The sequence below is a fragment of the Mycobacterium sp. NPDC050853 genome (genome assembly GCF_040653875.1).
In the GTDB taxonomy this organism is placed as follows: domain Bacteria; phylum Actinomycetota; class Actinomycetes; order Mycobacteriales; family Mycobacteriaceae; genus Mycobacterium.
The window spans coordinates 57,672-115,342 of sequence record NZ_JBFAGW010000002.1 but is presented as its reverse complement, the minus strand read 5'-3'; the positions used below and the strand labels follow the sequence as shown (position 1 = coordinate 115,342).

Below are 57,671 nucleotides of genomic sequence, written 5' to 3'. Positions count from 1 at the left end.
CGTAATCCGGATCGCCCTCGGACACCATGTGCCCGAGCGAACGCAGCTGGTGACCCACATAGCGGGTGGCGGTTTCGATCGTCGGATGGATGTGCGCCGGGAACCCCGAGAACGGAACCTTGAACGACAGCGCAATACGAAGCTGGCCCGGGTCCTCGTGGACCGCGTCGAGGACCCGAACGTGCGGCGGCTTGTGTAGATCTCCGGACACGTTGCCCGATGCCGCATCCAACAGCAGTGCGGCATCGGCAACGGTGCGCGCCAAGGGCCCGTGCACCGTTATCCCGTTGAACGCCTCGGCAAGTGGCCACGTGGAGATCCGGCCACGCTGCGGCTTGATGCCGATCAGATGCGTCCAAGCAGCCGGAATTCGGACGCTCCCGGCCCCATCTGAACCGATTGCCCCGGCGACGAGCCCGGCCGAAACGGCCGCCGCGCTACCGCCCGAGGACCCGCCGGGTGTGTGACCGCGGCTCCACGGATTGCGGGTATGCCCGAAGCCGGGCCCGCTGGTGAAGGCCCATTGGCCGAGCTCGCAGGTATTGGTCTTGCCGACGATCACCGCGCCCGCCGCGCGCAGCCGTCGCACCAGCTCGGCATCCTGTGACTCCGAGCCGACGGCCCCGGCGGTACCGAATGCGGTTGGGGTGCCTGCCAAGTCGGTGTCGTCTTTGATGGCAATGGGCACTCCGAGCAACGGCAGCCGTTCGCCCTTGGCCAACCGCTTATCGGCCTCGGTGGCGTCGGCAAGGGCGCTCTTGGTGCACACCACCCGGAACGCGTTGAGGGTGGACTGGCTGGATTTGATCGCGTTGAGCGCGGTGAGGGTCAGCGAGATCGAACTCACCGACCCGGATGCTAGCGCCGCTGCTTGGGACGTCAGCGTGGGAAAGCCCGACATGACCAGAAGGGTAAGCCGTTGGAATAGTGCGTCAATGCGGGGATTCGTCGGTACCAGATGGGAAACTGCTCGAATGCGGCTTTATCGGGATCGTGCTGTCGTGCTGCGGCAGCACAAGCTCGGCGAGGCCGACCGCATTGTGACCCTGCTGACCCGCCAACATGGCCTGGTGCGCGCGGTCGCCAAGGGAGTGCGCCGCACCCGCAGTAAGTTTGGGTCACGGCTGGAACCATTCGCGCATATCGATGTGCAGCTGTATCCGGGACGCAATCTCGACATCGTCACCCAGGTACAGGCCATCGATGCCTTCGCCGCGGACATCGTCAGTGACTACGGCCGGTACACCACCGCCTGCGCCGTCCTGGAGACCGCCGAGCGGATCGCCGGTGAAGAGCGGGCCCCGGCTCTCGCCCTGCACCGGCTGACGGTCGGCGCCTTGAGAGCGATCGCCGATCAGCAGCGTTCCCGCGAGCTGGTCCTCGATGCATATCTGCTGCGTGCCATGAGTATCGCCGGGTGGGCGCCCGCCATCAGCGAGTGCGCGCGCTGCGCCGCTCCCGGTCCGCACCGTGCTTTCCACGTGGGGGCGGGTGGCAGCGTCTGCGTGCACTGCCGTCCCGCGGGGGCGGCGACCCCGCCACAGGGTGTGCTGGAGCTGATGGCGGCACTGCACGACGGTGACTGGGCGGCCACCGACGAGGTGCCGCAGACGCAGCGCACCCAAGCCAGCGGATTGATCGCGGCGCATCTGCAGTGGCATCTGGAACGCAAGCTACGGACACTGCCGCTCGTCGAACGCGGGACCAGGTTAAATATCACTCATGGTGAAGAACAGCCAGCCCGATCCGCAGCAGGATAAGTACTACACCGACTGGGCCGACGTCCCGCCCGGCTACGCCCCGACGTTCCCGGATAAGACGGTGTTCCCTGCGGTGTTCCCCAAGCTGCTGCCCGGTGCGGGCACTGGCGGTACCCGGCCGCATCCTGCGCCGAAGCATCCGTCGGGCGCCATCCCGCCGGTCATTCCCAAGGAGCTGGTTCCCCGGCACGTCGCGGTGGTGATGGACGGTAACGGGCGCTGGGCGCGGGCCCGCGGGTTGCCGCGTACCGAGGGCCACAAGATGGGCGAGGCCACGATGATGGACATGGTCTGTGGTGCCATCGAGATGGGCATCCCGTGGCTCACCACGTACGCCTTCTCGACGGAGAACTGGCGCCGCCCCGCGGACGAGGTGCGTTTTCTGATGGGCTTCAACCGCGATGTGGTCAAGCGGCGCCGACACGATCTGAACAACATGGGTGTGCGGTTCCGTTGGGCAGGCCAGAAAACGCGGTTGTGGAGCAGCGTTTACAAAGAGCTGGAGATCACCGAGGAACTCACCAAGAACAACAGCACACTGACGTTGACCACCTGCATCAACTATGGCGGCCGGGCTGAGATCGCCGAGGCGACAAGGAGGATCGCGCGCCTGGTGGAATCCGGTCAGCTCAAGCCGGACCGCATCACCGAGGAGACCGTCGCAAAGTACCTCGACGAGCCGGATATGCCCGATGTTGACCTGTTCCTGCGGCCGTCCGGCGAGCTGCGCTCAAGCAATTTCATGATGTGGCAGGCGGCGTATGCCGAGTTTGTGTTCCAGGAGAAGCTCTACCCCGATTTCGACCGCCGCGACCTATGGGCGGCCTGCCTGGAATTTGCGCAGCGGGACCGCCGATTCGGATCTGCGTAATGAGCGACCTCGAAAACGGAGACGCTCAGGCCGTTCTTGACCGCGTGTACCGAGTGCTGCACCCGGTGCTGCCGGTAACCAAGGAACCCGACGGCGCGCTGACCGCCGACTACGAGGGCACGCTGGCCTCCATCCGCGCGGTCACCATCGCGCCGGGCCTGGAGGTGGTGTCGTTATCGCAGGTGCTGGCCTGGGATGTGGCCGTCAACGCGAAATCGCGGCATCTGGTCGACGGGCTCGTGCAGAAGTCTCTGTTCGGGAACATCCTGCTGATCGCCAAGGGGCGCAAGGCAGATGTATTGCTGCGCTACAACTTTCCGGCCACGGGCATCTCCGACGAGGCGCTGGTGACGTTGTTGTTGATGGTGTTCGCCACCGGTGCCGACGCGCGAAAGGCGTTGGGTAACTAAAGAAACGGGTAACTAGGAGGCCGGGCGAGCGGCGCTGCAGCGCCGGCAGAAGCCGAAGACCTCCACCGTGTGGTGGACGTCGGTGAAGCCGTGCTCCTCGGCGATATCGGTGGCCCACGCTTCGACCGCACCAGCCTGCACCTCGACCGCGAAACCGCAACTGTGGCAGACCAAGTGGTGATGGTGCCCGTCCGAACAGCGACGGTAGACCGATTCGCCGGTGTCGTTGCGCAGGACGTCGACCTCACCTGATGTAGACATCGACTGCAGGGTCCGGTAGACGGTGGTCAGGCCGATGCCTTCGCCCATGCGCTTGAGATCGTCATGCAGCTCCTGAGCCGACTTGAATTCGTCGGTCCGCTTCAGCAAGGCGGTAATGGCCGCGCGTTGACGGGTCGAACGCACGGTGCCCGGCAGAGCGGGCCGTTCCTCGCGCACGGGGCTCATCGCTGTTCCTCGGTGTGCGCTACCGCGTCGACGACGATATGGGAGAGGTGATCGTCGACGAGGCGGTACATCACCTCTCGTCCCTGGCGTTCCCCGGAGACCACGCCGGCCGCCTTGAGCACCCGCAGGTGCTGGCTGATGAGCGGCTGCGCGACACCGACGGCGTCGACCAACTCGTGGACGCAGCGTTGCGATTCGCGCAGCTGCAGCACGATCGCGATACGTACCGGTGCGGCGAGTGCACGGAGCAGCTCACCGGACTGTTCGAGGATCTCGCGCGGGGGCAGCGGCCCGGGCGGCGTGAGCGGAGCATGCGGTGGTTCGTCATGTGCGGAACTAAGCACGGTGTTCACCACGGCGCTTCACCTCAACCTGAATCACGCCCCGGCCTGTCCGGAGACCCAACATTCGGTCCGGCGGCAAACCGGACCCATCTATTGAGGGTAGTGGCCTATTGCCGTTCTGGTGGTAAGGGTGTGACCGTGGCGGTTGGTGCCCGGTGCAGACCCCTGCTGTTGCCGGGTCGAGTGCCGAGCTCCTTGGATGTTTGCTGAATCGCCTCGATCTGCCACCGTGCCCGGCGGTGTTCGGCACGGCGGGCCTGCAAGCGCCGCGGTAATCGATGATTTGTGCCGCGCCGGCGCCGCGTTCACTCCCGGGTCTGTGCCGTCGTGCCCCTCGGCTCCCTCCGATCAAATTATGTTCTCAAGCTGGCCAATTGTGAGTGAGTAGAGTCACAGCGCGCTCACAGGCTGCTGCGTTGACATGAGACGGCGCAGTCTCTACGTTATGAAAACGATAACCATTTCCAATTGAGACCATGACGCCTACCCGAGGATGATCGCGATGGCTACCTTTGCTACCGACGCCAATGAGCTGAAGAACACCGACAGTGGAAATCGGCCGGGGTGGTTCGTCAGCAGACGCGTCGACATCCTCTTTGTCTTCGGGCTGGGCGCGTTGTTGTCGGCGGTGCTCTTCGCGGCCGACGGACACAAGGGGGTATTCCTCGTCGGTGCGGTGGCCTTTTCACTGCTGTCCGACCTGCCTCATGTGCTGACGACGACGGCCCGGGTCTGGATGGATCCGCGGGAACGGTCGCGGTTCTGGGCGCACTACGTGATCAGCTTCATCGTGGTCGGCGCGATCGTCGGCACGCTGTGGTTCGGCGGCTGGCTCGTACCGCTGCTGGCCATCTGGGCCTATTGGCAGGTGTTCCACGTCGTCAAACAGCACTTCGGCATCATCAACATCTACGCCGCGAAGAACGGCTACAAAGGCCCGCGCGACCGGATCAAGTACGCGTTGTACGCGGTCTGCCTGGCCCCGGTGCTGTACCGGGCGAGCCATGGCCTGAACTTCTCCGAGTACGTGGTCTTAGGTCACCGGCTGCCCTTCTCGAGTCTGAGCGTGCCGGTGCCGCCCATCCCCGGATTCGTGGTAATCGGTGGATTCGTCTGCGCCGCAGTCCTGTTGGGTATGGCCGTCTGGGAGCAATTCCAGCTCAAGCGGGCCGGGCAGCGCGCGCTTCCGGCCATGTCGGTGGCGACCTTCGTTATTGCGGCGCTGTCCTACAACCTGTCCTACCTGCTGGTCTCAGACCTTTTCGCGCTCATTCTGATCGCGACGACCACACACAGCCTGCAGTACCACCTGATCAACTGGACGCGGAACAACACCCGCTTCGCGCGCACCGAGGATCCGGGCGAGAAGAAGCTGCTGCTGGCGCGGTTGTCGACCCGCAAGGCACTGCCGCTGTACATCGCATTCTTCGCGGGACTTGGCGTCCTCGCCGGACAGCTCGACACGGTCATCTTCGCGGTTCCGCTGACCTTTGTGCTGCACCACTTCTACATGGACGGCGCACTGTGGAAGAGCAAGGGCAACCCCGAACTGGCCCATGATCTGGGAATCGTTCGTGCTGGATAGAGGTCTGATCGAGAATTCGGCCGGGCAGCGGCTCGCCGGATCGCCGGTGACGGTACGCCGAGTGGAATCCCAGTGTGAGGCCAAGCAATTCATCGCGGTGCCGTGGCAGATCTACGGTGACGATCCCTGCTGGCGGCCCACGCTGCGCCGCGTCATGCGCGCGAAGATGGACTCGAAGCACAACCCGCTGCACCGGGAGGTGCAGATCGAGAACTTCGTCGCCTACCGCGGTGGCAGCGCGGTTGGCCGCATCTCCGCCAGTATCGACTCGGCATACGTGCAGCGCTACGGCGACTGCGCATTCTTCGGGTTCTTCGAGAGTGATGACGACGAGGAGGTCGCGGGCGCTCTGCTCGGGGCGGCCGAGCAATGGGCCGCGCGCCGGGACATCACCAAGATCGTCGGCCCCTTCAGTTACACCTCCCGCGAGGAGGTCGGCTTGCTGATTTCCGGGTACGACAGGCCGCCGGCCGTTATGCAGCCTTACAACCCGCGGTATTACCCACGGCTGCTGGAGGCGGCCGGATACCGCAAGAAGTTCGATACCGCCTCCTACCGTTGGCAACTTGACGGCAGCCAGGAGGTGCGGCAGCGCCTGCTCAAGCGGGCCGACGCGGTGATGCGCGACCAGGGAGTGACGGTGCGTTCGGTGCGGATGCGCGATTACGCTGCCGAGCTGGAGGTGCTGCGCGGGCTTTACAACGACTCCTTCGCCCACCATCCCGAGAATGTCCCGCTCAGTCGCGAGGTGTTCTCGGGGATGGCGGCGGAGATGCGGCCGCTGATCGACCCGAATATCGTCCGGATTGTCGAATCCGGGGGCAACCCGGTGGGATTCCTGCTCATGCTGCCCGACGTCAACGAGATCGCCGGACGCTCCGGCCGTCTCACCCCGGCGCTGCTGGCCCGGCTAGCGGCCCGGCGCGACGGGCGCATCCGCGGGATCGGCACCGCTGTCGTGGTGCTCATCGGCGCGGTGCAGACCCAGTTCGGCGCGGGCATCGGCAGGATCCTGGCGGGGGAGATCGTCCGGACGATTACCGGCAGCGGGTACTCCTCGGTTGCTACCACATGGGTACACGAGGACAACGTGTGGTCGAATTCGCTTACTGCCCAGATGAAAACAGATCCGGAGAAAATTCACCGGGTCTACCAGAAGGCGCTGTGATGGCCGGCCGCACATTGGTCACCGGCGCCACCGGGTACCTGGGTTCCACGCTCGTCGCATCCCTGGTGGAGGCCGGCGAGCGCGTCACCGTCCTGACGAACCCGCACGACCCTGCCGTACTTCGCGACGAGCTTGGCCGGAATGTCGATACGGCTTGCGCCGATATCACCGATGCGCAGAGCATCGACAACGCGATGCGGGGTGTGTCCCACGTCTACCACCTGGCCGGTATCGCATCGCCGAATTCTCGCCTTGGCCACAGGATTTGGCAGACCAATGTGCTGGGCACCTACCACGTGGCGCACTCCGCGCTTAGGCACGGTGTACAGCGGGTAGTGCACGTGTCCTCCACCGCTGCCATCGGGTACCCGGCCAATGGCGTGGTGGCCGACGAGGACTTCGACCCACAGGACTCGGTGCTCGACAACGTGTACGCGGCGACTAAGCGTGCGGGCGAGCGGCTGGTGCTGGACTTCGCCGATCGTGGCCTGGATGTGGTCGTGGTGAACCCCGCCGCCGTGTTCGCGCCGGGATCTGGCCCGGCCCGGTCCTGGCAGGGGCTGCTGGTCGCCGCACGCAAGGGGTTGTTGCGCGTCGTACCGCCCGGCGGTACCGCGGTGTGCTCGGCGCGAGATTTCGTTGTCGGCATTACGGCGGCGATGGCCAAGGGGGACAAGGGGCGCCGCTACATCCTGAGCTCGGCGAACCTGTCCTACCGGCAGCTCGGCGAGCTGCTCGTGGCCGCAGTGGGGCGCGAGCACCCGGTGCGGTCCGCGCCTATGGGGCTGTTCCGGACGTTGGGCAAGGGGAACCGGCTGCTGCGTGATATCTCCGCACGCTTCGACCCCGACGATGCGCTGGTTCCCGAGAACGTCGAACTGATGGCGCGCGAGCTGTACTACGCGCCCGATAGGGCGGTGCGAGAGCTGGGAATTCCCCTGGTGTCTACCGACGAGTTGATAGCGGAGTTTGTGCGATGACGGTCGAAGCGCGGCAGGCGCAGGGCGGCTCCAAGGAGGCGCTCGGCATATCGATGGCCGATGCGCGTGCGCTGGTAGCAGACCTCGCCGCGCGCCGTCAGTGGATCTATTGGCTGGACTTGGCCGCCTGCATGGTGGTCGGGTACACGGCATTCCTGCTGTGTCCGGTCGACGACCTGCTGTCACTCCGGGCGGCGGCGTGCATTGTGCTGGCGGCCTTCGCGTTCTACCGCGGCGTGTTGTTTGTCCACGAGATCGTGCACGCCGAGCGCGAGCTGCGCTGGTTCTCGGTGGTCTGGCATCTGGTGTGCGGAATCCCGCTGCTGACACCGAAATTCACATTCGAGTTCCATCATGAGCACCATGCATCACGCACCTACGGCACTGCCGAGGACGGGGAGTACGTGGCCTACGCCAGCGAGCCGCGCTGGCGCGTCATCCTGTTGCCGTTCAGCGCGCTGGCCGGGCCGTTGGCGTTCGTCTTCCGGTTTCTGGTGCTGGCGCCGCTGAGCTGGCTGGTTCCCGCGATCAGGCCCATTGTCCTGACACGGGCATCGTCGCTGATGATCGATGCAGATTTCGAGCGCCCGTTGCCGCCGGCAGGCACACCCCGACCCTGGCTGGTGCAGGAAATCTCCTGTTTCGCATACACATCGGCCCTGTTGGTGCTGCTGCTTCTGGGCGCGTACTCGCCGAGGCGGCTGCTGGAGGCGTATTTGGTGATCGCCCTGGCGTTGTTCGTGAACTGGCTGCGGGTGCTGGCGGCGCACCGATATGAGGGCAGCACCGAGCGCATGACCTTTCCCGAGCAGGTTCTCGATTCCATCGATCACCCGTCGGTACCCGTACTGGGCCCACTCTGGGCGCCGGTGGGGTTGCGTTTTCATGCGGTGCACCACCTCTTCCCCCAGTTGCCTTACCACCAGCTGGGTGAGGCGCGCCGCCGTCTCGCGGCGGCGACCCCGCCCGATGCCGGGTACTGGTCGACCGAAGACCGTTCACTCGCCTCATCGCTGCGGCGGCTGCTCGCCCACCCGCGTAAGGAGGGACTATGACTGCCAGCCAATTATCTTCCACAGCAAGAGAATCCGGGGCGTCCACGTACTCGCGGCGGCTGCCGATACGGCCGGTCGAAGCACGGGGATCCCGGGTGCGTGCCGACGACGGCCGCTGGTATGTCGACTGCCTGGCTGCTGCCGGGGCCATGTCGCTGGGCTGGAACCACCCCGTCATCAGTGAGGCCGTCATGAAGACGGTCTCCTCCGGGGAGCCGTTGCTGTCACTCGACTTTCATACCCCGGCCCGGGAACGATTCGTCGAGGATCTGCTGTCCATACTGCCGGTCGGGCTGGCCGCCGACGCGAGCATCCATTTGTGCTCGCCCAGTGGAGCGAGCGCGGTCGAGGCTGCCCTGATGCTCGCCGAGGTCGCCACCGGTGGCCGCGAACACGTTGGTGTACAAGGCGGTTTCCACGGTTGCACGCGGGCCGCACGTGCCGCGAGCTCCGGGGGCGGGTTGCGTCAGCAGCCGGTGGTGCTGTCACCGCACACGAGCTTCCTGCCGTACCCGCAGGACTACCGCAGCCCATTCGGGGTGGCGGGGGAACAGGGTGTCGAGCTGGCGGTCGCGGCGGCCGACGCTCTTGCGCGCCCGCACAGCGGCGTGACGGCACCGGCATCGCTCATCGCCGAGTTTATGCTGGGTGAGGGCGGCGTGATTCCTGCCCCGCCGCGGTGGGGACAGGCATTGCGTAGGGCCGCATCGACGCTCGGGGTACCGCTGATCGCTGACGAGGTACAGGCGGGCGTGTACCGCACCGGGCCGGCGTGGGCGTTCCAGCACTGCGGTATCGAACCCGATATGGTCGTGATCTCCAAGGGCCTTGGTTCCGGTATCCCGATTGCGGTTTTGGTGGTACGCAAGGAGTTCGACGTGTGGGAACCCGGGGCCTTCACCGGGACATTCCGCGGGAACGCCATGGCGTTCGCCGCCGCGAGCGCGGTGATCCGCTTCGCGCGGGAGAACGACCTCCCCGGGCAGGTTGCCGTCCGTGGCCGTCTTTTCCTGGATGGCTTGAATGCCATTGCGGCCCAGTCGAAACTGGTGGGCGAGGTGCGCGGGGCAGGGCTGATGCTGGGTGTGGAGATTGTGGACCCGGACCAGCCGTGGCCTGGCGATGCCGCGGCGCCGGCGCCCGAACTTGCCGGACAGATCCAGAGTGCCTGCCTGCAGCACGGCCTCATCGTCGAGACCGGTGGCCAATACGGCAACGTGGTGCGATTTCTGCCGCCGCTGACCATCGAGGAAGCCGATATCGCCGCGGCACTGAACGCATTCGATTCCGCTCTCGGTGCGGTAGCGCGCACTCGATCGGCCGGCGAGCCCGCATTGGTGGTGTCACGGTGACGCCCAACCCGAGCCCCTTCGTGAGTGATTTCCTCACGGGCGATAGCGAAACCACGTACCGCGAAGCCATCGCGCTGGCGGCCGATCGGGCGAGCGGCGCGCTGGGCGGCGCCACGAAGCCAGGGCTGGTGGACGGTTACGCGGCGCTGAAAAGTGATGTCGGGCGACTTGACCTCGACGATCCCCACGGGGTCGGGCTGAGTCGGGCATTGGATGAGGCGGCGGGGTTGCTCGCCGAGAAGTCCGTGGTGGTGACCCACCCCGCGTATTTGGCGCACCTGCACTGCCCGCCCGCGCTGCCCTCGTTGGCCGCTGAGGTGCTGGTCAGTGCGTTCAATCAGTCGATGGATTCTTTTGACCAGGCTCCCGCCGCCACCGCGATCGAGCAGCAGGTCATCGAATATCTGTGCACCAGAATGGGGTACGCGCCCGGGTCGGACGGGACATTCACCAGCGGGGGTACTCAGTCGAATCTGCAGGCATTGCTGCTGGCCCGGGACCTGTTCGCCCGCAACACCTACGGCTGGGATATCGCGGCACGGGGACTGCCGCCAGAGGCCGGTTCGTGGCGAGTGCTGTGCACCCGGCAGACACATTTCTCGGTACAGCAGGCACTCCGGCTGCTGGGGCTAGGGACCGCCGCCATTATCGAGGTGCCTACCGATGATGCCGGGCGGATGCGGGCCGAGGCCCTCACCGGGATCCTGGAGGGGGCGGACCGTGCGGGGACCCCCGTGTTTGCGCTCGTGCTCACCGCCGGGACAACCGATTTCGGTGCGATCGACCCGCTGGAAGCACCCGCCGCCATCGCCCGTGCGCGCGGGATCTGGACCCATGTGGACGCCTGCGCGGGCGGGTGCCTGATCTTCAGCGAGAAGTACCGGCACCTACTGCGCGGAATCGAACAGGCCGACTCGGTCGCCATCGACTTCCACAAGCTGCTGTTCCAGGCGATAAGTTGCAGTGCCCTGCTGGTACGCAGCCGCGCGAGCTTCGATGCGCTTGTCGCACATGCCGATTACCTGAACCCTGCCAGCGACTCCGAGCACGATGTGCTCAATCTGGTAAGCAAGTCACTGCAGACCACCCGCCGCTTCGACGCGCTCAAGGTGCTGGTCACACTGCGGGCGGTGGGCCAGCGGCATATCGCCGCGATGATCGACGCCACCTGCGCGGCGGCGTCATCCGCTGCACACGCGGCGGCCGAACACCCGGACCTGGAACTGGCCGCGCCCGTGTGTACCAACACCGTGGTGTTGCGCTGGCGGCAGCCGGATGTGGTGCCCGAGACACGTGATGGCATCAACGACGCGATCCGTGGGGAGCTGGCCCGCACCGGCAGAGCGATCGTGGGCCGGTCCAGCGCTGCCGGAGGTCAGGCGATCAAGCTGACATTCGTCAACCCGTTGATCACCGCGTCGATGGCGGCCGCAATGGTCTCCGAGATTGCCGCGCACGGCAACTGGATCTGGCGTGCCCGCGCCCTGGAGGTGAGCACCGTATGAGCAATTCGTTGGTGCGTGTCGAGCGGATCCGGGCATCAGATGCCCGCTTCCCGTGGGCGAAGAACGTCGAGTACTCGATATTCGGCCTGGAGAACGATTTCGCCGACGACGCCGATCTTGCCGCGCGCGAGATGGTGCACTACCGCACCTGGGAGCGGTCGTCGGAGATTTACGTGGGCTTCTCCGCGCAGTCGCCCGAGTACCCCGTAGGCGTATTGCGTTCACTGCGCCATGATCCCGAGCTCGGGCTCGACAGCTTCAGCACCCTGCGTGACGCCCGGAATTACCGGGACGGCGGCAAGGTGGCGCGCAACTATCTGTATCCGCAATGGGATTCGTTCTTCGACGGCATCGCGGCGGAGTGCATCGCCGAGCTCGCCACACAAGGAGTACGCAAGAAGCAGCGCCGCGCCGGGATGATCGAACAGATCTGGCAGGAGTTCTTCGGCAGCCTCGCCACCGAGGGCGTTCGGTTCGTAACGGTGGCACTGGTGGTGCCGCTGTTCGACTGGTACCACCACCTGCTGCCGGACCGGCTGCACCAGATCGGTGACATCCTGCCCAACTACATCGGCGCCGACAGCGTGCCGGCCGTCGTCGACATCAGCGGGTCTTTCGTACCCGACGCCGCCGAGGCGGTCCGCGACGGCTCGTTGTTGACCGCCACCGCCCGTGCTGCATACCCGTCACCCGATAAGGAAAGAACGAGATGAGATCGATTCACACCGAAGAGCATGTATTCCGCAAGGTCAGCGAGATCGACTGTCCCGTAGACAAAGTGTGGGAACGGGTTACCACCCAAGAGGGCATCAATGACGAGATGGGCCCGTACATGAAGATGACCATGCCCAAGGAGTTCCGGGGGAAGTCGATTGGCGATGTCAGCCCGGGTACCCGGATCGGCAAGAGTTTTCTGCTGCTGTTCGGGGTCCTCCCGTTCGGGTTCGACGACATCACCGTGGCGCGGCTCGAGCCCGGACGGATGTTCCGCGAGGAGTCCCTCATGACCGGCATGCGGGTCTGGGTGCACCACCGGACCCTGGAACCGGTGGCGTCTGAGACGGGCGAAAAGACCAGGGTGACCGATGAGATCACCCTGGCCCCGCAGGCGCCAATGGGCCTGATTCCCGGGTGGGGCAAGCTGATGAGCAAGGTGCTGGCGGCCTTTTTCGCGCACCGGCACCGCCGGCTGAACCGGACCCTGTCAGTCACCGGGGTTCCGCGGTGAGACGGCTCGCCGCAGGTGCTGCCGTGGTGCTGTCGGTAGCGGTGGCCACCGCATGCGCACCGGTGAACGAGGAGGCCGGTAAACCCGTCGGCCACGCCTTCCAATTGTTGAAGTACCCAGCGGTACAAGGGGACCCGGCGGCTGAACCGCAGGGCAGGTCGCCCTTCGGCGACTATGCGCTGGAGGTGTCCGGCTCGGTGACCTATCTCGGCGAGACCACCGCGCTGCCCGGCGCCGGTGTGATGACCGTCGGGCCGGGGCCGCGGCGCGGCGAGCTGAAGATCGAGCAGTACTACCAGGGCGACCGTTTCCCGTACGAGACCGGGATCGTCACCGGCGGTGAGGGCAAGCCCAGCACTTTGGACGCCATCACCATCGTCAACCCGCTGGATTCGCGGGTGACCCTGCAATGCGTCATTGACGGCGGAATCGCCTTGGTGCACACCGACGGTGAACGTGAGCTGACCGGCACATGCGGCGGGGGAGCGAAGGTGCACGGCCACGTCAGGGCCGATGGCAGCCGCAAGGCGATATGGCGCGACAAACCCGTCGAGCTCGTCCGCACCGTTGTGGATCTCACCATCTCCGGCGCGAGTAGCGGCCAGATCCACCAGGTGAACGAGGTGCCCAAGGACAGCACAGTCAGCAGCTTCCCGCTTTTCACGTCGATCGACGTGAGCATGACAGCGCAGGGCATCGGTCTCACCGAAAAGCTGGAACGCCATGTCCTCCCGAAAGTGAGGGACTGATTCATGACAACGGAAACACAGACTCCCGCGCTGCGCGCGACCGATCTTGTCAAGGCCTACCCCGGGTCGGAAGCCCGTGCCGTCGATGGCCTGAACCTGGCCATCCCGCGCGGGATCGTCTACTGCTTGCTCGGCAGGAACGGCGCCGGTAAGACCACCACCATCCGCATGGCGACCACACTGTTGGCACCCACCAGCGGGGAGCTCGAGGTGCTCGGCATTCCCGTCGACAAGACCAAGGAGCTGCGCCCCCTGATCGGCGTGGCATTGCAAGAGGTGGCGCTGGACCTGTGGATGTCGCCGGTCGAGCAGATCCGGATGAGCCTGGCGATCGCGGGCTGGCCCAAGGCGCAGCGGAAGGCCCGCGAGGAAGAACTCATCGAGCAGTTCGGCCTGGGCAGCTACCTCAACCGGAAGGTAGGGGCGCTCTCGGGCGGTATGCGTCGCCGCGTCGATGTCGCGCTGGCGGTAGCCCATAACCCGCAGATGCTGTTCCTCGACGAACCGTCCAGCGGGCTGGATATCGAAGGCAAACAGGAGGTTTGGAATGCTATCCGGCTGCTGCGCTCCGAAGGGCGCACCGTCGTGCTGACGACGCACGATATGGATGAGGCGGTGTCCCTGGCCGACGAGGTGGGCATCGTCAAGAGCGGTCGGCTGGTGGCCTCGGGATCCACTCAGGAGTTCACCCGCAGTCACGGCTATGCGGTCGAGATCTCCGCGGATGGTGGCATATCCGAAGATACGGCCATTGAGTTGGCGGCCGCGGGTTACGCCGTGCAGCGGAATGATTCCGGCGCGCTGTCGGGAACCTTGGATTCCGCCTCGGCCTCGGAGTTGGGGGCTTTGAGCGCCCAACTTGACCGCATCGGCCTGGGTGCGGCCAATATCGAAGTGCGGTCCACCTCGCTGCGCGACGCATTCCTGGAGGTGACCCAGTGAGCGCCTTGTCCAATACCGCAAGGCTTTTCCGCCGTTATGTCGTAGTGGGACTGCGGCAGCCGGTGTTCGGATTCATCTTCCCGATCGTCTTCCCGGTTGTGCTGGTGATCTTCGTGCGATCGATGTTCCAGCGTGTTGCCGACCTCCCGGGTTTCCCGCTGTCCTCGTACACCGCGTATATCGCGCCCGGGCTCATCATGCTCATCCCGATGCTCGGTGCCGGGTACGGGGCCGGAACGCTCATCGACGAGATCAGATCGGGGTTCACCGACCGGCTGCGGCTCTACGGTGTGTCGACCGGCCAGATCATGGCGGCCAAGATCGGCTTCGAGATGTTCCGTATCCTGCCGGCAGCGGTCATTGTCATTGCCCTGCTGGCCTTCCTGGACGCACCACTGCGGGCGGGCCTGCTGACCGGGATTTTCCTTGTCCTGGTGATGTTCCTGTGGTCGGCGGCATACAGCTCGCTGTTCTACCTGGTGGCACTGCGCACCCTCAACCCGCAGGCTCCGGCGGCGATGCTGCCGTTGGCACTGCCGGTGCTATTCGTCAGTCAGGCGCTCATGCCCTCGGTGTTCCTGTCCGACTGGCTCAGAATCAGCATCAACGCGAACCCCTTCTCGCACATCGTGTCCGCCGCGTCGACCATCATGTACGGCGATTTCGACGCGATGGCCGTTGTGAAGGGTTCCCTGGTGGCCCTCGGCATGTTCGCCCTGCTGCAAATCCCCATCCATCTGGTGATCCGCCGAAAAATAGGTAAGTAGAAGGCTTAGAAAGAAAATGGAAACTACTTCAGAAGTCCGCGAGTTCCTCATCGAGTTCATCGCCGAGGAACTCGAGATGCCCACGGGTGATGTCAACGACTTCTCCGAACTGGTCGGCGACCTCGGGTTCGACTCGTTGTCGTTCGCGGTGGGGGTCTCGGAGATCAAGGGCCGCTTCGGTATCCAGCTGACCAAGGACGATGTCTTCGAATGCAAGACGCTCGGGGCATTGATCGAACTGGTGGAGAGCCGCCTGTGATGAGCCGCTCGCGGGAAGAACGTCCGACTTCGAACCCGGTTATCGACAGGCTGCGCGCCAGCGCGGCTGTAACCCAGCGCGGTCTCACCTCGGCGCCCAGCGCGGCCGACGGGACATCGCTTTTGGGCGAGCTGCGCACCGTGCCCTGGGCCGACGTGCATCAGAGGGGACTGCGCATCGCGGGCTCACTGCAGGCGGCGGGGGTGCGCCCCGGCGACGCCGTGGCCGTATTAGCCGGTGCCCCTGGTGAAATCGCACCGTTGGTGCAGGGCATCTGGATGTCCGGCGCCTCCGTGACGATGCTGCACCAGCCGACCCACCGGTCCGATATGCAGCTGTGGATCGAGGACACCGGCCTGGCGCTGGCCGCGGTGGGCTCCGCGACTGTGGTGGTGGGTGACCCGTTCCTGGCGGCTGCCGGTCAATTCGGGGCCGTCGGTGCCCGTGCGCTGGAGCTGCCGGGCCTGCTGGCAGGTACGCCGGGGGAGATCACCAATGTCGACCAGGACGCTGTTGCCTTCTTACAGTTGACCTCCGGGTCCACGGGCACGCCAAAGGCTGTCAGCATCACCTACCGCAATATCGAGGCCAACCTGCGGGCGATGGTCAGTGCCTCGGGCGCCGACCCCGAATCTGATGTGGTGGTGAGCTGGCTGCCGCTCTTTCACGACATGGGCATGATGGGTTACCTGATCGTCCCAATGTGTCAGGGGCTGAGCACCGTCAGCGTGACCCCCATGGACTTCCTCGGTGACCCGCTGCTGTGGGCCGAGCTGATCAGTACGTACCGCGGCAGCATGACGGCCGGGCCCAACTTCGCGTACTCACTGCTGGCCCGTCGGCTGCGCAAGGCACCCGACGGCGCATACGACCTGTCCTCGCTGCGGTTTGCGCTCAGCGGTGCCGAGGCCATCGATGTCGCGACCCTGGAACGCTTCACCACCGAGGGCGCCCGGTTCGGCATGCGGGCGGACGCCATCGTCCCCGCCTATGGCATGGCGGAGGCCACCTTGGCGGTGTCCTTTGTGCGCCGCGGCGAGCGCTACCGGGTGTGTCCGCCGCATCCCGATCTCGTCGCAGCCCAGGGCGACGAGGCCAGTTCCCGTGTTGCGCTGGGTCTTCCGCTGCCCGGCTGCGAAGTACGGGTGGTAGACGGGGACCGCTCGGTGCTGCCCGCGGAGGCCATCGGCGAGCTCGAGATCCGCGGTGAGAACGTGACCGCGGGGTACCGCACGGCGGCCGGGTTCGAGTCAATGCTCGACGCGCAGGGCTGGCTACCCACCGGCGATATCGGATATCTCACCGAGGACGGGCAACCCGTGATCTGCGGGCGCAAGAAGGACATCCTGATCATCTCGGGCCGCAATGTGCACCCGGAGGACATCGAGAGATCCGTCGCCGGGGTGTCGGGAGTCCGTTCCGGCGGTATCGCCGCGGTCCGCCTGTCCACGGCGGCGGCCGGGGAGGGGTTCGCGTTGGTGGCCGAATCGGCACTGCATGCCGATACCGCCGAGAGCGCGCGCATCCGCGCCGAGGTGGCCGACCGTGTGTACCGCACCCTGGGGGTGAGCCCGCGTGATGTCCACGTGGTCCCGGCGGGATGGATTCCCAAGACGTCCTCGGGGAAGCTGCGGCGACGGGAGACCTCCGAACGGCTGAAGAGGTGTGAACCGGCCCGATGACGACACGGGATCAATTCCTCCGTGTCCGCACCTGGATGCCCGAAGGGCTTCGCACACTTGGTGATCGCGGCGCGCGATATCTGCGGCACCATCCGATCGCCGCGCTCACCACCGTCGGCGAACAATTCGTCCTCGGTGTGCACACCCTGCGGTACTTCGTCGCCGACCTGGTGACCGGCCGCTTCCCGTGGGCAGAGTTCGTGCGGCAGGCCGCATTCATGGCGGGCACGGCCGTGGTGCCGACGGTGCTGGTGGCACTGCCCATTGGGGTCACGCTGTCCATTCAATTCGCGTTGCTGGCAGGGCAAGTCGGGGCGACCTCGCTGGCCGGTGCGGCCAGTGGTCTGGCGGTGGTGCGGCAGGCCGCTTCATTGGTGGCGGCGATGCTGCTGGCCTCGGCGGTGGGCTCGGCAATGACTGCCGACCTCGGGTGCCGCACCATGCGAGAGGAGACCGCGGCCATGGAGGTCATGGGCGTGTCGGTGGTGCGGCGGCTGGTGGTGCCGCGCTTCGCGGCGGCCATCGTCGTCGGTGTGGCGCTCACCGGTGTGGTCTGCTTCGTCGGCTTCCTGGCCAGTTATCTATTCAACGTGTACGTACAGGGTGGTGCCCCAGGAAGTTTCGTCACCACGTTCGCATCGTTCGCGACCACGGGTGATCTGGTATTGGCGCTGCTGAAGGCTGCGGTGTACGGGGCCATCGTGGCGGTGATCGCCTGCCAGAAGGGATTGGCTTCGCACGGTGGCCCGACCGGGGTGGCGAATTCGGTGAATGCGGCCGTCGTGGAATCGGTCCTGTTGCTCATGATCGTCAACGTCGTGGTGAGCCAGGTCTACACCATGCTGTTCCCCAGGGCCATGCTGTGACGGCCACGCTACCGGTCCGCCGAGCCTCTCTGCAGCCCATGGCATTCAGCGCAGATGCCGCAATGAGGCCGCTGGCGCGGTTCGGCCATATGGTCACCTTTTTCGTGCATGCCTTCCTGGCGATCCCCATCGCGCTGCGCCGGTACCGCCGTGAATTCCTGCGCCTCCTCTCCGATATCACCTGGGGCAACGGGTCGATCGTCGTCGGCGGGGGAACGGCCGGTGTGGTGCTGGTGCTCGGTATCACGACGGGCGCCCTGGTGGCCATCGAGGGCTACAACTTCCTGGAGTTGATGGGCCTGGGCCCGGCCACCGGTGTCATCTCCTCGTTGGTGACCACGCGCGAACTCGCCCCGATCATGGCCGCACTGGCCTTCGCGGTGCAGGCGGGATGCCGTTTCACCACCCAGCTCGGCTCGATGCGTATCTCCGAGGAGGTGGATGCGATGGATTCCCTTGCCATCCGGCCGATCCCGTACCTCGTCACCACCCGCCTGCTGGCGTCGGTGGTCGCCATCATCCCGCTCTACGTGGCCTGCCTGACCATCAGTTATCTGTCCTGCCAGGTCATGGTGGGCATCGTCAGCGGCGGCTCGACGGGGCCATACCTGCACTACTTCACGCTGTTGTCCAGCGGCACGGATATCGCCTACTCGGTGTTCAAGGCCATTGTCTTCGTCTGGATAGCCTCGGCGGTGCAGTGCTACTACGGCTTCTGCGCCGACGGCGGACCGGAGGGTGTCGGTATCGCGGCAGGGCACGCGATGCGCGCCAGCATCACCGCGGTGATCGTCGTCAACATGCTGCTCACCATGGCGCTGTGGAGTGTCGACTCCGGCGCCCGGTTCGGGGGATGACGTGACGAATCACCTTGATAGTCACTATGACCTGGATGGCGCGCTCTTCTCGCGCCGCCAGCTGCTGATGCGCGGGGGCGCCGCGCTGGCCGTCGTCGCCGTGATGACCTCGGCTCTCCTGGTCAAGTCCACCGGTGCTCTCGACCGGTACGTGAACATCGTCGCCGAACTCCATAACGTGGGTGACGGCTTGCCGCCACGATCCGACGTGAAGTACCGGGGTGTGCTCGTCGGTGCCGTCGAGGCCGTCACCCCGGCAGCCGGTGCCCAGCCCAACCGGGTGCATGTGCGGCTGAAACCCATGTACGCCAACTCGATCCCCGCGACCGTTACCGCACGCGTGGTGCCCAGTAACGTCTTCGCCGTCTCCGCGCTGCAGCTCGTCGACCGGGGACCCGGTGCGCCCATTCGTGAGGGTGGGCATATTGGTGAGGACACCAGGCTCCCGACGGTGCTGTTCCAGACCACGGTCAACAAGCTGCGCGAGATCCTCACCGCCGCTGGCCGCGGCCGGGGTGACAACACAGTCGGCATTCTGGCGGCGGTCGGGGCGGCCACTAACCACCGGCGCACCGAACTACTCACCAGTGCAGCACAACTCGACCGCATCCTGGATCAGCTCAATGCCATCGTGGCGACCGACCAGGGGCCCTCCACGGTATCGGCGTTGGTGGACGCGGCACGCGGGCTCTCCCAGACCGCACCGGATCTGGTGGACGCGCTGCACCAGGCCGTCGGGCCCATGCGCACCCTCGCCGAGAAACGGGACCAGTTCCGCACCTTCATCGGTGCCGGGGTACACACCACCGGTACCACCGCGGAGTCGCTGCGCAATCACACCGACCAGCTCATCCAGATCACCACCGACCTGACCCCGGTGTTGGGCGTGCTGGCCGATAACGCCCAGCATTTCGTGCCGATCACGCAGCGCATCACCAAGTTCTCGGACACCTTCTTCCAGGAAGTGTGGGATCCCGCGCTGACCACTGCCCGGGGACGGGTCAACCTGTCGTTCACCCCGTCCTACACCTACACGCGGGCCGACTGCCCGCGCTACGGGGAATTGAAGGGGCCCAGCTGTTTCACCGCGCCACAGATCGCGGTGCGGCCCGATCTCCCCGAAGTATTGCTGCCGCAGAACTACCATCCGCCGGCCAACCTGGCGCCGCCGCCCGGCACCGTGGTCGGCCCCGACGGCAATCTCGTCGCCGTCGCTCCGCCACTGGTCAATCCCAACCCGGACCTGCGTGACCCCAACCCGCCGGTGCCGTCGTGGCTGACGCCCGCCCCGCCGGTACCCGGCAGCGCCGATCCGGGCCAACCGACCGCTGCGCCGGCATCCTTCGGCGGGAATGTGGGCCCCGTCGGCAGCGCTCAGGAACGCGGCCAGCTGGGTCGTCTGTTAGGGCAGCCGGCAACGGCGGCAGACCAGCTCGTGCTCGGGCCCATCGCCCGCGGCACCGCCGTGACCCGAACCCAGGTCCCGCATAACGAGGGAGGTGCCCGATGAGGCGCACGACAACGCGCGGCCCCGTGATTGGGCTCGCCGTCTTCCTGGTGATCGCCACGGTGCTCACGTGGTTGGTGTACGTGACCCTTCGTCGGGACGTCAAGGGCTCCACGGTGTCCTACGCGGCAATGTTCACCGATGTCTTCGGTTTGCGCGAGGGCGATGACGTGCGTATCGCGGGAGTCCGCGTCGGCCGGGTCCAGCGTATCGAGCTCAACGGCACGCTCGCGAAGGTGAGTTTCGCCGTCCAGGACAGCCAGCGACTCCCCGGAGGCGCCACCGCGTCGGTGACGTACCAGAACATCGTCGGGCAGCGGTATCTCGCACTGGCACAGGGAAACACCGGCCCGGCAGGCCTGCTCGCACCGGGTGGTGTCATCCCCGTCGAGCGCACTGAGCCCTCCTTCGATATCGGCACCCTGCTCAACGGGTACGAGCCGTTGTTCGCGGTGCTGGACTCCGCGCAGGTGAACAACCTCACCCAGGCAGTCATCGGGTCGCTACAGGGAGATACCGCCGCCTTTGCGACCCTGGTGGACCAGACATCGACGCTGACAAAGACATTCACGGGTCGTGACGATGCCCTGGACCATGCGATCGCGAGCCTGGACCGTGTGGTGGGCAGCCTCGCGGCGCAGAACCGAGATTTCGAGGGCGCCATCGCCGCGACCCGTCAGGTGGTCGGCCAGTTCGACAGCCGCAGGCCGGAACTGGTGTCCTCGGTCGGCAAGATGACCGAAGTGGTCAGGAATCTGTCCCGGATCGCCAGGGACGTCGACCCACCCCTGCACGAATTGCTCACGCGCGAGCCCGGTTACACCCAGCACATGCTGGACATCGAGCCGCAGCTTGCCTACACGGGGCTCAACACGCCACTGTTCTTGAAGGGTCTGGCGCGCATGTTCGGAGAGGGCTCGTATATGAATGCCTATGCGTGCGATGTGAATATCTACGGATTCTTCCCTGGGCTCAACGACGTCGTCCCGATCATCGTCAACGCGGCCACCCCGGGCGGCAAGGCGAAGCACACGGCACGCTGTAGGAACGCCGGCGATGGCGGCTGAGATGATTAGGCCACGCTGGCTCTCCTCTATTCGTAGGCCGCTGGACTCCTACAACAAGACCTGGCTCGGCGTCGGCGCAGTGACCGTCATTGTGGTGCTCATCGGTGCGCTGCTGCTGGTGAAGGAACTGGGAATCGGGTACAAGCAGTTCACCGCCGAATTCCTCCAGGCCGCCGCGCTGCGGCCGGGGAACATCGTCACCATCGCGGGTGTGCAGGTCGGTTCGGTGACCGGCGTGCGGCTGGCCGGTGACCGTGTGGAGGCCACTCTGCGGGTCCGCGACCACATCCCGGTGGGCGACGAGGCACGGGCGGCCATCAAGATCACCACGTTATTCGGTTCCCGGTATGTCGATCTGCGGCCCGCGGGTACGGGTATGCCGGTGGGTCGACGGATCAACCTGCAGCACACCGAGGTTCCCTACGATCTCCAGGCGGCACTCGCCGATTCCACCCGCACCTTCGAACAGGTGGATGCCGACCGCATCGCCTCCTCGCTGAACGTATTGGGCACCCAGCTCGATGGCCTGCCGCACGTGGTCCCGCAGGCCATGGAGAACGTGCGCGCCCTGTCCTCGGTCATCGCACAGCGGCGCGAACAGCTGGGCACGCTGCTGACCAGCACCGAGCACGTCACCAGCATGCTGCGTCGCCAGCAGTCCGATATCGGCACCTTCATCCGCCAGGGACAGGAGTTGGTGGGGGAGTTCGTGGCACGCGCGGCCGCCTTCCACGCGATGATGCGCTCGCTGCAGAGCATCGTGGGCTCACTGCGCAGCATCGTGGTGGGCGACCACCGTGCACTCGACGGTGTCATCCGCACCATGGAAGAGCTCAGCGGCAAGCTCGCCGAGCAGGATGCCTTGTTGCGCAACATGCTCCAGATCGCTCCCGTGCCCATCAGGGAGATTGCCAACGCCACCGGATTCGGCAACTCGATCGAGGCCAACCCGCCGGGGGGCGCTCTCATCGACTCGTGGATGTGTGCGATCAGCGGCCGAGCCAAGCAATTCGGGATGATCGAGTACTTCAAGGACTGCCAGTGACCAAGATTCGCACAATGCTGCTGCTCGGGCTGGGGCTGCTCGCCGTCACCGCGACGACCGTGGGTGCGGCGTGGTCCGTCGCGCGAGTCGATGGAACCATCACTGTCACAGCCCAATTCGACAGCGCCGCCGGACTGTACCCGGGCAATGTGGTGGCGGTTCTCGGCATGCCCGTGGGGCAGGTCGCCAAGATCACCGCCCGGGGCGGGTACGCGGAAGTGGAGTTCACCGTCGACAGGCAGGTCAAGATCCCCGCCGATGTCCAGGCAGTCACGCTCTCGACATCCATCCTGACCGATCGTCAGATCGAGCTGTCGCCGCCATACCGCGGCGGGCCGGTGCTGCGCGACAACGACACCATCGGCCTGAACCGGACCAAGACCCCGGTCGAATTCGACAGGGTGCTCGGCATGCTCGACAAACTCTCCGGTTCACTGCACGGTGATGGTGCGGGCGACGGGCCCATCGCCGCGGTGCTCAACGCCGGTGACGGTGTCGCGGCCGGGAACGGTGACCGGATCAAGACGGCGCTGGACGAGCTGTCCCGGGCATTGCGGCTCGGCGCCGACGGCGGGGCTCATACCCGCGAGCAGATGACCGCGATCGTCAAGAATGTCAGCGGCCTGCTGGATGCGGCGGCCCGCAACGATGCCGGTCTGCGGCAGTTCGGAACCACGGTGCGCCAGCTCAGCGACATCCTGGCGCGCGAGAACTTCGGCTCGGGTAGCACCGGTCGACAGTTTAACGATGTGATCGAGCAGACGGGGAAGCTCTTGGAGTCCAATCGGGATGCCATCCACAACGGTATCGTCAACGGCAACAAGAGCATCCAGACGGTATATGACCGGCAGCGGGAGGTCGCCGAGTTCTTCGACGTGCTGCCGCTGATGGCCGATAACCTCTACAACGCCATCGACCAACGCAACGGCGCGATACGTGCCCACTTCCTGGCCGACCGCATGGTCTTCGACGGGCAGATGGCCAAGGAGATCTGCAATATGCTGGGATTGCGTCAACTTGGTTGCAGCACAGGGACATTGCAGGACTACGGCCCCGACTTCGGGTTGACCTACATGCTCGACGGTCTCGCGGCGATGGGGCAGAAATGATGGCCGCCTCCTGCCGCGTGCTGTGTGCCCTGGCGGTGGTGTTGGTCGGCGCAGGGTGTTCCACCAGTGGCCTGGCCGACCTGCCGCTGCCGGCCCCAGGGTTGGGGTCCGGGGGATACCGGTTGACGGCCGTCTTCGCGAATGCGCTCAATCTCCCCGAGCGCGCCAAGGTGAAACTGGCCGGTGCCGATATCGGCGAGGTGGAGTCCATGGCGGCCCGCGATTTCCGTGCGGTGACAACCCTGCGGATCCGGGATGACGTCACGCTCCCGGCGGGCAGCACCGCGCAATTGCGCACCGCCACACCCCTCGGCGATGTGTTCATTGCCGTCACCCCGCCGGAACAAACCGGCGGCGGCATTCTCTCGGACGGCGACACCATCACGATTGACCGGACTGGGGCGGCCGCGACGGTGGAGTCGGTCCTCAGCTCGGCGGCGATCCTCGTGAATGGCGGCGCGGTGCACAACCTCACCAACGTCGTTAACGGTATGGGCCGGGCCGCGGGCCCGAACGGGGAGGCCTTCGGGCAGATCATCGGCAAATCGAATGAGCTGCTGGGCAAGCTGAATGTCCGCACTGGGCAGCTGGACGCCGCGATGACCGAGACGGTCCGGCTGGCCGAGGCGCTCGACGGAAAGAACGAGGAGCTTGCGCAGGTACTGCAGGCGGCGGCCCCGGCGACGTCGACTTTGCGGGATAACGCCGACCAAATCTCCAATCTGGTTCTGCTGCTGGGTGACATGGCGCAGGAGTTGAGCAGGTTCCCGTCCATCGCGGGTGCCGATACCAGCGGTCGCAGCGTTGTCGCCGACGCGAATGCCATCTCCCGGGCCTGGAATGACGTGGTGCTGGATCCGGAGACCAGCCTGCTCTCGCTCAACCATCTGTACGCGCCGTTCATCAAGATCACCGCGGGTTCGGCCATCTCCGGCAGTGCCGGTATCGATCGCCTCGTGCTGGGCGCGATACCGGATGCGGGCTTCGGGGGCGACCCGGGCTTCCACGGCCCCAAGCGGTACGACTGGGGCAAGCTCGTCGGGACCCTCAAGTACTCACTGTGGCGGTTGCAGGAACGCGTGGTGGGTCAAGGGCCTGCGGCGCAGGAGGCCCCGCGATGAGCCGGGCCTGGGTGAGTGGCTTGTCGTTGGTGTTCACGCTGGCGGTCTCCGTCACCTACTTGCTTGTCGGGGTGCTGCACATCAGGCCGCTGGCATCGACCTACCCGGTGACCATCCAGCTCGCCGAATCCGGTGGCCTGTTGCCCAATCAGGACGTGACGCTGCGCGGGGTGCGCATCGGCTCGGTCGACTCCCTGACCTTCACCGGCCGGGGGGTGAACGCGACGGTGAGCGTTGACGGCGGCGTCCGCGTCCCCGCCTCTAGCTCGGTGCGGGTGTCCGGGCTGTCCCCGGCGGGTGAGCAATACCTCGATTTCTCCGCCGGATCCGATGCCGGCCCATTTCTCTCTGCCGGGGATGTGATCACTTCGGACCGCACCGCCATCCCGGTCACGCCGGCACAGCTGCTGGCCCACGCCGACGGTGTTCTCGCCCAAGTGGACCCGGCCACGATCGAACGCATCAAGAAGGAACTGAGCCTGAGCGCCGAGGGGCCGCGCAAGCTCACGGCGATCGTCGACGGCGGGGTGTTCTTGCTCGCCACCCTCGATTCGGTGCTACCCGAGACGGTGAGCGCAATTCGGGACAGCCGGACGGTGCTATCGGCGGCGGTCGATGTCAACGGCGGTATCGCGGCCACCTCTCGTAACCTGCGCGGCACTCTCGCGGGCATCAATGCGATGGACGGCGGCTACCGGAAACTCATTGACCAATCCCCGCGGGTGCTGGGGGCGGCGGACAATCTCTTCACCGATAACTCCGGCACCATGGTGCAGCTGCTGGCGAACCTTGCCGCCAACGCGCGGCTGTCCTATGTACGGGTACCGGCGCTGAACGCACTGTTCCCCGACTATCGCGGCTCGGCACTGGAGGCGTTCATCAGCACCATGCACGACCACGGGCTGTGGGTGACCGCCGATTTGTATCCGCGGTACGCCTGCGATTACGGCACCCCGCGGCACCCACCCTCCTCGGCCGACTACCCGGAGCCGTTCTTGCACACCCACTGCCGCGATGACGATCCCGCCGTATTAGTCCGGGGTGCCAAGAACGCCCCGCGCCCGGCGGGGGACGACACGGCTGGCCCACCGGCCGGTGCGGACCTGGGTGCCACCGCCGACCCGACGCCCCGCGGCCGGTACACGATCCCGACGCCCTACGGCGGCCCGGCGCTGCCTATCGAGCCACCGAGGTAGTAGATGCCGGCGAACAATCCACACTCGCCTCCTCCTTCTGCTGCAGGACGGGCGGTGAACATCCGCCGGATCGCGTTCACCTTCGACGGAGCGTCTCCTTCGCGACGGCATTTCGTCGCGGGCGATATCGCGATGAGCCACCTGGTTGCCTTGCTGTCCGGCTTCTTTCCCTCGGGGGAGGAGTTCTTCATCCAGTCGGTACGGCGCTATGACAGCCAGATCGTCGACCCCGTGCTCAGGAAGCAGGTCGCCGGATTCATCGGGCAGGAGATGACGCACGGGATCCAGCACCGCGAGCTCAACACGCAGCTGGTTCAGCGCGGCTACTGGGCCACCGGGTTGATGGACAGGGTGGGCACGCGGCTGGTCAAGCGGATGATGCAGAACAGAGACCGGCTACCGGATCGGGTGGCCCGGTCCGCACTCGCGGTGACGGCGGCGGTCGAACACCTCACGGCGGTACTCGGGGAGCAGGTGCTCAGCATCCCGTGGATACAGCAGCAGCTGACCGATCCCGAGGTGCGCGCGATGCTCAACTGGCATGCCATCGAGGAGATGGAACACAAGTCCGTCGCCTTCGATGTGTATCGCCACGTAGGGGGCACCGAGCGCATGAGGATCGGGGCGATGGCCGTTACGCTGGCCCTTTTCCTGAGCCGAACGCTGATCCTGCTGGCCTCGATCCTCACCGATCCGTGGGCGTGGCGCCATCCCGCGGCGACCCTGCGCAGCATCGTCACGCTGCCGCGCACACCGCTGTTCGCCGGGCTCGGGGCCAAGATCCGGTGCTACCTGCGCTCCGGCTTCCATCCCGACGACATCGACCACGGCCCCCTCCTGGAGAAGTGGCGCGACGAGTACTTCGGCCCCGAGGGCATTCTGCTGGACCATCTGAAGTAGCTGCTAGAAGCCACCGAGGTAAAAGGCGCTTTGCGCGGCCCTTAGGCTGTTCAGGTCAATTACTTGCAGTCTTGTGGACCTCAAGAGGAGCCTGAGCAGATCGTGGCCGCCAAGCCGAACGCCGCCGGTAAGAAGATCGAGGCCGTCGTCAACCTCGCCAAGCGCCGGGGACTGGTGTACCCCTGCGGCGAGATCTACGGCGGTACCAAGTCGGCATGGGATTACGGCCCGCTCGGTGTGGAGCTCAAGGAGAACATCAAGAAGCAGTGGTGGCGTTCCATCGTCACCAGCCGCGACGATGTCGTGGGCCTCGATTCCTCGGTGATCCTGCCCCGCCAGGTCTGGGTCGCCTCCGGTCACGTCGAGGTGTTCAACGACCCGCTGGTCGAATGCCTGAACTGTCATAAGCGTCACCGGCAGGATCACCTGCAGGAGGCGTACGCCGAGAAAAAGGGGATCGACGATCCCGAGTCGGTGCAGATGACCGACATCGTGTGCCCCGACTGCGGCAACAAGGGTCAGTGGACCGAGCCGCGCGACTTCAACATGATGCTCAAGACGTACCTCGGCCCCATCGAGACCGAAGAGGGTCTGCACTACCTGCGTCCCGAGACGGCGCAGGGCATCTTCGTGAACTTCAAGAACGTCGTCACCACCTCGCGCCAGAAGCCGCCGTTCGGTATCGGCCAGATCGGCAAGAGCTTCCGCAACGAGATCACGCCCGGCAACTTCATCTTCCGCACGCGCGAGTTCGAGCAGATGGAGATGGAGTTCTTCGTCGAGCCGTCTACTGCGCCCGAGTGGCACAAGTACTGGATAGACACCCGGCTGCAGTGGTACGTCGACCTGGGCATCGACCCGGAGAACCTGCGACTGTACGACCATCCCAAGGAGAAGCTGTCGCACTACTCGGACGGCACCGTCGATATCGAGTACAAGTTCGGTTTCAGCGGTAACCCGTGGGGTGAGCTGGAAGGTGTGGCGAACCGTACCGACTTCGACTTGTCCACGCATTCAAAGCATTCCGGTGAAGACCTGTCGTACTACGACCAAGCCGAGGATCGCCGCTACACCCCTTACGTGATCGAGCCCGCGGCCGGCCTCACCCGCTCTTTCATGGCCTTCCTGGTCGACGCGTATCACGAGGATGAGGCCCCGAACGCCAAGGGCGGCGTGGATAAGCGCACGGTGCTGCGTCTGGATCCGCGCCTGGCGCCGGTCAAGGCCGCGGTGCTGCCGCTGTCGCGTAATGCCGATCTGAGCCCGCGCGCCAAGGCGCTGGCCGCCGAGCTGCGCCAGTACTGGAACGTCGACTTCGACGATGCCGGTGCCATCGGCCGGAGGTATCGTCGACAGGACGAGATCGGCACCCCGTTCTGCGTCACAGTCGATTTCGACTCGCTTGAAGACGACTCGGTTACCGTCCGCGACCGCGACGAGATGACCCAACAACGCATTCCGATCGGCGGCGTGGCCGATCATCTCGCCAAGACACTCAAGGGCTGTTAGCCGAGGAGACTCACATGACCGATATCGCCACCGATCCCGCCCTGGCCCCGATCGCCGACCCCGCCGCCGAGGCCGAGGTCCGCGCTAACGATCGTGGACACGTGTTCCACTCCTGGTCGGCGCAGGCAGCGATCGACCCGCTGCCGATCGCCGGCGGGTCGGGTGCGACGTTCTGGGATTACACCGGCAAGGAATACCTCGACTTCGCCTCGCAGTTGGTCAATCTCAATCTGGGACACCAGCATCCGCGCCTGGTCGAGGCTATCCAGCGTCAGGCCGGCCGGCTGGCCACCATCGCGCCCGCCTTCGCCAACGACGTGCGCGGTGAGCTCGCCCGGCTGGTCGCCGAGCGTGCCCCCGGCACCCTCAACAAGGTTTTCTTCACCAACGGCGGCACCGAGGCCGTGGAGCACGCGGTGCGCATGGCACGCCACCACACCGGCCGTCGCAAAGTGCTTGCCGCATACCGCAGCTACCACGGCGGCACCACCACCTCGATGTCGCTGACCGGTGAGCCGCGCCGTTGGGCCAATGATCCCGGCGATAACTCGGTGGTGCGCTTCTTCGGCCCCTACGCCTACCGTTCGGTGTTCCACGCCACCACGCCCGAGGAGGAAACTCAAAGGGCGCTGGAGCATCTGGAGCAGGTGATCGCGCTGGAGGGCCCGCCCACCATCGCCGCGATCATCCTGGAATCGGTGGTCGGCACCAATGGTGTGCTGGTGCCGCCGCCGGGTTACCTGGCCGGCGTGCGGGAGATCTGCGACCGGTACGGCCTGGTGTTCATCGCCGACGAGGTGATGGTCGGGTTCGGCCGGTTCGGGGAATGGTTCGCCATCAACGCCTTTGACGTCGCCCCTGACCTCATCACCTTCGCCAAGGGCATCAATTCGGGTTATGTGCCGCTGGGCGGCGTGGTGATCTCCGATGCCATCGCCACCAGCTTCGATCACACCCCGTACCCGGGTGGCCTCACGTACTCCGGTCACCCGCTGGCGTGCGCGGTCGGCGTCGAGACCATCAAGGTGTTCGAGGACGAGAAGATCCTCGAACGTGTCCGCGATCTGGGTGAGCGCGTGGTGCGCCCGGAGCTGGAGCGCTGGGTGGACACCCACCCGAGCGTCGGCGAGATCCGCGGCCGTGGCCTGTTCTGGGCCGTGGAGCTGGTGCGTAACAAGGAAACCCGCGAGCCGCTGGTGCCGTTCAATGCCAGCGGCGAGGCGGCGGGACCGATGAATGCCTTCGCCGCGGCGTGCAAGAAGAGCGGCCTGTGGCCGTTCACGCACTTCAACCGCACGCATGTGGCGCCTCCGCTGATCATCAGCGAAGAGGATCTGCGGCGTGGGTTGTCGATCCTCGACGAGGCGCTGAACGTCGCCGACGGATACGCCGACTAGAAGCGGCCGCTACCGCCGCGGTAGCTCATACCGGAGGACCGGGACGAGCCGCCGTAGGACGAGGACCCCGATCCCGACCACGAGCTGTGATGGCCTGATCCGCCGCTGAGCATGCCGCGAAGGATCCCGCCGATCACCGCGCCGGCGACATTGCCGGCCACGTCGCCTGCGACGCTGTATCCGCCGGAATTGCCGTACCCGTTTCCGTAATACGAGCGTGCATTCTGCGCTTCCTGTATCGCGCGGCGCTCTGCCTGGGCGGCTAGTTCGGCGGCGCGGTTGGCGAGCAGGATGGCCTGCGAGGGATTCGAGCCGCGCGCGGACTCGGCAGCTGCAATCTGGCGCTCCGCCTCCGCGACCTCTCCGCGAGCGACCGAACCGACGGCTCCGCGATGCAAGCCGATGTACCCACCGGCCGAGCTCAGCCGTTGTCGCGCAGTGGCGATCGCCTGATCGAGGGCACGAGCCCGGCGTGCGGCGGCCTCGGTCTCCTCCTGCACGGCTGCCAACAGTTTGTCCAGCTCGGCATCGGCCTGTGCCAGATGGGTATAGGCGGTGAGCGGATCCGACGACCCGATCCGTTCGGCGTCCGCGGTGGCGGCCACTGCGGCGTCATGCGCTTGGGTCAGTTCGGCGAGGGTCTCGCCGCTGGGGACGGAGCCCTGCTTCTGAAGTTCCTCAGCCTTGGCGATACCGGATTTGGTGTCGGCGATCGCGGCGGGCAGCGTGTCGGTGGCGCGGCGGATGTCGGTGGCGGCGTTATCGACGGCATCCAGCAGCGCGCCGGCCTGTGTCAGTGCGGATTCCGCGCCACGGATGGCGTCGACCAGGGCCATCTGCTGGCCTTCAATGGCGCGGGAGGCGAGTTCGCGCCCGTGGGTAATACGTGAATCTGCGAAGCTGACCCGCTCGCGGGCCTCCGTGATGTTGTCGGTGATGGACGCCAGCGCCGTGCCGTCGAACTCGGTATGCAGTTGTGCGAGAACCCGCTCCGACTCCGGTGTACGGGCAGTCACCGACACCACCTGCTGGGTGAGGCCGTCGAGCTTTGTGGGTGCGTTGATGACCAGGTTCCGCAACGCATCGAAGGCGGTGGACTGTTCATCGAGCGTGCGGTCCGCGCGTGCGGCGGATGTGATGACGTCGATGAGCAGGCGGCGTTGTTCGGTGGGTGTTTCCGGGATTGCGTCGTCGAGCTGTTTACGCACGGAGAGTGACAGCGCCAATGTTGCTTTCGCGGTTTCGACGGCCTTGTTGAAGGGCGTGGTCTGCTCGGTGCCGAACTCCTCGACCGCCAACGCGAGCTCGGCCTCGCTGGTGCGCACGGCGTTGTCGACGTTCACCACAATCGATTTGGACAGGCCGTCGAGTGCATCGACCGATTGTCTTGCGAGGGCTTCGGGATCGGAGGGATCGATGCCCTTGGCCGCCTCAAGTTCCGCCTTGCGGCGTGCTCGGGTTCTGAACCAGGAGTACAGCATGAACGCCCCGACGATGAGGGCGCCGAAGGCGAGTGCGCCCAGGATCGGCTTCCACGGAACCGAGAACGACGAGGAGACGGCGGAGTCGAGGCCGTTGGCAGCACCAATGGCGGCGCCGTCCCAATCCGACTTGCGCAGCGCGGGTTCGATCGTGTTGGAGCGCAGGTTCGCAACTTCGGAGTCAGTGACGTTGTCGATGCTCGAGGGGACCATAAAGGTGTAGGCCTGGTCTTCGGTCGCGACCGCGAGCAAGGCGTCCCGGTCCCCGAAACTGCTCTTCTTCATCGTCTGGTTGGCCCAGTCCGCGGCATCGATGCCGCCGAAGTCCTTGACGTAGACCACCCAGAGCCGCACCTTCTGCTTCTCATAGAGCTGGTCGACGGCGGCTCGCACCTTGGCGGGGCTTTTGAGCGCCCCGGCTCGGTCGGTGACGTAGCCGGGTATCCGGAAGGGTGGATCGGCGGTCGCCGCCGGTGCCATCAGCAGGGCCGGGGCAAACACCATGAACACCGCGATCAGAGATCCCAGCAGGCTCCCTTTGAGACCGAGCAGACGCATGGTCGCCAATCTAGTGCCTCGCGAGGCACGCCGACCCGTCCTGGCAGACTAGGCGGATAGTGGGCACCTATAACGATTCCGACCGTGAACGCGTCGTCACCGAAGCACCCAAGACGGCGGCCGTCGCTGGATACCCAGCCATCCCGACCGCGCAGTCTCAGGACTACCGGACCGATTTCGCGCGGGACCGCGCGCGGGTGCTGCACAGCGCCGCGTTCCGCCGTCTCGCCGACAAGACGCAGGTGGTGGGCCCGCGTGAGGGTGACACGCCACGAACCCGGCTGACGCATTCCGTGGAGGTGGCGCAGATCGGGCGCGGTATCGCCACCGGGCTGGGTGCCGACCCGGACCTGGTGGACCTGGCCGGGCTGGCGCACGACATCGGCCATCCGCCGTACGGGCATAACGGCGAGCGCGCGCTCGACGAGGTGGCCGTGGACTGCGGTGGGTTCGAGGGCAATGCCCAGAACCTGCGCATCCTCACCCGGCTGGAGCCCAAAATTGTTGACGGTGAAGGCAACAGCGCAGGCCTCAATCTCACCCGGGCGTCCCTGGATGCCGCGACGAAGTACCCGTGGCTGCGCCCGCCGGGCGGCGGAAAGTTCGGGGCCTATGACCAGGACGCGACGGCCCTGGATTGGGTGCGTGCGGGAGCGCCGCCACGGCGTCGCTGCCTGGAGGCACAGATCATGGACTGGTCCGATGATGTCGCCTACTCGGTGCATGACGTCGAGGACGGGGTGATTTCCGGGCGCATCGATCTGCGGGTACTGGCATCACCCGGCGAGGCGCAGATACTGGCTGAGCTCGGTGTGAAGTCCTTCGGAGGCCTCGAGCAGGGACCGCTGGAAGAGGCGGCGGCACGGTTGGCCACCATGCCGGTGGTCGCGGCCATCGGCCCATATGACGGCACTCTGACTGCGTCGACGAACCTCAAGCGGCTGACCAGTGAATTGGTGGGCCGGTTCGCCTCGGCCGCGATCGGGGCCACCCGGGGGGTGGCCGGCGGCGGATCGCTGATCCGGTTCGAGGCCGAGCTGACCGTGCCCGATGTGGTGGCCGCCGAGGTGGCGGTGCTGAAAATGCTTGCGTTGCAATTCATCATGTCCGATCCCCGGCATATCGCGGTGCAGGCACGTCAGCGTGAGCGCATCCACCGGGTGGCGCAGTGGCTGGCCGCGGGGGCTCCGGCCACGCTGGATCCGGTGTTCCTGCCCGCGTTCGAGGCCGCCGCGGACGACACGGCCCGCACCCGAGTGGTGGTGGATCAGATCGCCTCGTACACCGAAAGCCGGCTTGAGCGGGTGGACCGCGATAGCCAGGGTGTGCAAGCCAGCTGGGCCTGACGGCGCGGTTGGTTAAGCTGGCCCGATGGCCGGCCGGATTCCTGATCGCGATATCGCGGCGATCCGTGAGCGCACCCGGATCGAGGACATCGTCGGCGACTACGTCCAGCTCAAACGCGCGGGTGCCGACTCACTCAAAGGGCTGTGCCCGTTCCACGACGAGAAGTCGCCGTCCTTCCATGTGCGGCCCAATCACGGCCACTTTCACTGCTTTGGATGTGGTGAGGGCGGCGACGCGTACACCTTTATCCAGAAGATCGAGCACGTCAGCTTCGTGGAGGCCGTCGAGCGGCTGGCCGACCGCATCAGCTACACCATCAATTACGAGGGTGGCGGCACCGCGGTGCAACGCGACCGTGGCACTCGGGCCCGGCTCGTCGCCGCCAATGCGGCCGCACAGGAGTTCTACGCCGCGGCACTGGATTCGCCCGAGGCGGCACCGGCGCGCCAGTATCTGACCGAACGCAATTTCGACGCCGCCGCGGCCAAGCAGTACGGCTGCGGATTCGCGCCCGCCGGGTGGGACACCCTGACAAAGCATTTGATGCGCAAGGGGTTCGAGTTCAAGGAGCTCGAAGCGGCAGGCCTGTCCCGGGAGGGGCGCCGCGGTCCGATGGATCGGTTCCACCGGCGGCTGCTGTGGCCGATTCACGCCAGCAGCGGAGAGGTGATCGGCTTCGGGGCTCGCAAGATCTTCGATGACGACACCATGCCGGGCAAGTACGTCAACACCCCGGAAACCATGCTGTACAAGAAGTCTTCGGTGTTGTTCGGTTTGGATCTGGCCAAGCGCGATATCGCCAAGGGGCACCAGGCCGTGGTCGTCGAGGGCTACACCGACGTGATGGCCATGCACCTGGCCGGAGTGACTACTGCCGTGGCGTCCTGCGGTACCGCGTTCGGTGATGAGCACCTGTCGATGCTGCGGCGGCTGATGATGGACGACTCGTACTTCCGCGGTGAGCTCATCTACGTGTTCGACGGGGATGCCGCCGGTCAGGCAGCTGCCTTGAAAGCCTTTGAGGGAGAACAAAACCTGGCGGGTCAGTCGTTTGTGGCGGTCGCCCCGGACGGAATGGATCCCTGCGATCTGCGGCTGAAGTCGGGGGATGGGGCGCTGAGCGATCTGGTCGCGCGGCGAATCCCGCTTTTCGCCTTCGCGATCCGGTCGGCGCTGGCGGAGTCGGACCTGGAGATCGCCGAGGGGCGTGTCGACGCGCTGCGACGGTGTGTGCCGATGGTGGCCAAGATCAAGGACCCGACGCTGCGCGACGAGTACGCCCGGCAGCTGGCCGGGTGGGTCGGTTGGGACGATGTGGCCCAGCTGCTGGCGCGAGTGCGTGAGGAGGCCGGTAAGGCGGCGAAGGGCGGTTCCGTATCGCCCGATCGTCGGGCCCGCAGCTCCGAAACCACGGCGCCGAAGGTCACCATGCCGGACCCCAAGGACCCCACACTGTCTCCTCAGCGGGAAGCCCTCAAGGCTGCACTGCAGTTCCCTGCCTTGGCCGGACCGGTGTTCGATTCACTGCCCGCCGAGAGCTTCACCCATCCCGGGTATGTGGCGGTGCACGCCGCGATCGAGGCTGCTGGGGGCACCGCCGCGGGAGTCGTCGGTGCGGAGTGGACCGACAAGGTGCGTCAGAGCGCGTCGTCCCAGAACCAGGTGACGTTGATCAATGCGCTGACCGTCGATGCGATCCAGGTGGACAGCGACGAGCGGCTGCCGCGGTACATCGGATCGGTGCTGGCCAGGCTGCAGGAGGTGTGGGTCGGGCGGCAGGTCGCCGAGGTCAAATCCAAGCTGCAGCGGATGTCACCGGTGGAGCACGCCGACGAGTACCACGCCTTGTTCGGCGATCTGGTGGCGCTGGAGGCGTATCGACGCAGCCTGCTGGAGCAGGTCAGCGGGGACGATCTGTCGGTGTAGTGCGCTACTTGTTGTCGAGCTGAGGCTCGGGCTCCAAGATCATGGTCGTCTCATCGATCGATGTGAGCTCCACCATGTGCGGGTCGGGGGAGAGCTTGTCGGCGAGCCTACGACGACTGAGCTCGATCATTTTCTTGGTGGCGGGGCTGCCGGTGACAGCCTCGTACCCCTTGACGATCTGCTCGTATCGGCGGCGTCCGGCCTTCGCGCCCAGCACGTAGCCAGCCGCCAGCACTAACAAAACCCGAATCACGGAAACCCTCCACCAACGAACGAAGTTCTCCCTATCCTGCCTGACGCACCTGTGAGCGGCTGAGCCAGGACTCACACGGCGACGTGACCAGGCGCACCGAGGGGAACCGACTTGGCTTTCACCCCCACCCGTACGCTAAAGTCATGCCTCGGTTCGCCTCACAACCAATGCGAACCAGATAGTCCCCTGTAGCTCAATTGGCAGAGCTTCCGACTGTTAATCGGACGGTTCTTGGTTCGAGTCCAAGCGGGGGAGCCACCAGCACATATTCTGAGAAACCCGGTGTAGCGCGAGGTCTAGCTACCCGGGTTTTTTCGTGTCGCCGATGCGAGACCCTCGGGGTCCATGCGAGCACATGCGTGCGAGCACTTGCGAAGCCCGCCGGGCGGTTGCCAGGCTGATCCTTTGGTCATCGGACGGCGTCTTCGCACTCGGTTGATTTTGTTGAAGATTGATGGAACCGGATCGAGTCCCGTGCCGTCGTATCTAGATAAATGCCAGTTGTGACGATGAAACGTGAGGTGGGCGACGTGGGTGATTACAAGTTCGACATCAACGGCATGGATCCGAAGGCTCGCGCTGATGCGGCTGACGCCGCAGGCAAGATCTTGCACATGTCAGAGAACGCGGGGCATATCCAGGCGGCCGACATGCTTCGGGCCCGCGACCACTTCGACAAAGCGCTAGGGGACTGGGGTGAGGCTCCCAGCATGGAGGGGTGGGGTGATTTGCCTACCGGCCAGGATGTGGGCAAGCAATACCGCGATTCGCATGAGGTGACGCGGGGGCTGTTGACCTCGATGCGGGCGACGTGCCAGCAGATGGCCGATCATTTCCTCGCGATGGAGATGCTGTACCTGAACACCGAGGAACGCAACGGTCGGCGCTTCAATCCCTACAAGGACGGCACGACCACGGTCGGGTACTGATGCCTACCACTCCTTATCCCGTACGCCTGACCACTGTGGCCGCGATTGTGACCGTCGTCGTTTCTGCGTGCGGTACGACGACCGGCGGTATCGCCACGACTGCGCCCTCGATCGCGGGTTCGTCGTTGACGAGTACGACGGTCAGCAATTCGTTGACGGTTCCGCATCCGCCTCCGAATCAGTACAACGACGGGACCACGTTCGATCCGTGCCTGGCCTTCACCGCAGAGGAACTGCGGAGCTGGGGCGTCAAACCCGAATCCGTGGAGGAACGCGGCGCTCCCGACCGAATACTGCGAGGCTGCAGGTGGAATGGTGATGGCTGGTTCGTCTATATGGGTGTGATGAATCGTCCGGTGTCGGATTATCTGAATCACGACAATTTTCCGGGCAGCCAGCCGATTCAAGTCGGTGGGCTGGATGGTGTGATGTACCAAAAAACCGGTACCGCCCTGCCTGACTGTTGGGTCGAGTTGCCTTCGCAGCGTGCGTCTGTGGGGACTCTGGTGAGCATTCTGGATCCGAAGCTCGGCCCGCAGGCCGTGCCGGATACCTGTGCGAAGGCGGTGGCGGTGGCCACCGTTGTGGCTGGGAAGCTACCGAAGTGATGAGGGAGGCATAGTTATGGCTGATGACAGTTGGCCGTCACGGAATTTCGATGAGATCACGCAAAAGCTCAACGGCGTTCAAGCGGCGGTAGCGCACGATCTGAGTGGTCGCTATAAGGCGATGGGTTCGGAGGCGAGTCAGGCGAATGCGGCAGTGCAGGAGGCACGCAATCGGCTCAACGACGACCGGTTTTGGTCCGGCGAAGGGCCGTCGGCCGCACACACCAACCTAGATTCGTTCTACAAGACCGTCGCCGATCCAGATTCCGGGCTGCCCGCGCTGGCCGACAAGATCAGTACGACGCTCGATCAGGATGCCGATGTACTGACGCAGGCGCACAATGTGCCGCAGAGTCATTCGCGTCCCAACTCCAAAGCCACATTGGAAGAGTGGAACAAGGCGACCGAGGAAATGCGTGCCGATGCTCAGCGTCTGTACACCTCACCGTTGGATGTGCAGCGGCCCAAGGTCTCTGATGTCGGCAAGAGCAAGGATACGGGGTCGTTCCCGGTGGATCCGGGTTCCCGTGGTGACGGCGGCGGCAAGACAGACACAGGCGGCGGCGAGGGTCAGAAACCTCAATCACCGTCCCCCTCAGATGGTTTGGCGAGCAAGGACACCAAACCGCAACTCGCGTCTGGGGATGGTCAGCAAGCTGGCGCTGGCCAAGGCCAGGGCGGTGGGCAAGGCAGCGGTTCCGGCGGTGGTCAAGGATCTGGATCGGGTGGCGGCTCGGGCTCCGGTGGTGCGGGTTCCGGGTTTGGTTCTGGCTCTAAGGATTCCGGGTCGGGATTGCCGGTGGGTGGTACGACGGCTGCCGGGTTCTCGCCGTCGGCGACCGGTACCGGGACGGGTGTCGGTGCGGGCACGGGCGGGCCTGGCGGTCTCAGTGCGTTGCGTGGTGGTGCAGGGCTTCCCGGTGGTGCCGCAGGTGGTGGCGGCGGGGTGAATCCTGCGGCGATGGGTGCTACGGGTGTGCGCGGTATGGGGCCGATGGGCATGATGGGCGGCGCCGGCGGGCATGGTCGCGGCGGTAAGGGTGAAGACGACGAAGATCACGAGACTCCGAGCTTTTTGATCAACGTCGACAACGGCAACGAACTGTTTGGCGAGTCGATCAAGGCGTCCCCCGGCGTGATTGGTGACTGGACCGAGAGCGAGGCCGCCGAGAAGAAGGCCCGTGAGGCTGAGATTCGGCGCTATAAGTCCATGGGCTGGGACGTGAAATTCGAGTGAAAACGTTAGCAGCGCAGCCGGTTATCTAGGGGAAAGGGTAGCGCGTGGGCGACCGGTTGCATGTCGACCCGGTGGATATGTTGTTGTCCTCGGATCGTCTGGCCACGTTAGAGCGTGAGCACAAAGAGGTACACACCGCGGCCAATGACACCCTGAAGTTTGCGGCGTCCAAATGGATTGGGACCTCTGCGGCGGCACTGCAAGGCAAGCTCGGTTTCCTGCAGCAGATCTCGGCGAATGTTGAACACGAGCTGGAGCACAACAGCAAGGCGCTGCGCCAGATCGGGCACGAATTCGAGCGGACCGACGAAATGAGTGCAGAGCGCATTCTCGTTACCCGGCAAGGGCGCTGATGGCGATCACACTTGCCGATATCGAGAGGCTGGAAGTCGAAACGATCCGCGATGCGGCCAAGGCGTTGGATAAGCAGGCCGCCTCGATGGATGAGACCAAATCGGGGATCGGCAAGCTGCCGATTCAAGGCCGGTGGACTGGCATCTCTGCAACTGCAGCATTCGGCAATCTCGATAGTCTCGGCAAGTTCATGACGATACATTCTGATGATTACCGGGCCGCGACTAAGGGAATATCCGGCGCCGCAGATGGATTCGATGGCGCTCAGCAGCTCCTGAGAAGTGTCGATGCGTATGCGGCCGACCACGGGTTCCGGCTCGACAAGTCCAGCGGTACCGTCACCGCGCTAAAGGACAATCACGACCCCTCTGATATGGAGTACATCGTCTCCACTGCCAAACAAGTCCTGGCGGCCGGGGAATCTTCTGATGCGCAGTTGACCCGCGCGGTCGGCTTGCTTGATGGACCGGCCGGTGACTCCGACGCAGGTAGCGGGCCGTGGATTCTGGACAAGGCCAAGGAACTTGCCAAGCCAGAAGAGTTTACTCGCTGGTGGAATTCACTGACCGAGGAACAAAAACAAGATGCCTACAACCGCGATCATTTCATCGGGAACCACCCGGGTATGCCGACCGAGGACAAGACACGCTTCAACGAACGTCACCTCCCTGAGTTGACCCACGCTGCCCAAGCCAACGTCGATACTCTGCGCTCCCAACACCCCGACTGGGCTGACGGGCACCCTCCTACCAACAAAGCCGCGGCTGAGTACCGTAATTGGAAAGAGCAGTGGGACAACGCCAATCACACACTTGCAGGGTATAAGCAGGTCGGCAAGTCGTTGGAGTCCCCAGATGGCATGCGCCGTTACCTGAGCTACCTTGACGACCAGGGACACGCGGCGACGTCGATCAACAACCCCGACAATGCCAAGCGGATCGCCACCTACATCCCCGGGACCGGACAAGACCTCGCCCGCCTCGAATACAGCACCGAAAAATCCGAAAGGATGTACTGGGCATCGCGAGAAGCAGATCGCAGCTTGCGCCCCACCGATGTGTCGGTGACAACCTGGATGGGTTACGACCGACCGATGAGCCTCCCGGATGCTTCATCGACGAGTTACGCGCACAATGGCGCACAGGCACTCGATGACTTCCAAGCCGGATTACGTGCATCGCATAACGACGCCGCGACCGGAGGGCAAGCAATCCAGACCGTCATCGGACACAGCTACGGCTCAACCCTTCTCGGCGGTGCGGCCACCGACGGGCATCATTTGGATGCCAACAACGTGATCACCGTGGGAAGTCCCGGCGTGCTCGCCCAACACGCAAGCGACCTCAACTTGGCACCTGGTGCGAACGTCTTCTCCACCCGCGCGGAGAACGACATCATCGGCGTCGTCACCTACGCGAGCCTTGGCCCAGACCCCATGGGTGCCCAATTCGGCGGCATCCCATTCGAGGCCTCACCAGGACCGGCGGGCCCATTCGGCACCCCCACAGTCGACGCGCACAGCAGCTATTGGGATAAGGGAAACCCGGCGTTGGCCAACATGGGCAAGATCATCGCCGGACGCACCGATGTCACACCGCCGAGTTACGTACCATGATCAAACCCATGAAACGAGCCGCTGTCGCTGCCTTCGCCGTTGTTGTGGTGGCATGCTCTCACGGCCAGCCTGCTGACCCGCTCGGACCGTCCACACCATCCGGTGCAACCCCCATCCCCGGAGGACCCATGGAACCCACACCTACAGCCAAGAACCCGAAAATCCCTGCCAGCCAACAAGAAGCACAAGACACCGTGCTCAGGTACCTGCAGCGGACCGTCGATGCTCTTCCTAAGGGCGCAGCGCTAGACAGCAGTGACGCGCAGGGTGGCAGCAATTTGTCCTGTGACGACGATTTCGCGGGGCCAGGTCCCGGGCCAACCCAGTATGACGTGACGACTCACGTCACGTCACCAGCCAACGTCACGCCTACGGAGGTCGTTGCGAATATCGGTGATGTTTGGAGGAGTTGGGGTTTGAAGGTGATAGAGCGCAACGAGTTCGAAAAGCCCAATTGGTTTGCATACGCTGAAGACGGTTACCGGCTTCAAATCGAAATTGCCCATCCCGCCAACTACCCGCCGACGTTGACCGTCATATCTCCGTGCTTCCCCGGGGACCTCCGGGACGGCAACCTCGCACGCAATCCCGCAGTGATCACGCAATCAACCCCAACGAACTAAGTCGGGGAACATGAACAAGCCGCAGCCCCAACTAGATCCGCCGCGGTTAGAGCTGGCTGCAGGTCTGTACGACATGGCGGCCTGGCAGCTCGAGGTGTTTCTCGATGATGCTGCCGAATACGGGATTTCACCGCGGGACGCCGCGTCCGTGCAGGCGCTCGTCGACCTGATCAGGTGGCAGGCGGAGGGCTATCGGCGCTTCGCCGTGACGACGCGCGCCGATGCGGAGATAGTCGCCGCCTACTTCGCAGGGCGGCCCGTCGTCCCGAACACGGCAGCAGCTTTCGAGGCATCAATCAGCCGACCCGAAGCCCCACCCTTCCCGCGGCAGTCCACCACGATCGATTACCTGCTGCTGCGGCCTGTGCGCGACTCGCTCGGAGAGGCACACGCGGTCCTTTCCTGCGGTAATGATGCAACCCTGGCGTATGCGGCGAAACAGGCTGCGGCCCTTTACTCCTGGTGCCATCCGCCGCTGTCGGTGTAAGGTTCGGAAACTTTCAACATAGTTGAAAATTGTTGGAAACGAATCAGTCTCGGGTGACGTCGTACTAGATGTCAGCAGATCCCCGACTGCAGGAGCGTTCAACAATGAGCGGCCAAACCGAGAGAACCGATTATTCGCGTTCGCCTGTTGAGACGTTGTCGAGGTGGTCGACGGCTTCGGGCTGGAGATGCAGATTCGAAGTGCCTGGCCCTGAACCCTGCCGTCCGATACCTGTCAGGGCTGTGCATCTTGCGCAGTTTTGCGCAGGTGCGAATTTCTGTGTCAATTACACAATCTGCGCACCTATACAACGAATAGGTGCGCTAAATACCTTGATATACAGCCGATTTGGAATTCAGGGTGTTGTGCTGACGTCAATCATGTGCTTCGATCTGCGACAGAAGGCCTGGCAAAAATTCGAGGCCTCTTCGGGTGTGATTTCATCGGCCCATGACCGAAAGACCGTTCGTCTTGGACAGTTCCGATCTGCCCGGCCCTTCGGAAGCCGTCTACGGGAAGCCCCATCCACCAACCGGCCCATCCGTCACGCTGCCCACATAGTTCGCACGGTCGGTCACCATCAAGGATCGGTCAAGTCTCCTGGCCCGCGGTAGAGCTCTGCCAGTGAGTGGCACGTTTGGCGGCGACGGCTTGCTGACTGCGGCCGAGGCGATCGGCGGTTTGTTCCACGGATATCGATTCGTGGAGGGCGATAGCGAGTTCTTTGTCGGTCCATGGCCTGTTTCGGGGTTGCTGGGCAGGGTCGTGCCGATTCCGGTGCGTATGACGGATTTTCGCCACGGATGACGCGGTGCGCCCCAACGCCAGTGCAGCCTCGATTGTGTTCAGCGACATATCGCACGCAATCGCGATGTCCTCGTCGATGACGGGTTCTTTCGCCCGAATCGCCTTGGCCCCGGTAATCTCTGCGACCTTGACCCTGCGGGCCTGCCGGATTTCGTTATGTCGCTCCCGATGGGCCGCGTGATGCACCGCGTTCCGGGCCGCCTTCTGCACCCTCGCTTCTAATGGCCTCTGCGCCGCCCAGGCCCGCTCGTGTTTCCGCTGCGCCTGCACACACGGCTCACAACGACACCCGTACGTGCGCCACGCGTAGGCTGTGCCGTGCTTGCCTTCAGGAACCGGCAGGCGGCTCAAACGATCCTTGGTGCGCATTACCCGTATCGTGCCCACCGTGCGCCCCAATTGCTCAGCGGCCTGCTTCACCGGCACCGATGCGTCCAGCGCCACCGCTTGCTCCGCATCAGAGAACGCGCGACCCACAATACGGCTCCTGCTTCTACAAATCGAATAGTCAGTAGCTCCTCTATGCCACTTTCTCGGTACATATGGTAAATCGTCTTACCGGATGCGCATAGCCATTCTGGGTACAGCCCCGCGTTGTCACTGAATTAGGAATAACTTTGACGGCTCGGTACTTGTTTTTAGCGCTAGGATCAGCGCACGAAACCTTAGTAACATCGGGATTTCGGATATTGATGCAATATGCGTTATCCCACGCTAAATCGAGGCAAGCTGTCCACTGGCCACCTTCTGGTTTAGTGCCATAGAAGGGTCGATCAGCATCTCCACACTGGTCCGGTGTCAGCACCCGCTGGATTACCGTATATGTATGCTCCCTGGAGCCACAATCAACCACGGTCAACGACGCTGCAGCGTTCGGCCCTGAAACGTTCACACATGCACGCACGGGAGCAATCGATTGACCATCATCAGTCAAAGCAGAAGGCCAAGGAAACTGACCAGGAACACTATCCAAGTTTAGTTTGACGGACTCGTAACCATGTTGGTCGCCATGATTAACCTGACGTGCATTGTCTGAAGAATTACCTCCGGCACATCCCGACAATATTGCAACAGCGAGCACTATCCATACGCGCATTAGAAGTGATCTCATTCCTTACTGGAAAACATTCATATAACTGCACACCCGCCAAGAGCCGTCTATCTTGCTCATCCGAAACAGCATGGGCATTACTACGCCTTTGGATTCCACGTCGCGAGATATGTCCGCGAGCACGGCCGCTTTATCCTCGCTGGCGACTACCTCGGGGTCTGTGAATACTTGCCGTCCACGTCCGGGTGCAATATCTAAGACTTTGGTGTCGCCTGTACCGCTGTCGAAGGATTCCAATGCTTTGCCGCACAACTTGGTTCTGACGAGTTTCTCGTCGCCGTCATCACGCGCACCGAGTGCATCGGTGAGCGCCTGAACAGCTTTCCCGGAGGAATCCACCTTTACGTCTGTTCGAGTACTGCTGCTATAAACACCGACGCCGATTCCGAGCGCAGTGAACGCAATCGCTGTCACGATTAAGTAAGCCCAGAGTCTGGAAGCCTTTTCCGGCACCTTACATCTCCCTATCGTTACCATATTGAGTCGAGCACGACGGAGGACATGACTGCGGCCACCGAAATAAATGGCAGCGTCCCGTAGAGAATATAACTCACTGGGAGGAGCGAATCCTTGCGCCTTCCTAGTCTGCAAACAATAACGTTGCTCACCGAAACAGAAATTGCTGTGAAAATAGCGGAGCTCACCCGGATGCCATTTTTGATGTCAAGGTATTCGCTTTCGATCGTTTGAGATGCGCTAAAACTGACCAGTGCAATTATTGGAGTGGCCACCGCGACAGCACCGAATCCACTGGCCAGGATAGACTTCCCGAACTCGACTGTTGAACTACGCGTTATTCGCACTATCACAAACGGGACTACGGCAACAAGAAAGAAGTATATACCTGCGACATAGGACCCTACCATTCCGCGTCCTCTCCTGCTATTTCCATTTCAAGAAGCATTCTTCTACGAAAGCTTTCGGTGGGCCAACAAAGTAGTCAACGGCCAATTTATATACTTCTATTGCAGCCTTCGCGAGTTCCCCGCTTTTAACTAGCGCCCAAGCGAAAGCCACGACACCTCCGCCCGATCCTGCCGTCGCCGCCTTTATCTTGCCTATCTGCTCTACAAATTCCTTTACTGCCTTGACAATTACTGGCCCAGCTTTCTCTGTCAGCTTGACAATTCCCGCCCCTATGCCGCCTGGAACAGCATAGGTGAGACCTAGATCGGCGACAGCCCAGGCGCAGCGCCCAATTTGTTTTGTTCTCTCCACCCAACTTTTACCTTCCCCAGGAGACTCTTGAGGTGGGCAACATCCGTTGGTATCGGTAACAACAGGGTCTTGCCCTGGCCCGCTTAGAAGGCTTCCGGCCCCGCCAGCCCTACTGACGAGAGCTTTTGCAAGTTGCCCAGATGTCGCGTTCGCCAATTGCTGGCATTGTTGTTGCCGTTGGTTGAGTTGTTGAGTGTCTTGGTCCTGTTTGTTCTGCGGTTGCTGTTCTTGTTGCTGGTTCGGCTGCTGTTGTTGCGGCTGCTGCCCCTGCTGCGGCGAATTCTGTTGTGGTGCTTGGTAATCGGGGTTGGCTTGGCCAGGTCCTTGCGTGTAAGGGGTGGCGGTCTGGTAATCGGGGATCTGACTTCCATGTTGCGGCTGCTGATTGCCTGGCTGTTGTTGCGCGCCTTGCTGACCGCCTTGCTGTGGCGCACCCTGCGCGCCCGTGTTGTAGATGGAAATTCCGTTGTCCTGATTCAACGGTGGCTGGTTGCCGCCCTGATAATCGGGCATCTGACCAGGCATTTGAGGCGGCTGAAATTGGGAACCCCCGCCGTCAGTCATGCCGCCAGAGGGTCCCGGCGGGCCGGTCGGGTCCGCAGCCGCTGTCTGGACAGTGGAAAACCCGGTGCCAGGCATCGTGTGGTCGCTGGCGACCTTCGCCCCGCCGATAGCGAGAGCCACTATGGCTGCCACTGCCGATACCTTGCGCAAACCTGGTGACATGCGCCAACGATCACTCATAACCACGTGTAGAAGACCCTCCCGCTCCTTGCCTCACGCGTGTCGCGCGTGTAGCTGCTGCTTGGAGCATGGCAGATCGCACCAGGATATGTCTAGAGAACCATGTTTGCTGGATCAAGTCCGAGGGCGCGGTATCGGCATTGAATCTGTGAGTAACCTGTCACCACCTGGCAATATGCTGAACTTGATGTCAACCACGGGTGGCGAACCTCGCCCTCAGCTACTTATCCGGGTTCTGGGAGTGTCTTACGAGTTCGGCGTGGTGTTGCTCGATGAGTTGATGGATTTCCTACGCTTGGCGCCATTGCAGCTCGTCGAGAGTCCCGGGTTGGTCTTGGCGGCGCACAAGGGTGATCCGGTTGCGTACTTGTTTGGTGGCCCGGCGCTGATCGGCCAGTAGCCGTGCGTGGTCCCCACCGGCCAAGGCTTCCGGGTACTGGTCAGGGCGCACGCAAAGGGGGGCGAATGTACGCGTGGTGCTTACCTCAGGGCCGCGGCGAGGCGTCCGCCCAGCGCGCTGAGGGTGTGCGCGTCGCCTCGGATGCCGGGTTGCCAGGGCAGCTGTAGCCGGTCCTTGGACCTGTCGCGGTAGCGAGGAATCACGTGCAGGTGAAAGTGGAACTCTGTCTGCCACGCATCGGATCCGCAGCAGTTGAGCAGGTTCACACCGTCCGCACCCAGTTCACCGATCACGGCCTTGGCAATCCGCTGTGCCGCCAGGGTCACCGCAGTGAGATCGTCACCGGGTATCTCGAGCAGATCCTTACTGTGCCGCTTGGGAATAACGAGCAGATGCCCCTCGGTGGCGGGGTTGATATCCATGAACGCGTAGGTCGTCGCATCCTCGGCGACCTTCACGCTGGGGAGGTCGCCGGAGAGGATGCTGCAGAACACACACTGATCGTCAATCACGGCCCCACCCTAACCAGTGTGAAGCCGATCATGATCACGGAAACCGGCGAATCCGGAGCTATTCTGGAGTCATGAAGCGACCACGAAATGTGGCGCGAATTCTCTGCTCCGTGTTTATAGCCGGGGCTCTGGCTTCAGCGCCATTTGTGCTCCCCGATCGGGGAACTGATACCGCCCAGGCGACTGTCTGTGCCTCCGCCGGATTCACCACCAGATGCGAGGGCGTACCGAGTTCGGCTGGGTATGGTTACGGCTACTACCCGCCCGGTGCGTACTGGGGAGCGCCGGGCTACCCGCCCCTGGCCGGGGCGGGCATCCCGGTCCGGCCTATCCCTTGACGGCGTTGACGGCCTTCACAAAGACATCGGACAGATCGTTGCGGTCGATGTCACCCATACCCGACACCGTCACGGCGTGGTGGTCGTCGAGCTGCGCTGAGTAGGTCGTCTGCTCCATCGATTGCTCCATACCGGGAGCGCTGACCTTGATAGAGGTGGCGGTACCGGTCGTCTTCACGCCGTCGATCGCAGGCGCCTCGATCTTCTCGCCGGTTCCCTCAGCCATGCCCGCGAGCGACAGCGTGAACTTGTCGCACTCTCCGCCGCTGGTGTCTTCGGGAATCGCGTTGACCGTCTCGATCGCGGCCGCGATGATCATGTTCTTCGACATCGGGTTCGCGGGGTCGCCGCCCTTGGTGCCGGTGACGCCTTGCATCGAGGTCCCGGTGACCTTCGGCATCGCGCCTAGCATCTTGTCGGCGCACGCCTGGGGCGTGAACGTGGCCTGCTCGAAGACGCCCTTCATTTGATCGAGCATCTGCTGGGTCACCGTGGTCTTGGGCTGCACCGTCGCGGTGTACCCGGCGGGGAACTGGTCCTTGATGGTGTCGATCTTGGCGATATCGATGCCGCTAGCGGCCGCCGCGGTGCTGGTGGCGCTGCTTGCGGAGGAGCCCGCGGACTCGTCCTTCTTGTCGTTGTTCGAACACGCCAGCAGCAGTCCGCCGGTCAGCACGACGGTGCCGATAGCGGCGAGTGAGCGATTCATGTTGGTAATTCCCCTCTGAGCAGTGCGAATTCAGGAGCCTGGACGTAGATTCAAACATCGTGGCACTCGACGGCTCTACGGGATCTGCCGAACTACCGCATGAATTTGACCATACGCACCCGGATGTGTCCGGGGGATGGTTGCGCGCGGCCACCTTCGGCGCCATGGACGGTCTGGTTACCAACACGGCGCTGGTCGCCGGTGTGGGTGCCAGCGGGCTCGATACCCATGCGATCGTGCTGACCGGTGCCGCCAGCCTGGTGGCGGGTGCGTTCTCGATGGCGCTGGGTGAATTCACATCGGTGTCGACGTCCAATTCGCAGATCGAGCATGAGGTGAGCGTGGAACGTCGCGCCATCCAGCTGCATCCCGAGGCCGAGAAGCAGGAGCTGATGGCCATGCTCGGCGATATCGGGCTCTCGCCACAGACGGCCGCCGCGGCCGTCGACGAGATCCATCAGGACGAGAACACGGCGGTGACAATTCACCTCACCCGAGAGCTCGGGATCAACCCCAACGACACCCCGTCGCCATGGGTGGCCGCAATTTCCTCGTTCCTGACTTTCTCGGTGGGTGCGGTGGTGCCGCTGATCCCGTTCCTGTTGGGATTCGCGTCACTATTGGCCGGTTTGGCCTGCGGAGGGGTGGGTCTGTTGATCGCCGGATGGGTCGCCGGGCGTTTCACGGCGCGATCTCCGTGGCTGAGTGCGTTGCGGCAGTTGGCTTTTGGTGCCATCGCAATCGGCGCCACCTACGTGATAGGGCATCTGATCGGCGTCGCGGTGAATTAGCGCGCCACCCCGCGAACCTGAGAATGTGCTGAGTACGGGCTGGTCGGCTGGCAGAATTGTGAAGTGAATTTCGCCAGGGTGCCCCTGAAACCCGATGAATTGGCTCAGGCGGCCGTCATGGCCGCGCTCACCGCTGCCATGGTCATCGTCGGGATCACCCTGCCGATCTTCGGCGCACTGCAACTGCTCGGCGCCATTCCCATGGGTCTGCTGGGTTATCGCTATCGCATCCGCGTGCTGTTGGCCGCGGCGGTGGCCGGTGGTGTCATCGCGTTTCTGCTCGCCGGGCTCGGCGGATTGATCGCCATGGGCAATTGCGTCTACATCGGTGGCCTTACCGGCGTGGTGCGCCGTCGCGGTCACGGGATGCCGGTGCTGACGGTGCTCGGGGTCATTTGCAGTGCGATCATCGCGGGTCTGGCGGTCGGTGCACTGGCCCTGTTGAACCGAATGCGCAACTTGATCTTCGATGCCCTGCGCGCCTCGCTGGAGGGCCTGTTCAAGATGATCGGCCACCTGCCGCATCTGGAAACCGTTGGTGTGCACGCGACGAGCGCCATCGACTACGCAATACGCAACTGGGTGTGGTTCATCGGCGGCATCATCTTCGCGTTCACGTTCTTGTCGACGATGTTCGGCTGGTGGGTGCTCTCCCGGGTGATTCGGCGACTGTCGGTGATTCCCGATGTGCACCAACTCGATCCGCCGGTATTGACCGGCGAGGTGGGGCCGGTGCCCGCCCGCCTGCGGGAGGTGAGTTTCCGCTATCCGCGCGGTGAATCCGATGCGCTGGCGCCGCTCTCGATGAACATCGACGTCGGTGAGCATGTCGCGATCACCGGCCCCAACGGTTCGGGTAAGAGCACCTTGATGCGTATCCTGGCTGGGCGTGAACCCACCTCCGGCGAGATCGAGCGGCCGGGATCGGTGGGGCTCGGCGCCATCGGCGGCACCGCAATCGTCATGCAGCACCCGGAAAGTCAGGTGTTGGGCACGAAGGTTGCCGACGATGTGGTGTGGGGTCTGCCCGCCGATCATGAGGTCGATATCGACGGTCTGCTGCGCGAGGTCGGCCTGGAGGGGATGGGTCAACACAGCACCTCATCCCTCTCGGGTGGGGAGCTGCAACGCCTGGCGGTGGCGTCGGCGTTGGCGCGCGACCCTGCACTGCTGGTGGCCGATGAGATCACTAGCATGGTCGATCCGCAGGGGCGCCAGGATCTGCTGGGAGTGCTGTCGCGGCTCACCGATCAGCACCGAATGTCCCTGGTGCACATCACGCATTTTCAGTCCGAGGCCGCTGCCGCGGACCGCGAGATCGCCCTGCGCGCGGTCAACGGGAAGAGCGCGCGCACCGCGATTCAGACCGTTCCGGTGCCCACCACCACGCCTGCGAGACTCGACGTCGAAGCGCCTGTCGTTCTCGAGTTCGACGCCGTCGGCCACCAGTACGCCAGCGGAACCCCCTGGACGAAGACGGCATTGCACGAGGTGTCGTTGACCGTGCACGAGGGCGACGGTGTGCTCATCCATGGCGGTAACGGTTCAGGAAAGTCGACGCTCGCCTGGATCGCAGCGGGTCTCACCAAACCGACGTCGGGGCAGTGCCTGTTGGATGGCAAGCCGGTATCGGATCAGGTGGGGTCGGTGGCCATCTGTTTTCAGGCGGCCCGGTTGCAACTGCTGCGCAGCCGCGTCGACTACGAAATTGCTTCGGCGGCAGGGTTTTCAGCTCGTGACACCGACCGCGTCGTCCAGGCTCTGGCCCGCGTCGGACTCGATGCCGACCTCGTCAAGCGTCCCATCGACCAGCTCAGCGGTGGTCAGATGCGTCGCGTGGTGCTGGCCGGGCTGCTGGCCCGTTCCCCGCGTGCCCTGATTCTCGATGAGCCGCTGGCGGGTCTGGATGCCGAGTCGCAGGCGGGCCTGCTGCGGCTGCTGATTGAGGTGCGAGAGCGTGAGAGGCTCACCATCGTGGTGATCTCGCATGACTTCGATGGCATGCAGGATCTGTGTCCGCGGACGGTGCATCTGCAATCCGGTGTGCTGTTGCCGGAGTCAGTGGCGTCGGGGGATCGGTCATGACAACACGTGCTCCGCGCCGTCCGGTGGTATTGCTACGCCCGGTCCCCGGTACTTCGACGATCCACGAGCTGTGGGCGGGTACCAAACTTATTGCGGTATTTCTTATTTCGGTGCTGTTGACGTTGTTCCCCACCTGGACGGCGATCGGCGCGGTGGCCGGGATAGTGGTCCTTACCGCGTGGTTGGCGCATATCCCGCGCGGAGCGGTGCCCACCATTCCGCTCTGGATGGTGGCCTTGGTGATCGGTGGCAGCCTCACGGTGTTCTTCAGCGGAGGGCCGCCCTTCTGGCATATCGGCGGGCTGACCATCGGATTCCACGGTGTGCTCGCGGTGGCTCGGACGACCGCGGTCGCGATGGTGCTGCTCGGTGCGGGAGCGATGGTGTCGTGGACGACGAATGTCTCCGAAATCGCACCCGCCGTCGCGGTGCTGGGGCGACCGTTGAAGGTCTTCGGGATTCCGGTCGACGAGCGTGCAGCCACGCTGGCATTGTCGCTGCGATCATTCCCCATGCTTTTCGACGAGTTCCGGGTGCTGATCGCAGCCCGTAGATTGCGCCCGCCTCAGGTGCGCGAAGGGCGACGCGGGCTGAGCTGGGTGGCCGAGGTTGTCGACTTGATCACTGCTGCAATCACCGTCGCCTTGCGGCGAGCCTCGGAGATGGGGGATGCCATCACGGCACGCGGTGGCACCGGACAGATCGCGGCGCATCCGGCGCGGCCCGGTCTGCGGGATGCGGTCGCCCTGCTGGTAGTCATTGCGATCGGGACCGCGGTCGTATTGTTCGAGGTGCTGTAGCGCGGGACTTGATGTCGAGTGTGCGGATTGCGTCGATTTTCGGCTGACTTTCGACACCATTGGCACACTCGGCGCGGGGCTACCGCTCGAGAGCCCTGTTCGCGGCGTGCTGTGCCTGCTGTAGCGCGGTGTGAACATCGAGGCGGCCCAGGAACATCTCCGCGAAATACGGTTTCAGCGCGGCGAATCCGGCCCCGAATCCTTGGCCACCCGGGGCCGCGATCTGTGCACCGTTCAACACCTCGAAGAACAGGCCGACATCGACACCCTTGTCGGCCCAGTGCTGAAGGTATGGCTCGCGTGCGGTCAGCACGGCGGGTATGGCCGAGCCGCTGCGGCCCAAGAATGAGTTGCCGTCGGTGCTGCCCATCCAGGCCAGCACCCTCTTGACGGCTTCGGGATGCGGTGAGGACGAGTTCGCGGCGGCCACGATGCCGTTGGTAACGCTGACGCGGCCCTCCGGGCCCGCCGGCATCATCGCCACACCCCAGGGGAAGGTCGCGTTCTGTTGGATCTGGGCCAGGTTGTAGGTGCCCGACTGAAAGAGCGCCATCCGTCCCTGCAGGAATTGGTTGCGGGAGAAGTCGTTGTTGTCGTTGGTATCGGCGGCCGACGGCGACACCTTGTCGACGTTGATGAGGTCGACGAGGTATCTGAACGCCATCTCGGCCTGGGGATTGGCGAACGCGAACTTGTCGTCCTGCTGGAAGACGGCACCCGCCGATCCCAGGTAGTTCAGGTAGATGCCTTGTAAGTCGTTGGCGGCGTTGTATGCCCAGTGTCCGGGCCCGGTGAGCCGGTGCAGCATCGGGCGCAGGGTGTCGACGGCGGGGTCGGCGTCCCACCGTAGATCCGCGAGCTCGTCCGGGTCGACCTGCGCCTCGTCGAGCAGGTTCTTGTTGTAGTACAGGGCAATCCCGGCGTCGCTGAGCTGGGGGACACCCCAGAGCTTGCCTGCTCGGGTGAACTGCGTGACGACGGACGGATCCCAGTCGGCTTGCGGGTCAACGGGGATCAGATTGCCGGTGTCGGCGTAGTCGGACAGGTAGGCGTTACTGAGCCAGAAGATGTCGTCGGCGCCGTGCCCGGCCACATCGGTGCGCAGGGAGTTGAAGTAGCCCGCATAGGACGTCACCGTGGTCACCACGGTTATGTCGGGATTGCGCCGGGTGAACTCATCGAACGAGCTGCGGTAGGCGTTGGCCACCTGCTCATCCCACACCCGCACGGTGACAACCGTTTTCCCATGCGGTGTCTTGGGAATCCCGAGCCATGCCGCAAGTCCGAAGAGCAGCAGGGCGACCAGCCCGAGGGTGAGGACGGCGCGGGTGGAAGATTTCATCACTTGAGTCCGGACAGGGTGATGGAACGGACGATGTACTTCTGGAATGCCACGAAGAGGATCACCAGCGGCACGGTCGCCACGGTGGTCGCCGCCATGACGATGGGCCACTGCGCATTGAACTGGGATTGCAGCCCGGCCGTCGCCACGGTGAGCACCCGCCAGGTGCCTCCGCTGGTGATCACCAACGGCCACATGAAGTTGTTCCACTGGGAGACCACGGTGATGAGGGTCAGCGTGATGAGGATCGGACGGCTTATCGGAACCACCACATGCCACAGGATGTCGAGGGTGTTGGCGCCGTCGAGGCGGGCCGCCCGAATCAGGTCGTCGGGAATGGTGCGGAAGTGTTCACGCAGCAGGAAGATCGCATAGGGCGAACCGAACATGAACGGGATGACCAATGCCCAGAACGTGTTCCGCAATCCGACCTGAGTGAGCATCAGATACATCGGCACCACGGTCACTGTCGCCGGGATCATCAGCGTGGCCAGATACACCCAGAACAGTCCGTCGCGTCCCGGGAATTGCAGGCGCGCAAAGGCGTATGCGGCGAGCACGGAGAACGTCAGTTGACCGATCACGATGATCGCCGTCATCAACACCGTCACCAGGGCCGCGCGCCCGAACCCGGCATCGGCCAGGCCGGTGTAGTTGGCGACCATGAACGGATTCGGCGCCGCCAGCGGAGAATCGGTGGCGAACTGCCGCGTCGACTTCAGTGATGCCGAGACCGCCAACAGGAACGGGCCCAGCGTGATCGCGGCGCCGACGGTCAGCAGCAGATACACCAGAGCATTCCTAGACCAGGTCATAGCTCACCCGGGTCCGGAAGTAGCGGTGCTGAATCACCGTGATGGTGACCAGGATCAGGAACAGGATCAGCGACATGGCGGCCGAGCGTCCGACATGGGCAGACTCGAACGCCTCGGCGTACACGCGGTGCGCGGCCAGGTCGGTGCGGTTCTGCGGGCCGCCGCTGGTGAGCGCGTACACGGTGTCGAAGGTCTGCACCGCGCTCACCACACCGGTGACAAGGACGAAGAAGAACGTGGGCCGCAGCATCGGCAGGGTTATCCGGCGGAACCGCTGCCACGACGTCGCGCCGTCCACCCGGGCGGCGTTGTGCACATCGCCCGGGATGGCCAACAGACCCGCCATGAAGAACAGCGCCACGTAGCCGACGTTGGTCCACACACTGACCGTCGCCACCACCGGCAGCGCCAGGTTCGGGTCGGTGAGCCATTCGATGCGTTGCCCCAGCAGCGCGTTGATCGCACCATCGGTGGGCGCCAGCATCCAATGCCACAGCACGCCGATGGCCAGCGGCGCACAGATCCACGGGATGACGTAGATGGTCCGGAAGAGCACGGTGCCGGGCAGGCCGCGCACCAGCAGCGTCGCCGCAGCCAGCCCGAGCGCCGTCTGCACCGGAATCACCAGCGCCACGAAGACCAGCGTCACCAGCAGGGAATGGCCGAAGGCGCCATCGGAGAACACCGAACGCCAGTTGTCCAGGCCGACGAACTCGATGGGGCCCAGCAGATCCCAGCGGCACAGGCTCAGCCACATCACCACCAGGATGGGCAGCAGCAGAAACGCCGCCACCCCGAACAGGCTCGGGGCCAGCAGTCCGTACGCGACGGCTGTCTGCCGGGAGCGTGTCACTGGGACATTAAACCGTGGACAGCGTAGGTACGGTTGAGCGCGTGACTCGGTCCGTAGATCCTGATTTCCTGGCGCTACCCCGCGCCGAACTTGCCGACGCTGCCCTGAACGCGGCGCGCACCGCTGGCGCCAGCTATGCCGACCTGCGCATCCATCGGCTGATCAACGAGGAGCTGGTGCTCCGCGACGAGCAGGTGGAGACGGCGGTATCGGGACGCACCATCGGTTTGGCGGTGCGGGTGATCGTCGACGGCACCTGGGGATTCGCCTCCCACGTGCAGCTCGACACGACGGCCGCTGCCGAGACCGCGCGCCGGGCCGTGGCCGTCGCACGCGGACTGCACAGCCTGAACCGCGAACGCGTCGAGCTGGCGGCCGAGCTGGTCTATGCCGATGTTCAGTGGGTGTCCGAATACGAGATTGACCCGTTCGGGGTGCCGCAGGCCGACAAGATCGCGGTGCTGCAGGAGTATTCGGGGCGGCTGCTGGCCTCCGACGGGGTGGACCATGCCTCGGCGACCCTGACGGCGGTCAAGGAGCAGACCTTCTACGCCGACACCTTCGGCTCGTCGATCACCCAGCAGCGGGTCCGGGTCATGTCGCAGCTGGACGCGATCGCCGTCGACGCCGCTACCGGGTCCTTCGAAACCATGCGCACCCTGGCCCCGCCGATGGGCCGCGGCTGGGAAGCCATCGGTAGCGACGGGGTGTGGGACTGGAGCACCGAGCTGCGCGAGATCCCCGAGCTGCTTACCGAGAAGGTGAAGGCACCCAGCGTTGTCGCGGGCCCCACCGACCTGGTGATCGATCCGACCAACCTGTGGCTGACCATTCACGAATCCATCGGCCACGCTACCGAATACGACAGGGCCATCGGCTACGAGGCCGCCTACGCGGGCACCTCCTTCGCGACCCCTGACAAGCTCGGCACCATGAAGTACGGCTCGCCCGTCATGAATGTCACCGCCGACCGCAACGAGCGGCACGGGCTTGCCTCGGTGGGATACGACGACGAGGGGGTGGCCTCGCAGCGCTGGGATCTGGTGCGCGACGGCATCTTCGTCGGGTACCAGCTGGACCGTGTGTTCGCACCACGGCTGGGGCAGGAGCGCTCTAACGGCTGCTCGTACGCCGACTCGCCGCACCACGTGCCCATCCAGCGCATGGCCAACGTGTCGCTGCTGGCCTCCCCGGATGAGCGCAGCACCGTCGATCTGATCTCGGGCGTGGAGGACGGCATCTACATCGTCGGCGACAAGTCATGGTCAATCGATATGCAGCGCTACAACTTCCAGTTCACCGGGCAACGGTTCTTCCGCATCCGCGGCGGCAAGCTGGACGGGCAGCTGCGCGATGTCGCCTACCAGGCCACCACCACCGATTTCTGGGGGTCGATGGAAGCCGTTGGCGGGCAATCGACCTGGCGTCTGGGGGGAGCGTTCAACTGCGGTAAGGCTCAGCCCGGGCAGGTGGCGGCGGTGAGCCATGGCTGCCCGTCGGCACTGTTCCGCGGCGTCAGCGTGCTGAACACTAAGCAGGAAGGCGGTGCCGCATGATTCCCGCACAGCAGCTCGCCGAGGATGTGCTGGTCGAGGCCGCGCGCCGCGGCGGTGCCGATGACACCATCGTCTTGATCCAGGACAGCAGCGAGGCATCGTTGCGCTGGGCAGGCAGCTCCATGACTACCAACGGTGAGTCCGTCAAACGCGGCATCGCGGTGGTTTCTATTGTCCGGCAGGGGGAGCAGACCCGGGTTGGCTCGGTGCTCACCGAGGATGCCGATCCGGCCGCGCTCGCGGCTCTGGTGGCAGCCAGCCAGGCCGAGGCCGCGTCGGCACCCCCATCGCGTGACGCCATGCCGCTGCTGGGCCCCGGCGATACCGCGGGCGAGGCGTGGGATGCGGAGATCTCGCCCACCGGCGCAGACGTGTTCGGATCGCTGGCCGCTGACCTATCGACCGGCTTCGATGGTCCCGACACCTTGTACGGGTACGCCCGCCACGAGCGGCAGACCACCTTTCTGGCCTCGTCGACCGGGCTGCGCCGTCGGTTCACCCAGCCGACGGGGCAGGTGGAGATCAACGCGAAACGCGGTGTGGGCAGCGCCTGGGCTGGTGTATGCACTCCTGAATTTATCGATGTGCCAACGGAATCGCTGTTGCGTCAGCTCTCGGAGAGGCTGACGGCCGCGCAGAACCAGATCGAGCTTCCGGCCGGGCGCTACGAGACGCTGCTGCCGCCGTCGGCCACCGGGGATCTCATGCAGTACCTGGTGTGGACGATGGGCGGGCGCGGTGCGCACGAGGGACGCAACGCCTTCGCGGGTCCGGGTGGCACCCGAATCGGCGAGCGGCTCACCGACCTGCCGGTCACGGTCTATTCGGATCCGTCGTACCCGGGACTGCAGAGCAGCCCGTTCGTGGCGACCCCCATTTCGCGGGAATCGTTGTCGGTCTTCGACAACGGCGTGGGCATCGAGCGGGTCGACTGGGTGCGCGACGGCGTGATCAACGCGCTGAGCTACTCGCGCGCCGATGCGGCCGAATTCGATGCCGCGCCAACGGTGGGCGCCGATAACCTCATCATGACCGGGGGAGGCGGGGCGACGCTGGAGGAGATGATCGCCGCCACCGAGCACGGTCTGCTGCTCACCACGCTCTGGTACATCCGCGACGTGGACCCGACGACGCTGCTGCTGACCGGACTCACCCGCGACGGGGTGTACCTGGTGCGGGACGGTCAGATCACCGGCGCCGTCAACAACTTCCGGTTCAACGAGAGCCCGATCGACCTGCTGCGTCGGGTCACCGAGGTGGGTGCCACCGAGTACACGCTGCCGCGCGAGTGGAGCGATTACGCGACCCGGCAAGCCATGCCGGCGCTGCGGATCCCGGACTTCCACATGTCGTCGGTGAGCGCCGCCCAGTAGCTCGCGGCAGAGTCCGGGGCCCGGCCCTACGGGTAGACGGTTACCCGTCCGTCCGTATCCGGATATCTGCGGGACTGGACGTAAGCCTCTCCCGCGGAACGCATCATCGCATTCGAATGTGCGATCGCGAACGGCCGCAGGAATGGGGTGTCGCCGTCCTTGTTGACGTAGTAGCTGTGGGAGTTCGCGCAGTTGGGGCTTTTGAATACCAGGTTTTCGGTCGCGGTCACGGCCCGTTCGAAGAATTGGTCGAAGGCTTCCTGACTGACTTCCACGCGTGTCGCATGCCGGATGATGCCGTCGGCGATCATCTCGGTGGCGTGACTGGTGCACATCTTGATGGTGTCGAACCAGTTGAACCCGACCACGCCATAGGGTCCGGGTGCCAGGAAATAGTTGGGGAATCCCGGCACCGCAACACCCTGGTAGGCGCGCATGCGGTTGTTTTCCCAGAAGTCGCCGAGGTCCTCTCCATCGATTCCCTGCACCGTGTAGGGCAGGTCGAACACCTTGAACCCGGTAGCGAGGACCAGGGTATCGAGGGGGTGCAGGACGCCATCGGCGGTTTCGATTCCCTCGGGGACGATTCGGGCGATGGAGTCGGTGACCAGATCGACGTCCGGGCGGGCGAATGTCTCAAGGTAGTTGGCCGACGCAGAGGGCCGTTTGCACGCGAAACCGTAAGTGGGGATGAGCTTCTTACGCAGCTCACGATCCTTGATGCGAGCCCTCATGCTGGCCTTGACCACGGCGCCCGCGACCTTGGTGGCATACGGGAACTGTTTGTAGTGCACCACGCCGACGGTCTGCACCAGATCGCCGCCGAGCCCACCACCGAACCTGATGGACCGCAGCAGGAATGGGGTGTATCGCAATACCCGCCGAAGGACGGGAGGTATCGACGGGTTCGTCTTGGGGCCCACGTAGATGGGGGTGCGCTGGAACACCGTCAGATGCTTCACCGTATCGGCGATCGCCGGGATGATCTGGATACCGGAGGCTCCGGTACCGATCACCGCGGCCCTCTTGCCCGCCAGCGGGTAGTCATGATCCCACTCCTGCGACAAGATCGTCTTGCCGGCAAAGGATTCCAGCCCGGGGATATCCGGCACGGCCGGTGT

General features: G+C 64.5%; 55 protein-coding genes and 1 tRNA gene (2 of these 56 cut by a window edge). 42 read left to right on the top strand and 14 right to left on the bottom strand.

Annotated features, from left to right (window positions below; genetic code table 11):
* Positions 1-901 carry the 5' portion of an amidase gene (locus AB0H22_RS08815; RefSeq protein WP_358146336.1) on the bottom strand. It extends 500 nt beyond the left edge of the window, so 901 of the gene's 1,401 nt are visible here — the first part of the coding sequence; the start codon lies at positions 899-901; its stop codon lies off the left edge, out of view.
* 73 nt (positions 902-974) lie between these two features.
* Here AB0H22_RS08815 and recO point away from each other — a divergent pair, with 73 nt between their 5' ends.
* The 3 genes from recO to AB0H22_RS08800 all read left to right on the top strand — a co-directional run bounded on the left by recO (position 975) and on the right by AB0H22_RS08800 (position 3,041).
* The gene (gene recO, locus AB0H22_RS08810; RefSeq protein WP_180751813.1) at positions 975-1,760 is read left to right on the top strand and encodes a DNA repair protein RecO; all 786 of its coding nucleotides are present in this window, start codon (positions 975-977) and stop codon (positions 1,758-1,760) included.
* 85 nt (positions 1,761-1,845) lie between these two features.
* A complete protein-coding gene (locus AB0H22_RS08805; protein WP_358146692.1) occupies positions 1,846-2,631 on the top strand; it encodes an isoprenyl transferase in 786 nt (261 codons plus the stop codon).
* Positions 2,631-3,041, top strand: a complete 411-nt coding sequence (locus tag AB0H22_RS08800) for a hypothetical protein (protein ID WP_180751815.1) — start codon at positions 2,631-2,633, stop codon at positions 3,039-3,041. Before AB0H22_RS08805 ends, AB0H22_RS08800 begins: the two co-directional genes overlap by 1 nt.
* Before the next feature lie 12 nt (positions 3,042-3,053).
* Here the strand turns inward: AB0H22_RS08800 and AB0H22_RS08795 are convergent, their stop codons facing one another.
* Entirely contained in the window at positions 3,054-3,446 is a 393-nt protein-coding gene (locus tag AB0H22_RS08795) for a Fur family transcriptional regulator (RefSeq protein ID WP_358146691.1), read from the bottom strand.
* Between the two features lie 38 nt (positions 3,447-3,484).
* Positions 3,485-3,832 (bottom strand): metalloregulator ArsR/SmtB family transcription factor, encoded by a 348-nt coding sequence (locus AB0H22_RS08790; protein ID WP_043075889.1) that lies wholly within the window; start codon positions 3,830-3,832, stop codon positions 3,485-3,487.
* 502 nt (positions 3,833-4,334) lie between these two features.
* On the opposite strand from AB0H22_RS08790, the gene AB0H22_RS08785 reads away from it, so the two are divergent.
* The 24 genes from AB0H22_RS08785 to AB0H22_RS08670 all read left to right on the top strand — a co-directional run bounded on the left by AB0H22_RS08785 (position 4,335) and on the right by AB0H22_RS08670 (position 29,678).
* The gene (locus AB0H22_RS08785) at positions 4,335-5,417 is read left to right on the top strand and encodes a hypothetical protein (protein ID WP_358146334.1); all 1,083 of its coding nucleotides are present in this window, start codon (positions 4,335-4,337) and stop codon (positions 5,415-5,417) included.
* Entirely contained in the window at positions 5,389-6,585 is a 1,197-nt protein-coding gene (locus AB0H22_RS08780; RefSeq protein ID WP_358146332.1) for an N-acetyltransferase, read from the top strand. The genes AB0H22_RS08785 and AB0H22_RS08780 overlap by 29 nt, the downstream gene beginning before the upstream one ends.
* Positions 6,585-7,565 (top strand): SDR family NAD(P)-dependent oxidoreductase, encoded by a 981-nt coding sequence (locus AB0H22_RS08775; protein WP_358146330.1) that lies wholly within the window; start codon positions 6,585-6,587, stop codon positions 7,563-7,565. The genes AB0H22_RS08780 and AB0H22_RS08775 overlap by 1 nt, the downstream gene beginning before the upstream one ends.
* Positions 7,562-8,620 carry a fatty acid desaturase gene (locus tag AB0H22_RS08770; RefSeq protein WP_358146328.1) on the top strand — a complete coding sequence of 353 codons (1,059 nt, stop codon included), beginning with the start codon at positions 7,562-7,564 and terminating at the stop codon, positions 8,618-8,620. The genes AB0H22_RS08775 and AB0H22_RS08770 overlap by 4 nt, the downstream gene beginning before the upstream one ends.
* Entirely contained in the window at positions 8,617-9,972 is a 1,356-nt protein-coding gene (locus AB0H22_RS08765; RefSeq protein ID WP_358146326.1) for an aminotransferase class III-fold pyridoxal phosphate-dependent enzyme, read from the top strand. The genes AB0H22_RS08770 and AB0H22_RS08765 overlap by 4 nt, the downstream gene beginning before the upstream one ends.
* Complete coding sequence (locus AB0H22_RS08760; RefSeq protein ID WP_358146324.1) at positions 9,969-11,477, top strand: pyridoxal-dependent decarboxylase; 1,509 nt, start codon at positions 9,969-9,971, stop codon at positions 11,475-11,477. Before AB0H22_RS08765 ends, AB0H22_RS08760 begins: the two co-directional genes overlap by 4 nt.
* The gene (locus AB0H22_RS08755; RefSeq protein ID WP_358146322.1) at positions 11,474-12,190 is read left to right on the top strand and encodes a hypothetical protein; all 717 of its coding nucleotides are present in this window, start codon (positions 11,474-11,476) and stop codon (positions 12,188-12,190) included. The genes AB0H22_RS08760 and AB0H22_RS08755 overlap by 4 nt, the downstream gene beginning before the upstream one ends.
* Positions 12,187-12,705, top strand: coding sequence for a hypothetical protein (locus tag AB0H22_RS08750; RefSeq protein ID WP_358146320.1), 519 nt, complete (start codon positions 12,187-12,189; stop codon positions 12,703-12,705). Before AB0H22_RS08755 ends, AB0H22_RS08750 begins: the two co-directional genes overlap by 4 nt.
* On the top strand, positions 12,702-13,454 hold the full coding sequence (locus AB0H22_RS08745) for a hypothetical protein (protein ID WP_358146318.1): 753 nt from the start codon (positions 12,702-12,704) through the stop codon (positions 13,452-13,454). The genes AB0H22_RS08750 and AB0H22_RS08745 overlap by 4 nt, the downstream gene beginning before the upstream one ends.
* Before the next feature lie 3 nt (positions 13,455-13,457).
* The gene (locus AB0H22_RS08740; RefSeq protein WP_358146316.1) at positions 13,458-14,396 is read left to right on the top strand and encodes an ABC transporter ATP-binding protein; all 939 of its coding nucleotides are present in this window, start codon (positions 13,458-13,460) and stop codon (positions 14,394-14,396) included.
* Complete coding sequence (locus AB0H22_RS08735) at positions 14,393-15,163, top strand: ABC transporter permease (protein WP_358146314.1); 771 nt, start codon at positions 14,393-14,395, stop codon at positions 15,161-15,163. The genes AB0H22_RS08740 and AB0H22_RS08735 overlap by 4 nt, the downstream gene beginning before the upstream one ends.
* Positions 15,164-15,179: 16 nt before the next feature.
* The gene (locus tag AB0H22_RS08730) at positions 15,180-15,422 is read left to right on the top strand and encodes a phosphopantetheine-binding protein (RefSeq protein WP_030095215.1); all 243 of its coding nucleotides are present in this window, start codon (positions 15,180-15,182) and stop codon (positions 15,420-15,422) included.
* Complete coding sequence (locus AB0H22_RS08725; protein ID WP_358146309.1) at positions 15,419-17,104, top strand: fatty acyl-AMP ligase; 1,686 nt, start codon at positions 15,419-15,421, stop codon at positions 17,102-17,104. Before AB0H22_RS08730 ends, AB0H22_RS08725 begins: the two co-directional genes overlap by 4 nt.
* Before the next feature lie 137 nt (positions 17,105-17,241).
* On the top strand, positions 17,242-17,970 hold the full coding sequence (locus AB0H22_RS08720; RefSeq protein WP_180751926.1) for an ABC transporter permease: 729 nt from the start codon (positions 17,242-17,244) through the stop codon (positions 17,968-17,970).
* Between the two features lie 38 nt (positions 17,971-18,008).
* The gene (locus tag AB0H22_RS08715) at positions 18,009-18,827 is read left to right on the top strand and encodes an ABC transporter permease (protein WP_358146307.1); all 819 of its coding nucleotides are present in this window, start codon (positions 18,009-18,011) and stop codon (positions 18,825-18,827) included.
* A 67-nt stretch (positions 18,828-18,894) separates the two neighbouring features.
* The gene (locus tag AB0H22_RS08710) at positions 18,895-20,337 is read left to right on the top strand and encodes an MCE family protein (RefSeq protein WP_358146690.1); all 1,443 of its coding nucleotides are present in this window, start codon (positions 18,895-18,897) and stop codon (positions 20,335-20,337) included.
* Positions 20,334-21,401 carry an MCE family protein gene (locus AB0H22_RS08705; RefSeq protein ID WP_180751830.1) on the top strand — a complete coding sequence of 356 codons (1,068 nt, stop codon included), beginning with the start codon at positions 20,334-20,336 and terminating at the stop codon, positions 21,399-21,401. The genes AB0H22_RS08710 and AB0H22_RS08705 overlap by 4 nt, the downstream gene beginning before the upstream one ends.
* Positions 21,391-22,446, top strand: coding sequence for an MCE family protein (locus AB0H22_RS08700; protein WP_358146305.1), 1,056 nt, complete (start codon positions 21,391-21,393; stop codon positions 22,444-22,446). The genes AB0H22_RS08705 and AB0H22_RS08700 overlap by 11 nt, the downstream gene beginning before the upstream one ends.
* Positions 22,447-22,460: 14 nt before the next feature.
* Positions 22,461-23,555, top strand: coding sequence for an MCE family protein (locus AB0H22_RS08695; RefSeq protein ID WP_358146689.1), 1,095 nt, complete (start codon positions 22,461-22,463; stop codon positions 23,553-23,555).
* Complete coding sequence (locus tag AB0H22_RS08690) at positions 23,552-24,676, top strand: MCE family protein (RefSeq protein ID WP_358146303.1); 1,125 nt, start codon at positions 23,552-23,554, stop codon at positions 24,674-24,676. Before AB0H22_RS08695 ends, AB0H22_RS08690 begins: the two co-directional genes overlap by 4 nt.
* On the top strand, positions 24,673-25,872 hold the full coding sequence (locus AB0H22_RS08685; RefSeq protein WP_358146301.1) for an MlaD family protein: 1,200 nt from the start codon (positions 24,673-24,675) through the stop codon (positions 25,870-25,872). The genes AB0H22_RS08690 and AB0H22_RS08685 overlap by 4 nt, the downstream gene beginning before the upstream one ends.
* A gap of 3 nt (positions 25,873-25,875) precedes the next feature.
* Complete coding sequence (locus AB0H22_RS08680) at positions 25,876-26,772, top strand: metal-dependent hydrolase (protein ID WP_358146299.1); 897 nt, start codon at positions 25,876-25,878, stop codon at positions 26,770-26,772.
* A gap of 102 nt (positions 26,773-26,874) precedes the next feature.
* A complete protein-coding gene (locus tag AB0H22_RS08675; RefSeq protein ID WP_358146297.1) occupies positions 26,875-28,281 on the top strand; it encodes a glycine--tRNA ligase in 1,407 nt (468 codons plus the stop codon).
* Positions 28,282-28,295: 14 nt separating this feature from the next.
* Positions 28,296-29,678: an aspartate aminotransferase family protein gene (locus tag AB0H22_RS08670; RefSeq protein ID WP_180751835.1), complete on the top strand. Its 1,383-nt coding sequence runs from the start codon at positions 28,296-28,298 to the stop codon at positions 29,676-29,678.
* Here AB0H22_RS08670 and AB0H22_RS08665 read toward each other — a convergent pair.
* Positions 29,675-31,717: a TPM domain-containing protein gene (locus tag AB0H22_RS08665; RefSeq protein WP_358146295.1), complete on the bottom strand. Its 2,043-nt coding sequence runs from the start codon at positions 31,715-31,717 to the stop codon at positions 29,675-29,677. The genes AB0H22_RS08670 and AB0H22_RS08665 overlap by 4 nt on opposite strands.
* Positions 31,718-31,776: 59 nt before the next feature.
* Between AB0H22_RS08665 and AB0H22_RS08660 the strand changes: the two genes are divergently transcribed.
* Entirely contained in the window at positions 31,777-33,063 is a 1,287-nt protein-coding gene (locus tag AB0H22_RS08660; protein WP_358146293.1) for a deoxyguanosinetriphosphate triphosphohydrolase, read from the top strand.
* Positions 33,064-33,088: 25 nt separating this feature from the next.
* Entirely contained in the window at positions 33,089-34,990 is a 1,902-nt protein-coding gene (dnaG, locus tag AB0H22_RS08655; protein ID WP_180751837.1) for a DNA primase, read from the top strand.
* A 4-nt stretch (positions 34,991-34,994) separates the two neighbouring features.
* On the opposite strand, the gene AB0H22_RS08650 is transcribed toward dnaG, so the two are convergent.
* Entirely contained in the window at positions 34,995-35,243 is a 249-nt protein-coding gene (locus tag AB0H22_RS08650; protein WP_180751838.1) for a hypothetical protein, read from the bottom strand.
* A 182-nt stretch (positions 35,244-35,425) separates the two neighbouring features.
* Between AB0H22_RS08650 and AB0H22_RS08645 the strand changes: the two genes are divergently transcribed.
* From AB0H22_RS08645 to AB0H22_RS08615, 7 genes are all read left to right on the top strand, one after another.
* Positions 35,426-35,501 (top strand) — tRNA-Asn (locus AB0H22_RS08645).
* A 272-nt stretch (positions 35,502-35,773) separates the two neighbouring features.
* A complete protein-coding gene (locus tag AB0H22_RS08640) occupies positions 35,774-36,172 on the top strand; it encodes a hypothetical protein (RefSeq protein ID WP_358146290.1) in 399 nt (132 codons plus the stop codon).
* A complete protein-coding gene (locus AB0H22_RS08635) occupies positions 36,172-36,780 on the top strand; it encodes a DUF3558 family protein (protein WP_358146288.1) in 609 nt (202 codons plus the stop codon). Before AB0H22_RS08640 ends, AB0H22_RS08635 begins: the two co-directional genes overlap by 1 nt.
* A 16-nt stretch (positions 36,781-36,796) precedes the next feature.
* Positions 36,797-38,017, top strand: coding sequence for a hypothetical protein (locus tag AB0H22_RS08630; RefSeq protein ID WP_358146286.1), 1,221 nt, complete (start codon positions 36,797-36,799; stop codon positions 38,015-38,017).
* Positions 38,018-38,061: 44 nt separating this feature from the next.
* Complete coding sequence (locus AB0H22_RS08625; protein WP_358146284.1) at positions 38,062-38,370, top strand: hypothetical protein; 309 nt, start codon at positions 38,062-38,064, stop codon at positions 38,368-38,370.
* On the top strand, positions 38,370-39,986 hold the full coding sequence (locus AB0H22_RS08620) for an alpha/beta hydrolase (RefSeq protein ID WP_358146282.1): 1,617 nt from the start codon (positions 38,370-38,372) through the stop codon (positions 39,984-39,986). The genes AB0H22_RS08625 and AB0H22_RS08620 overlap by 1 nt, the downstream gene beginning before the upstream one ends.
* A 633-nt stretch (positions 39,987-40,619) precedes the next feature.
* Positions 40,620-41,096: a hypothetical protein gene (locus tag AB0H22_RS08615; RefSeq protein ID WP_358146280.1), complete on the top strand. Its 477-nt coding sequence runs from the start codon at positions 40,620-40,622 to the stop codon at positions 41,094-41,096.
* Positions 41,097-41,687: 591 nt separating this feature from the next.
* On the opposite strand, the gene AB0H22_RS08610 is transcribed toward AB0H22_RS08615, so the two are convergent.
* From AB0H22_RS08610 to AB0H22_RS08600, 3 genes are all read right to left on the bottom strand, one after another.
* Complete coding sequence (locus tag AB0H22_RS08610) at positions 41,688-42,380, bottom strand: hypothetical protein (RefSeq protein WP_358146278.1); 693 nt, start codon at positions 42,378-42,380, stop codon at positions 41,688-41,690.
* 637 nt (positions 42,381-43,017) lie between these two features.
* Complete coding sequence (locus tag AB0H22_RS08605; RefSeq protein ID WP_358146276.1) at positions 43,018-43,467, bottom strand: hypothetical protein; 450 nt, start codon at positions 43,465-43,467, stop codon at positions 43,018-43,020.
* A 429-nt stretch (positions 43,468-43,896) separates the two neighbouring features.
* On the bottom strand, positions 43,897-44,796 hold the full coding sequence (locus AB0H22_RS08600; protein WP_358146274.1) for a hypothetical protein: 900 nt from the start codon (positions 44,794-44,796) through the stop codon (positions 43,897-43,899).
* A gap of 367 nt (positions 44,797-45,163) precedes the next feature.
* Here AB0H22_RS08600 and AB0H22_RS08595 point away from each other — a divergent pair, with 367 nt between their 5' ends.
* Positions 45,164-45,376, top strand: coding sequence for a hypothetical protein (locus tag AB0H22_RS08595; protein ID WP_358146272.1), 213 nt, complete (start codon positions 45,164-45,166; stop codon positions 45,374-45,376).
* A gap of 80 nt (positions 45,377-45,456) precedes the next feature.
* Here the strand turns inward: AB0H22_RS08595 and AB0H22_RS08590 are convergent, their stop codons facing one another.
* Together AB0H22_RS08590 and AB0H22_RS08585 are read right to left on the bottom strand one after the other, a co-directional pair.
* Positions 45,457-45,885 carry an HIT family protein gene (locus AB0H22_RS08590; RefSeq protein ID WP_358146688.1) on the bottom strand — a complete coding sequence of 143 codons (429 nt, stop codon included), beginning with the start codon at positions 45,883-45,885 and terminating at the stop codon, positions 45,457-45,459.
* A gap of 330 nt (positions 45,886-46,215) precedes the next feature.
* Positions 46,216-46,935, bottom strand: a complete 720-nt coding sequence (locus tag AB0H22_RS08585) for a DUF5642 family protein (protein WP_180751845.1) — start codon at positions 46,933-46,935, stop codon at positions 46,216-46,218.
* Between the two features lie 59 nt (positions 46,936-46,994).
* On the opposite strand from AB0H22_RS08585, the gene AB0H22_RS08580 reads away from it, so the two are divergent.
* From AB0H22_RS08580 to AB0H22_RS08570, 3 genes are all read left to right on the top strand, one after another.
* A complete protein-coding gene (locus AB0H22_RS08580) occupies positions 46,995-47,726 on the top strand; it encodes a VIT1/CCC1 transporter family protein (RefSeq protein ID WP_180751846.1) in 732 nt (243 codons plus the stop codon).
* An 84-nt stretch (positions 47,727-47,810) separates the two neighbouring features.
* The gene (locus AB0H22_RS08575) at positions 47,811-49,811 is read left to right on the top strand and encodes an ATP-binding cassette domain-containing protein (protein ID WP_358146687.1); all 2,001 of its coding nucleotides are present in this window, start codon (positions 47,811-47,813) and stop codon (positions 49,809-49,811) included.
* Positions 49,808-50,611, top strand: coding sequence for an energy-coupling factor transporter transmembrane protein EcfT (locus tag AB0H22_RS08570; protein ID WP_358146268.1), 804 nt, complete (start codon positions 49,808-49,810; stop codon positions 50,609-50,611). Before AB0H22_RS08575 ends, AB0H22_RS08570 begins: the two co-directional genes overlap by 4 nt.
* A gap of 79 nt (positions 50,612-50,690) precedes the next feature.
* Here the strand turns inward: AB0H22_RS08570 and AB0H22_RS08565 are convergent, their stop codons facing one another.
* From AB0H22_RS08565 to AB0H22_RS08555, 3 genes are read right to left on the bottom strand one after another with little or no spacing between them, the layout of a single operon-like run.
* A complete protein-coding gene (locus AB0H22_RS08565; RefSeq protein WP_358146266.1) occupies positions 50,691-51,953 on the bottom strand; it encodes a sugar ABC transporter substrate-binding protein in 1,263 nt (420 codons plus the stop codon).
* Positions 51,953-52,768 (bottom strand): carbohydrate ABC transporter permease, encoded by an 816-nt coding sequence (locus AB0H22_RS08560; RefSeq protein WP_358146264.1) that lies wholly within the window; start codon positions 52,766-52,768, stop codon positions 51,953-51,955. The genes AB0H22_RS08565 and AB0H22_RS08560 overlap by 1 nt, the downstream gene beginning before the upstream one ends.
* Complete coding sequence (locus AB0H22_RS08555; RefSeq protein WP_358146262.1) at positions 52,755-53,621, bottom strand: sugar ABC transporter permease; 867 nt, start codon at positions 53,619-53,621, stop codon at positions 52,755-52,757. The genes AB0H22_RS08560 and AB0H22_RS08555 overlap by 14 nt, the downstream gene beginning before the upstream one ends.
* Positions 53,622-53,662: 41 nt before the next feature.
* Here AB0H22_RS08555 and AB0H22_RS08550 point away from each other — a divergent pair, with 41 nt between their 5' ends.
* Complete coding sequence (locus AB0H22_RS08550; protein ID WP_358146260.1) at positions 53,663-55,177, top strand: TldD/PmbA family protein; 1,515 nt, start codon at positions 53,663-53,665, stop codon at positions 55,175-55,177.
* Positions 55,174-56,550, top strand: coding sequence for a metallopeptidase TldD-related protein (locus tag AB0H22_RS08545; protein WP_358146258.1), 1,377 nt, complete (start codon positions 55,174-55,176; stop codon positions 56,548-56,550). Before AB0H22_RS08550 ends, AB0H22_RS08545 begins: the two co-directional genes overlap by 4 nt.
* A gap of 26 nt (positions 56,551-56,576) precedes the next feature.
* On the opposite strand, the gene AB0H22_RS08540 is transcribed toward AB0H22_RS08545, so the two are convergent.
* Positions 56,577-57,671 carry the 3' portion of an NAD(P)/FAD-dependent oxidoreductase gene (locus tag AB0H22_RS08540; RefSeq protein ID WP_358146256.1) on the bottom strand. It continues 489 nt past the right edge of the window, so only the last 1,095 of its 1,584 coding nucleotides appear in the window; its start codon lies off the right edge, out of view; it ends in the stop codon at positions 56,577-56,579.

Coding starts and splice junctions, on each gene's coding strand:
- recO (WP_180751813.1), top strand. CDS start 975: ATGCGGCTTTATCGGGATCGTGCTGTCGTGCTGCGGCAGCACAAGCTC.
- AB0H22_RS08800 (WP_180751815.1), top strand. CDS start 2,631: ATGAGCGACCTCGAAAACGGAGACGCTCAGGCCGTTCTTGACCGCGTG.
- AB0H22_RS08785 (WP_358146334.1), top strand. CDS start 4,335: ATGGCTACCTTTGCTACCGACGCCAATGAGCTGAAGAACACCGACAGT.
- AB0H22_RS08780 (WP_358146332.1), top strand. CDS start 5,389: ATGATCTGGGAATCGTTCGTGCTGGATAGAGGTCTGATCGAGAATTCG.
- AB0H22_RS08775 (WP_358146330.1), top strand. CDS start 6,585: ATGGCCGGCCGCACATTGGTCACCGGCGCCACCGGGTACCTGGGTTCC.
- AB0H22_RS08770 (WP_358146328.1), top strand. CDS start 7,562: ATGACGGTCGAAGCGCGGCAGGCGCAGGGCGGCTCCAAGGAGGCGCTC.
- AB0H22_RS08765 (WP_358146326.1), top strand. CDS start 8,617: ATGACTGCCAGCCAATTATCTTCCACAGCAAGAGAATCCGGGGCGTCC.
- AB0H22_RS08755 (WP_358146322.1), top strand. CDS start 11,474: ATGAGCAATTCGTTGGTGCGTGTCGAGCGGATCCGGGCATCAGATGCC.
- AB0H22_RS08750 (WP_358146320.1), top strand. CDS start 12,187: ATGAGATCGATTCACACCGAAGAGCATGTATTCCGCAAGGTCAGCGAG.
- AB0H22_RS08740 (WP_358146316.1), top strand. CDS start 13,458: ATGACAACGGAAACACAGACTCCCGCGCTGCGCGCGACCGATCTTGTC.
- AB0H22_RS08730 (WP_030095215.1), top strand. CDS start 15,180: ATGGAAACTACTTCAGAAGTCCGCGAGTTCCTCATCGAGTTCATCGCC.
- AB0H22_RS08715 (WP_358146307.1), top strand. CDS start 18,009: ATGGCATTCAGCGCAGATGCCGCAATGAGGCCGCTGGCGCGGTTCGGC.
- AB0H22_RS08710 (WP_358146690.1), top strand. CDS start 18,895: ATGCGCGGGGGCGCCGCGCTGGCCGTCGTCGCCGTGATGACCTCGGCT.
- AB0H22_RS08705 (WP_180751830.1), top strand. CDS start 20,334: ATGAGGCGCACGACAACGCGCGGCCCCGTGATTGGGCTCGCCGTCTTC.
- AB0H22_RS08700 (WP_358146305.1), top strand. CDS start 21,391: ATGGCGGCTGAGATGATTAGGCCACGCTGGCTCTCCTCTATTCGTAGG.
- AB0H22_RS08695 (WP_358146689.1), top strand. CDS start 22,461: ATGCTGCTGCTCGGGCTGGGGCTGCTCGCCGTCACCGCGACGACCGTG.
- AB0H22_RS08690 (WP_358146303.1), top strand. CDS start 23,552: ATGATGGCCGCCTCCTGCCGCGTGCTGTGTGCCCTGGCGGTGGTGTTG.
- AB0H22_RS08685 (WP_358146301.1), top strand. CDS start 24,673: ATGAGCCGGGCCTGGGTGAGTGGCTTGTCGTTGGTGTTCACGCTGGCG.
- AB0H22_RS08680 (WP_358146299.1), top strand. CDS start 25,876: ATGCCGGCGAACAATCCACACTCGCCTCCTCCTTCTGCTGCAGGACGG.
- AB0H22_RS08670 (WP_180751835.1), top strand. CDS start 28,296: ATGACCGATATCGCCACCGATCCCGCCCTGGCCCCGATCGCCGACCCC.
- AB0H22_RS08665 (WP_358146295.1), bottom strand. CDS start 31,717: ATGCGTCTGCTCGGTCTCAAAGGGAGCCTGCTGGGATCTCTGATCGCG.
- dnaG (WP_180751837.1), top strand. CDS start 33,089: ATGGCCGGCCGGATTCCTGATCGCGATATCGCGGCGATCCGTGAGCGC.
- AB0H22_RS08635 (WP_358146288.1), top strand. CDS start 36,172: ATGCCTACCACTCCTTATCCCGTACGCCTGACCACTGTGGCCGCGATT.
- AB0H22_RS08630 (WP_358146286.1), top strand. CDS start 36,797: ATGGCTGATGACAGTTGGCCGTCACGGAATTTCGATGAGATCACGCAA.
- AB0H22_RS08620 (WP_358146282.1), top strand. CDS start 38,370: ATGGCGATCACACTTGCCGATATCGAGAGGCTGGAAGTCGAAACGATC.
- AB0H22_RS08615 (WP_358146280.1), top strand. CDS start 40,620: ATGAACAAGCCGCAGCCCCAACTAGATCCGCCGCGGTTAGAGCTGGCT.
- AB0H22_RS08600 (WP_358146274.1), bottom strand. CDS start 44,796: ATGACTGACGGCGGGGGTTCCCAATTTCAGCCGCCTCAAATGCCTGGT.
- AB0H22_RS08595 (WP_358146272.1), top strand. CDS start 45,164: ATGTCAACCACGGGTGGCGAACCTCGCCCTCAGCTACTTATCCGGGTT.
- AB0H22_RS08585 (WP_180751845.1), bottom strand. CDS start 46,935: ATGAATCGCTCACTCGCCGCTATCGGCACCGTCGTGCTGACCGGCGGA.
- AB0H22_RS08570 (WP_358146268.1), top strand. CDS start 49,808: ATGACAACACGTGCTCCGCGCCGTCCGGTGGTATTGCTACGCCCGGTC.
- AB0H22_RS08565 (WP_358146266.1), bottom strand. CDS start 51,953: ATGAAATCTTCCACCCGCGCCGTCCTCACCCTCGGGCTGGTCGCCCTG.
- AB0H22_RS08560 (WP_358146264.1), bottom strand. CDS start 52,768: ATGACCTGGTCTAGGAATGCTCTGGTGTATCTGCTGCTGACCGTCGGC.
- AB0H22_RS08545 (WP_358146258.1), top strand. CDS start 55,174: ATGATTCCCGCACAGCAGCTCGCCGAGGATGTGCTGGTCGAGGCCGCG.